Source organism: Eudoraea adriatica DSM 19308 (assembly GCF_000382125.1).
GTDB classification, from domain to species: Bacteria; Bacteroidota; Bacteroidia; order Flavobacteriales; family Flavobacteriaceae; genus Eudoraea; species Eudoraea adriatica.
This window is the reverse complement of sequence record NZ_KB907553.1, coordinates 1-57,671: the sequence shown is the minus strand read 5'-3', so window position 1 is coordinate 57,671 and position 57,671 is coordinate 1. Positions and strand designations below refer to the sequence as shown.

The window sequence follows — 57,671 nt, the reverse complement described above, 5'->3', positions numbered from 1 at the left end:
TGCGGGAGGCACATCAATCAATCCATTGGCCTGAACCATTTCGGGAAAAACTTTTTCTTCGAGGCTACTCACAGACATCCCATTTTGTTCAAATTGCTCTTTTGAAAGTTCAATAATAGTATCCCCGGGCTCTGCATTTTTCTGGGATTCTGATATAGCATTGGTTTCAGCATTTTTACAACTTGTAATGCCGATTAGAAGTATTAATGGAATGAAATAGTATAAAATACGATTCATGATTTAGATTTTAATAAGTTAAATAGTTTATGGCAATAATGGTCTGATTGTATTCATTAAGGCTATTTAAATAATCCAGTTTAATTTGATAGGCATTTTCAAGACTGAGGATATACTGGAAATAGTTTATTTCTCCGTTTTTAAAACTAACGGTAGCCGTTTTCAAAATTTCATCCGATAGGGATGTTCCTTCTTCTTCATAATATTTTAGCGCTTTTTCCTGCTTAATTAATTCAGCATTAAGGGATAAATATTGAAATTTCAATTGTACTTCATACTCCTTGGATTCCTCTATAGCAATTTCACGGGCAATGGAAGAAGCCTTGATTTTGGAAGATTGACCAAAAAACAACAATGGAATTTTAAGCCCCAGATAGTATCCGGATAAATTTTCATTTAAAGTGCTGTTTGATCCCTGAAAATAACTCAAACTCAGATCGGGCAACAGAAGTTGCTTTTCATAGTTACGTTGATTATCAAAGAGATTTACTCTTTTTGAATAATATTCCAGTTCTATGCTATTTTCCAAACCCTTAAAACTCAATTCAACTTTCTTTTGAGAAGCCAATCCAATATTTATATGGTCTTCTGCCTGAACTACTTTAATCAAATTGCCATAGGCCAATGCAACATCCTGCGCAGCCTCCTCCAATTTAATTTGTATTTGTTTTTGTCTTGACTGCGTGGTTATTTTTTCCAGATAATTGGTTTCCCCAAGTTCAAATCGGCGCTGCGCTATGGATGCAAAATTCCGAAACAGACTATCAATTTGTTTGTAAATAAACTCTTTCTCTTTCGCATATTGATATTCATAAAATTTTGATGTCACCTCTTTTATTAAAATTTTCTTTTGAATTTCATAGGCGCTGGATTCCAGATCGTAACCAGCCCTGTTTACCTTTTTTTTCGAGAAATATACAGTTGGAAAAAGGAAGTCCTGCTCTACTCCGAATACGCTTATGGGTTCCCCATTGACTGCAATGTTATTTTGGTCATACTCGTAGTAGATTCTCGTCTTGTCAAAGCTAAAGGCATTAGATATCATCGCATCAGACTTGTTAACTTTTAAGGAATCTGCTCTTAAGCCTGCATTGTTCTCCAGGGCAATTTCTACTAACCCATCTAAGGTTAAACCACTTTCCTGGGCATTTAACACCGGTGTAAAAAGGGTTATTATGATAAGAAGAGAAAAGGCCTTATTCTTTTTTAGAAGACTTTTAAATACCGGTTTTCCCGGTTTATTGAAGATACTGTATAAAACGGGCAGCACAATAAGTGTCAAAAGGGTTGCACTTACCAGGCCACCTATTACAACTGTTGCCAGAGGACGCTGAACTTCCGCTCCAACATTTGTAGATATGGCCATTGGTAAAAATCCTAATGCGGCTGCAGATGCAGTCAGTAATACCGCCCTGAGCCTATCTTTTGTGCCCTGAATAATTAGTGCTTCCATACTTCCGAATTTTTCTATTTTAAGTTCTTTAAAATGTTCAATTAAAACTATACCGTTTAGAACAGCAATACCAAAAAGGGCAATAAACCCTACTCCTGCGGAAATACTAAAGGGTAAATCTCTTAACCATAATAATAAAACTCCTCCAACGGAAGCCAGTGGAATTGCAGTGAAAATCAACAGTGTTTCTTTAAATGATTTAAAAGCGAGAAATAGCATTACAAAAATTAATACTAAAGCAATTGGGACTGCGACCAATAATCTGGATCGTGCACTTTGGAGATTTTCAAATTGTCCGCCATAGCTTATACTATATCCTACAGGCAGTGTTACATTATCATTTATTATTTTTTGGATATCATCAACTACAGATTGCAAATCGCGGTTACGAACGTTTATCCCAACCACTATCCTTCTTTTAGTGTCATCTCTTGATATTTTAGCAGCTCCTTTTTGGTAGGAAATATCAGCCAGTTCACTCAAGGGTATTTTGCCATTGTCGGGAATATCGACATAAAGATTTTTAAGGTTGTCAATATCTTGTCTGTTTTCATTTGTAAGGCGGACCACCAAATCAAAGCGCTTCTCACCTTCGTAAATGCTCCCTACCTTTTTTCCGGCAAAACCCATGGCAACCATATCATTAAGTTCTTTGATATTCAGGTTATAGCGGGCAATTTTTTCACGTTTGTAATTGACATTCATTTGAGGCAGGCCAACTATTTTCTCAACGGTTATGTCTGCAGCCCCTTCGACATTTTCAATTAATGATTTTATTTCATTACCCTTTTTGCTCAGGACTTCTAAATCCTCACCAAATATTTTGATCGCAATATCCGCCTTTACACCTGTTATCAATTCATTAAACCTCATTTCAATAGGCTGGGTAAATTCTACTTCTATTCCAGGAAGAATTGAGAGTGCCTCTTTGAATTTATTGGCCAATTCATCCTTGGTTTTGGCGGATACCCAATCTTTTTTCGACTTTAAAATTATTATAACATCACTTTCTTCCATAGACATAGGGTCCGTAGGTACTTCTGCCGCTCCAATCCTGGTTACTACCTGCTTTACTTCCGGAAAATTATCCATTAGAATTTGCTCTATCCTGGTCGTTGTTTCTACCGTTTTGGTCAATGATGTCCCGGTTTTTAAAACAGGCTGGATTACAAAGTCCCCTTCATCCAAAGTGGGGACAAATTCACCACCAAGGGATATAAAGAGCGGTATGGTTAAAGCCAGGACAAGCCCTGCAAGGCTTAACACCAATCGTTTTCGTTTAAAGCCCCATTGAATTGCGGGATCAAAAGATTTATTGATCCATCGCATCAGTTGAACTGAAATATTCCTTTTTGAAGCATTAGATGGCTTCAGGAATAAAGATGCCATAACCGGAACATAGGTAAAACACAAGATCATGGCACCTATCAGCGCAAAACTAAAAGTTAGGGCCATGGGCCGAAACATTTTACCTTCAACGCCACTGAGGGATAAAATAGGGATGAAGACAATCAGGATGATCAATTGGCCAAAAATCGCCGAATTCATCATTTTTGATGCGCCCTGATAGGTTATTTTGTCTTTGAATTTTACCTGATCGGCCTTAGACAAGGTATTTATTTCATCTCTTTTACCCGTAATTTGAAATGCAATGAACTCTACAATAATTACTGCGCCATCTATTATGATTCCAAAATCGATTGCACCCAGGCTCATCAAATTGGCATCCACTTTAAACAAATACATCAATGAGAGGGCAAAAAGCAAACTAAGGGGAATAACAGAAGCAACGACCAGCCCGGACCTTAAATTCCCGAGGAGCAGGACAACGACAAAGATCACAATCAGGCATCCAAAAATCAGATTTTCTGTAACTGTAAATGTTGTTTTTCCTATTAGTTCACTCCTATCCAGAAAGGCATTAATCACTACACCCTCCGGCAAATTATTTGAGATTGAAGACACCCGGTCTTTTACGGCATCAATCACCTCTTTGGAATTGGCATTTTTCAGCATCATAACCTGTCCCAGCACCTTTTCACCTTCACCATTAGCGGTGATGGCTCCAAAACGTGTTGCGCTGCCAAACCCAACTTGAGCCACGTCCTTTATATAAACTGGGATTGAATTCTCTTTTTTAACGACAATGTTTTTGATGTCCTCCAAAGAAGAAACCAGGCCTTCGCCACGAATAAAGTAGGCCTGATTTACTTTTTCAATATACCCCCCGCCGGTAACACTATTATTTAATTCCAGGGCATTTATCACCTCCTTAGCCGTGACTTTCATTGCATTTAGTTTTTCTGTACTAATTGCAACTTCATACTGTTTTAAAAAGCCTCCCCAGGTGTTGACTTCAACAACCCCTGGAATCCCTGAGAGCTGTCTTTTAACGAGCCAGTCTTGTATTGTTCTCAGGTCTGTTGTTGAGTATTTGCCCTCATAACCGGGTTTCACATCCAGGATGTATTGATAGATTTCGCCTAATCCTGTAGTGATGGGGCCCATTTCGGGCGAACCAAAACCTTCAGGAATTTTTTCCGAGGCCGACTTAATCTTTTCAGCGATCAATTGCCGCGGCAGGTAAGTGCCCATATCATCATTAAAGACAATAGTAACTACTGAAAGGCCAAATTTAGAAATGGACCTTATTTCCTGAACACCCGGTAAATTGGCCATTTCAAGCTCAACCGGATAAGTTATAAACTGCTCCATATCCTGGGTAGACAGACTCCTTGAGGTAGTGATGACCTGTACCTGATTATTTGTAACATCAGGCACGGCCCCGATAGATAACCGAAGGAGGGAATAGAGGCCAAAACCAACTATAAACAGTGTGAAAAATAGAATAACAAACTTCTTGTTAATACTGAATTCTATAATACGAGATAACATAATCCATAGAATAATGATTGATAATCATGCATAATAAAAAAGGGATATTATGCCTTTGTAAAAAATAAGCCAAGATAATTTATAATGTGCGGGGAGGTTGGAAAAGGCCTTCTTTCTCGCAATTAGAATAGGAATCCTGATAAAAGAAATTTGCTGTTGGAGTTAGCAAATCGTCAGCGGGTCTGAGTTGATATGCCTGCAGATCCCTTATTACAAAAGCAGAAAGCACCGTCATATGGGATTGGTGTTGAAATGGCAATTCTTCATGATCTTGTTTTTCTTCCTGATGCTTTTTATTGTGATCGGCCTGAAGCTCTCCATAGTGCTTCGAGATAAAGACAAACAGGTTATCGCCGTATTTCTCAGAATGAAATTTTGCGTGTTCTATAAATTCACTAAGATCAACAAGGTCGCTGATACAAATGTTAAAGCTTTGTATCAGAATCAGGAAAGAAGCTGCTATAGAAACAAATTTTACCATCATAATCCTTAGTAAATATACGATAATCTGGAAAATTCTAATTAAACTTCTTCCTCTTCAACAATTTCATAGGGGATAGTATCAATTAAATAACTCAATGCTTCGATTCGTGCATCCGTTTTTTTGTCGGCATCAATAATTACCCATGGAGAATTTTTCAAATCTGTGTGCTCAAACATTTTTAGCTTAAAGGCGGTATATTCGTCCCACAGTTCCTGTGCTTTGCGGTCAACAGCGGTCATTTTCCACTTTTTTAAGGGATTGGATTTAATTTCCTTAAACCTGTTTGCCTGTTCTTCTTTGGTAATTGAAAAATAGAATTTTATTAAATAGGTGTCAGAATCCATGATCATTCGCTCAAAACCATTTACCTGTTTCATAAAATTCTGATATTGTTGTTTTGTACAAAAGCCGTTAACGGGTTCAACAACAGCCCGGTTATACCAACTTCGGTCGAAAAAGACCATTTCACCCGGTTTTGGAAGCTTATTAACATAACGTTGAAAATACCATTGCCCGCTTTCTTCAATCGTTGGTTTCGGCAGGGCAACAATCCTGTACTGTCTGGGATTTATATAGGCAGTGATTCTTCGTATAGCCCCTCCTTTTCCTGCTGCATCGCGCCCTTCAAAAATCACAACTATTTTCTTGTTCTTAGCTATGACCCAATTTTGCAGTTTTATCAGCTCTGTTTGAAGCTCTTTTATTTTCAATTCATGCCTTGATGAGCGCAAGGCCTTCTCAATGTTAGTCTTTTTATCAGACAACAGACTTTTTAATCCTAATGGAGTGTTTAGCAAAGAAATATCCTCTTCACTGAGCTGCATCTGTTTTGTATCCCCGGTAGTCATCTTTTATATATCAATTTGTTCAATATGCCTGTAATATCTCAGAACGATATTGGGATCAGGTAATATGCTTGTTTTATGCTTTGTTTTTTTCGTATAATCAAACCTGGAAAGCACATAGCGAATACTCTCCAGGCGGGCAGTTTTTTTACTATTGGCCTTAACAATTATCCAGGGGCTAAAGGTGGTGTGCGTTTTGGAAAACATCTGTTCTTTATAAAAGCTGTATTTATCCCATAAGGCCTGCCCCTTTTTATCTACCGGGCTGAATTTCCATTTTTTCAACGGATTTAATAACCGGCTTTCTATTCGCTTTTTTTGTTCTTTTTTAGAAATGGAAAACCAAAACTTTATAAGTTGAACCCCATCTTCGTAGAGCATATGTTCAAACCCCGGAACCTGAACCATAAATTGTTTATAATCATTTTTATTACAAAAGCCCATCACAGGTTCAACCACAGCCCGGTTGTACCAGCTTCTGTCAAAAAAAACAATTTCTCCCGGATTTGGCAGTTCTTTTATATATCTCCTGAAATACCATTGACCTGTTTCCACGTCAGTAGGTTTAGAAAGTGCAACAACCCGCATTGATCTTGGGTTCAGGTGTTCCGTAAAACGTTTTATAGCTCCACCTTTGCCTGCCGCATCCCTGCCTTCAAAAATTATAGCTACCCTCAGTTTTTTTTTAATTACCCAACGCTGCAAGTTTACCAGTTCTATCTGCAAAAGTTTAAGTTCTTCTTCATATCGGAGTCTGTTAAGTACCCTGGAAATGTCCATTTCCTTTTCATTGGCAATGGCAATCAGGTCTTTTCTCTTTTTAGCTTTTAGAAGATCTTCAGGTAAAAACATTTAGCTTTTGTATATAGGTAATAGGATCAATATAAAAATATGAATTATTGATTGTTCCTAAAATTTGGTCGTAACTATAAAGATACTAATTTTGACCTACATTTTTATGACACCCGGCTGTGTTTTTCCTGCAGTTGAATTCTAAAACAGCGCGAGGCATTTATTTTGCTCCGCGTATTAGTAACATTTGATTTTTAAGTCAATTACAAATTATCCATAATGATTCACAGAAAATTATTTTACGCACTTATTTTATTCTTAATAGGATATCAGGGCTATTCACAAAAACAAAAGTTTAGTTATTTGGATGTATTTAATCTGGAATATGTCTCGGAACCACAAATAGCACCAGATGGTTCCCGGATAGTTTATAGGCGAATGGGTTTTGACATTATGAAGGACAAAGCCGATGGAAATCTTTGGATAATTAATTCTGATGGCACGGGGCACCAAAAGCTTACGTCCAGGGAGGCGAGTGAACAGAGTCCCCAATGGTCTCCAGTCGGAGATAGAATTGCATTTATAAGCACAACAACAGAAGGTTCTGAGATTTATATGTATTGGCTGGGCAGCGGCAAACTGGCAAAAATCAGCCAGCTTCCATTTAGTCCCGGTTCCTTAACCTGGTCACCCAAAGGAGACCAATTGGCATTTTCTATGAATGTTAAAAAAGAACCGCCTGTAATTGCTGAAATCCCGAAAAAACCTGAAGGGGCAAAATGGGCGGAGAAACCCAGGATTACAGATCGTCTATATCATGAAGCGGATGGTCGTGGTTATATTAAGCCGGGCTTCAATCACATATTTGTAATCCCGTCAGAGGGAGGGGCAATACGGCAAATCACTTCGGGCGATTACCACCACAGGGGACAACTTTCATGGTCAGCAAACGGGGAGAGAATTATTTTCTCGGGAAACAGAACGGAGAACTGGGAATATGATTTTCGTAATAGTGAAATCTACCAGGTAGAAGTGGCAACAGGGCGCATAGAAGCTCTGACTTCAGTAAAGGGCCCAGATACCAATCCTGCAGTTTCACCAAATGGCAGGTATATCGCTTATTTGGGATATCAGGATAAAGTACAAACGTATCAGATAGATCAACTACATATAATGAATTCAGACGGAACAGGGGCCAGGATTTTGTCTAAGGACCTTGACCGGAGTATTTCCCGAATGATTTGGGACGTAAATAATGCCGGACTCTATATTTCATATGATGATAAAGGAAACTCCAAAGTTGGATATATTTCCCTGGACGGGAAAATTTCGAAGCTGGCCGATGACCTGGGAGGTACTTCTGTTGGGCGGCCCTATGCCGGGGGATCCTTTAGTGTTTCCCGGAATGGGATAGTCGCTTATACACAAAGCAGGCCGGATTACCCGGCAGAACTTGCTGTAATGAGCTCTAAGACTGAAAAAACAACTAAGATTACCGCTCTTAACAAGGCATTATTTGATTACAGGACTTTGGGTAAGGTACAGGAAATCTGGTACAAATCGTCCGTAGACCAAAGGGACCTTCAGGGCTGGGTAGTTTACCCGCCAGATTATGACAAGAATAAAAAGTATCCATTTTTGGTAGAAAATCACGGAGGGCCGGTTCTTAACTATGGCGACAGGTTTTCTGCTGAAATGCAACTATATGCAGCAGCAGGGTATGTAGTTTTTTATCCCAACGCAAGAGGGAGTACAAGTTATGGGGAAGAGTTTGGGAACCTTTTATATAACAATTATCCCGGTGACGATTATAATGATGTTATGGACGGCGTTGATCATTGTATAAAAACAGGAATTGCCCATGAAGATGAACTTTATGTTACAGGAGGAAGTGCCGGGGGTATTATGACAGCATGGATAATTGGTAAAAACAACAGATTTAAAGCTGCTGTAGTTGCAAAACCGGTGATGAACTGGATAAGCAAAACGCTTGTAGCAGATAATTACTTTGGCTATGCCAATTCCCGATATCCGGGTCAGCCCTGGGAAAATTTTGAAGGCTATTGGAAATTTTCTCCTTTGTCTCTCGTTGGTAATATAGAAACCCCAACAATGGTTATGGTAGGGATGGAAGATTTAAGAACACCTCCGAGTGAGGCTAAACAGCTTTATCATGCCTTAAAATTGAGGAAAATTGAAACAGTACTGGTCGAAATCCCAGGGGCAAGTCATGGCATTGCAAACAGACCAAGTAATTTAATTACAAAAATTGCCCATACCCTGGCCTGGTTTGAGAAATATCGTAAATAGAGTGAAAATGACTGAGCAATGAAAGGGAAGAAAAGACATTGGTTTTGGAACGTACTCATTATAATGACAGTGATTGTGAGTCTTCTGAGTTTTTTGGCACATTATAAAAATTGGATTTGGAAAAAGACCGATAGGATACAGATTTTATCCGGGATCTATTTTAAGGAGTTGCCATTCAATGCACTGAATGAAATATCTATGGTACCTAAAATTCCTTCTTTGGATCGCAAAAATGGATTTTCGGCCTGGGAGAAAGAAAAAGGGATTTTTAAAGATTCCCTGAACGAAGAAAAACCGGTTTATATTTATGTAGACAACCTGGAAGATCAGAAGATCAGATTAACCTACAATGATTCGCTTTTACTTTTTATCAATTTATCTGATTCTCTTAAAACAAAAGAGTTATATCTTTACCTCGAAGAAAAAATAGCTACACAACAAACACAATTAAATCAGTAAAAAGGAGTTACCTACTTCAAAACCTATAGTTTATACAAATGAAATTTCTATTCCTGAATCTTCTGCTTCTGCCTTTAATGGTGTTTTCCCAAAATAAACTTTCTGTAGACGTTACAGGTGTCAAAAGCGATAAGGGGAGTGTGCTTGTTGCAGTTTACGACAGTTCTGATAGTTTCCTGGATTCGGATAAAATGTTTTCCGGAGGCAGCAGTAAAGCGCAATTAGGCAGCACATGGGTAATAATTGATGATTTACCTGACGGGGAGTATGCACTTGCAATTTTTCATGATGAAAACGGGGATGATGAATTAGATACCAACTGGATAGGAATTCCAAAAGAACCCATTTGTTTTTCCATTGGTAAGATGAAAACATTTGGCCCACCCAAATATCATGAATGCGCTTTTAAAGTTGAAGGGGACAAGGAAATCCGGGTTTCCCTTTAAACAGAATTGCAGCTCAGCACCTATCATTCCATTTTACTACAATTAAATTCCGATGTACAAACCCCTAGGTCTAAAGTGACTGGACCCGCAAGAGGAATTCAAAAATCAGCTCAGTTTTACTACAAGTAAATTTAAAATTATGTTAATTTCTTTTTTGAAACGAATGTTTCAGATATATTTGTTAAAAATTAAAGGGAAATGCCGCGTTCGGAAGAATTTAACAGGGAGCATGCAGTACGACAGGCCATGAATGTGTTTTGGGAAAAGGGCTATAATGGAACCTCAATGCAGGATCTGGTAGACGCAACAGGTCTTAACAGGTCCAGCATTTATAATTCCTTTGGCTCCAAACATGAATTGTACAAGACTACCTTGGAGTTTTATCAAAAAGAGAGTGGAGGTTTATTTCATAAAGCCCTATTAAATGCAAAGAATCCTCTAGGGGCTATCCGCCTGGTATTTGAATCTTTTTTACCTGAAATACTAAGTGAAGGAGGCGACAGGGGGTGTTATGCCATGAACTGTAAATCTGAACTGGGAAACCGGGAAGGGGATATAAGGAAATGGCTTTTGGCTAACCAGGAAAACACACTGAATGTTTTTAGCGGGCTAATTAAAGAAGGGCAGGAGCAAGGCATCATCAATACTAAGGAAGATAGCAAAACATATGCGTATTATATTTTCAATGCCTTTCAGGGGTTTAGAATGACAGGTATTTTGATAAAAGACAGAACAGTTTTACAAAGAATAATTAATAATACACTTAAAGTAATTTCATAAATTTTTTTAATCATAATTGGAATGAACATTCCAGAATAAACATTAAATCATGAATAAATTTAAAGACAAAGTAGTAGTAATATCCGGTGGAAATTCCGGAATAGGTTTGGAAACAGTAAAACGTTTTTTGGAGGAAGGTGCCAAAGTAGTATTTTCGGGAAGAAGACAGGAAGCCTTAAATGAGGTTTCGGAATCTTTAACGGGTGACTTCAAGGCGGTTTTAGCCGATCAATCTAAATTGGAAGACAATAAAAGGCTGATCGAGGAAGCGGTCAATGCTTATGGAAATATTGATGTGCTTTTTGTAAATGCAGGGGTGGCTTATTTTACACCGGCCGATTCAATTGATGAATCACATTTTGATTCACAATTTGATATTAACATTAAAGGTCCGGCATTTCTTGTAAAAAATGCCATTCCTAATTTGAATGATGGAGGCGCTATAATCTTTAATACCTCCATAGTTCACTTAAAAGGTTTTGAAGGCGCAGCGGTCTATAGTGCAACCAAAGGAGCACTGAGGGCATACGCAAGGGTATTAACTACAGAATTAGCGCCTCGTCATATACGGGTAAACTCTATAGCTCCCGGACCCATTGCTACGCCAATTTATAATAAAATGGGTATGCCCGAGGAAGCTGTTTCCCGGATGGGACAGGGGTTTGCCGCTTCAAATCCTTTAAAGCGTTTTGGCGAATCTCAGGAAATAGCCAATGCTGCATTATTCCTGGCTTCCAATGATGCCAGCTATGTAAATGGAATAGAGTTGGCAGTTGATGGAGGTATGAGCCAGATCTAGCGTTCATACTTAAAAAACTAACCCATCAGAATTATTCTGATGGGTTTTTTTGTTATAAGTTGAGGTATTCGCTCGCTATCCGTATATTTAAAAATATTATGGAGACTATACTGCTTGTTCAATTACTTGGCGCATTATATGGGTTGCTTGCCGTCTTATTTGGTGCATTTGGTGCCCATAGGTTAAAGAATTCGTTGTCGGAGGCGCAGCTAAAAAGCTTTGATACGGGTGTAAAGTATCAGATGTACCACGCTATTTTATTGTTGATATTGGGATTTAACCTGGGTTTTACGACGGCTATGGAGAAAAGTATTGCCTACTGTATTATATTGGGTACTTTTCTGTTTTCTTTTAGCATTTATGGCCTTTCCATTGGGTCTCCCAAAGGAAAATCCTTAAAATTTCTGGGGCCGATTACTCCTATAGGGGGCTTGCTTTTGATAATAGGATGGGGGCTGCTGTTCTATTCTTTTATTGCCAATATGGTATAAACTCAATGGCATCCGCAATTGCCCTCTTCACATCCACTTTTATTAACTTTTTTGGAAGGAAACAGACCCTTGGGAAGCACATACTTTTTGGCTAAGTAGAAGATGGCTATAGCTAAAGTCAGATAAACCAGTATGGGTTGTAGTATGCTCATTTTATTTCAAAACCTGATATGCAATTAAAGCTACAATATAAGCAAAAACACTCATTATTACCAATTGTGCCATGGGCCATCGCCAGCTATTGGTCTCACGTTTTACAATTGCAAGCGTACTCATGCACTGCATGGCAAAGGCATAAAAAAGGAGTAGCGAAATACCTGAGGCCAGATTAAATAATGGCTTTTTGGAAACTGGATTTATTTCAGAGGCCATCCTGTGTTTAATGGTATCTTCCTCATCATTTCCAACACTGTAGATAGTTGCCAAAGTTCCGACAAAAACCTCACGTGCCGCAAAGGAAGTCAGTACGGCAATCCCGATCTTCCAGTCGTACCCTAAGGGCGCTACCGCCGGTTCAATCGCTTTGCCAAGATACCCAATATATGAATTTTCAAGTTTAAAACCGGCAATTTCCTGCTTACGGGCTTTCTCAAAAAGAGTGAGTTCTCTTTGTTTTAAAGAATCCTTTAGAGTGGCAGTATTTAATTGGTCTAAACTATCCTTTAAATAGGTTTCATATTCATTCAATTCATTTTTAATACTTGTAGTATTGTACCCGGTTAAACCTTCAGTTTCAATTCTTTCACTAATTATTTTGTCGGCATTTTTAAAGTTGGAGGAGTAGCCATTGGAACCTAAAAACCACAAAACAATGGAAATTGCGAGGATAATTTTACCGGCACCATAAACAAAGCTTTTAGTTTTCTCAACAACCGTATAAGCAACATTTTTGAGAAGGGGGAACTTATAGCTTGGCATTTCCACCATAAAAAATGACCTGCTTTTTATTTTCAGGACTTTGTTCAAAATCATTGCAGATCCAATTGCAGCCCCAAAGCCAATTAAATACAATAAGGTAAGTGTAAGTGCCTGGTAACTCAGCCCTATAATTCTTCCCTCCGGAATAACAAGGGCTATGATGATGAGGTAAACCGGAAGTCGTGCAGAACAGGTGACAAAAGGAGTTACTAAAATAGTGATTAATCGTTCTTTCCAGTTTTCAATATTACGGGTTGCCATTACCGCCGGTATGGCACAGGCGGTTCCTGAAATTAAGGGAACCACACTTTTACCACTGAGTCCGAACGGTCTCATAATACGATCCATTAAAAAGACCACCCTGCTCATATATCCGGACTCCTCAAGGAGTGCAATAAATAAAAACAAGAAGGCAATCTGAGGAATGAATATGACAATCCCACCGATTCCTGCCAGGATGCCTTCGGCTATAAGATTGGTAAATACTCCGGGCGGCAGTGTAGCCTTTATCCAATTGCTTGCCGCGGCAAACTGCTCGTCAATAAAATCCATTGGATAGCTGCTCCAGTCGTAGATAGCCTGAAAAATGGTTAACAAAATAACCAGGAAAATCAGGTAACCGAATACCTTATGCGTTAGAACCTTATCTACGGTAGCTCGGAATCCTTTTGCAGCATTCCTGTCTACTTTATACGTTTCTTTTAAAACCCCGTTTATAAATTGATAGCGCAGGATGGTTTCCTTCTGCTGCAACCTTTTAAGTTCTGCCTTGGTCTTTGTGGCAAATGAGGAGGTATCTTTTACTTCTTTTTTCTCAATAGGCATAAAATTTACATCCTGCGTAATTACGAGCCACAATTTGTAAAGATCTTCATTGGGGAATGTCTGCCGCAACCTCTCAAAGTATTCCGGTGCTATTACAGTGGTGTCTACATTTGGTCTTACAGATAAATTTTTATAGTCCGCAATTAATTCACGTATTCGCTCTATCCCGGTACCCTTTCTTGTGCTGACTAAAGCTATTTTGGTATTTAATTTTTCTTCCAAGAGGGATATATCCAGAGTAATTCCCTTTTTAGGCATCCTGTCCGACATATTGATGACCAGAATTGTCGGGATTTTTAAGTCTTTTATTTGGGTAAAAACGAAGAGATTTCTCTTTAAATTTTCAACATCACTGATTACAACAGCCACGTCCGGGAAATCCTTATCGTTCTTGTTAAGTAGCAGTTCTACGACCACACTTTCATCCAGTGATGTTGTATTTAGGCTATACGTGCCCGGGAGGTCCAGAATATGAGCTTTAACACCTCTGGGTAACTTACAGATACCTTCCTTCTTTTCAACAGTTATTCCGGGGTAATTCCCGACCTTTTGCTTCAGACCGGTTAACTGATTGAAAACAGAAGTCTTTCCTGTATTTGGGTTGCCAATAAGTGCTACATTAATATTTTTACTCATAATGTGGCTTTATCTTCAATAAGATCCAACTCTATTTGAAGTGCGACGGATCTTCTGATAGCAATATGAGAACCATTGACATTTATGTATAGCGGATCCTTTAAAGGGGCTATTTGAATCAATTCTAATTCGTTGCCGGGGAGGCATCCTAATTCCAATAATTTTATAGGCAGCATCCCTTTGGTGAATTCTTTGATAATTCCCCTTTCACCTCGCTTTAAATGTGCAACGGTTGTAACCAATTTTTATTTAGATTGATTTTAAGTAAGGACAAAAATAATAGAAAAAGATGAGGTATCCGGGCAAATTTTGAAAAAAGAAAAATAGGAATGTTCTTATAATAAGAAGATTGGTATTAGAAGAAAATGATTCCTCAATTGACGTAGGATAATTTTAATACCTCCAGGTCCTGCAGTAATTTATCCATATCCTCTTTGCTGGTCCCGTCGTAAGTGCCCCTTATCCTGCGTTCTTTATCAATTAAAATAAAGTTCTCGGTATGAATCATATCAAAGGGCCCGCCGTCTCCATCATCTTTTACTGCCAGATAGGATTTTCTGGCCAGTTCGTAAATATGTTTTTTATTTCCGGTAACTAAATTCCACTTTTTATCTATCACCCCTTTTTCCAAAGCGTATTTTTTGAGCTGTGCAACGGAATCTATATCTGGTGTAACGGAATGCGATAACAACAATACATCCTCATCATTTAATATCCGGGATTGAAGGAAGGCCATATTTTCTGTCATTACAGGGCATATGGTTGGGCAGGTAGTAAAGAAAAAATCGGCAACATAAATTTTATCCCTGTAGAAATCCTGGGTAATAGTCTCACCATTTTGGTTGGTCAGTGAAAAATCGGCAATAGTATGGTATTTTTTTACATGGACCAGTGTGCTATCTACCAATTCTGAATTAAAATCAGCCGGTTGATAAACAGGAAGTACCTTTTTGGGTTGCAGTGCATTGTAAAACAAATAAATGATTACCATGGAAAGCAAAAGGAGTACAATTCCAAAAAATTTAAATTTACTAAAGAAAGAAAGCATTCACCGTTTTTTGTAAAGGTACAGCAGCAAATCATAGCATTCAAAAACTTTGATGTGGGTTTGCTGCTAAAACTTTCTTAAATATCTGCCCGCGAACATACTTTCTTTTTATAAGACCTCGTAAAAGTGTACTTTTGTGCGCTTTACTTATAAATTCTTTAGATGAGTCCTATACTAATAAAGACCATACAGTTTTTCCTGAGTCTTTCACTTTTAATTGTCCTGCATGAACTGGGACATTTTATCCCGGCCAAATTATTTAAGACAAGGGTGGAGAAGTTTTATCTTTTTTTTGATATTAAATTTTCCCTTTTTAAGAAAAAGATAGGCGAAACCGTATACGGAATAGGGTGGTTACCACTTGGAGGTTATGTAAAAATAGCCGGCATGATTGACGAGAGCATGGATACGGCCCAAATGGCCGAAGAACCCAAGCCCTGGGAGTTCAGGTCAAAACCGGCCTGGCAGAGATTGATTATTATGTTGGGTGGGGTTACCGTAAACTTTATTCTTGCGGTTATTATTTACATAGGGATGGCCTATTCATATGGTGACCAGTATATCCCCATGGATAGCCTAAGAGATGGCATTTGGGTTACGGAAAAAAATATTGGTGATGAATTGGGGGTACAAACCGGAGATCAGATTGTGGCCATTGATGGGGAAGAAGTTGAAAATTTTGATAGTTTATTGGGAGAAATAATAAATGGCAATACCATTACCATTTTAAGGGATGGGAATACCATTGAAAAGGAGATCCCTGTAGATTTTATAGCCACCTTACTGGAGGACGAAGATAAAATTCGATTTATAAGCCCCAGGCTTCCTTTTATTGTAGGGAAGATACCCGAAGAATCTGCAAACAAAGATTCCGGTTTGCAGGTAAAGGATCAGATCATTGCAATTGGCGATCAGAGCATTACCTATTTTGATGAAGCCAAATCCGTTATTGAGAAGTACACCAGCCGGGAGGTAGATCTCAGGGTCCGCAGGGATGGGCGCGAAGAACAAATTCCTGTTGTAATTAGTGATTCAGCTACCATTGGCATCAGGATGGGCGCCCTTAGTTTTGATGAGATGGAAGAAATGGGTTTTCTGAGGCTGGAGACGAGGAAATATACTTTCTCGGAATCCATCCCTGCCGGAATCGATAAAGGGGTTACCACGCTTGTAAGCTACATGAAACAGCTTAAGAAAATATTTAATCCCGAAACCGGGGCTTATAAGGGTGTAGGTGGTTTTGCCGCTATAGGGGGTATGTTTCCTGACACCTGGAACTGGCCTGCATTTTGGTCAACTACGGCATTGATTTCGATTATTTTGGCTTTTATGAATATATTGCCAATCCCTGCTTTAGACGGGGGCCATGTTACTTTTTTGTTGTATGAGATGGTAACGGGCAGAAAGCCAAGTGATAAGTTTTTGGAATACGCCCAGATGATCGGATTCTTCCTTTTAATTGCCCTGTTGTTATTTGCAAACGGCAACGATATTTATAAATGGCTAACTAAGTAGAAAACCGTTTTTTTTTGTTGGGGTATTTGAAAGAAACTATTATATTTGCACCCGCCTTTGCGACATTAAAATGTGGCTATGGCGGACAAAGCCCAAAAAACAGTGAAATATTCCTCCTTAGCTCAGTTGGTTAGAGCATCTGACTGTTAATCAGAGGGTCCTTGGTTCGAGCCCAAGAGGGGGAGCTAATAAAAAAGGAAGTTACGAAAGTAACTTCCTTTTTTTATGTCCTTTTGTGTGCGACTTGTGGTGCGACCAATCTCATATTTGTACATCTTCAATATTTTTACATTATTATTCTGAAACCGCCATTACACGGGGGTTTACAACACTTCTACATAGGTTTCATCATCTATGTCTATAACTCCATTGTATTATTTATCGTTTTGGTATGCTTTTGGGGATAGATAGGATGGATGATATTTTACAGAAATACAATTACCTGTTATAACATTTACAACGGATTTAGTGTTTTCAGGTTATATATATAAAGCAATTAAAGTATCAACGAAGAGAAGAAGTCACAGGTTACTGTGCACCTGCCTAGAGGGTCGGAAGATAGTTATAGGCATAGACGTAGGGTTGATAGCCGTGGGATTGAAATAATATCCAGACATAACGGTGAAATTGTCCCCTACATTCTCGAAAAATTGCCATAATATAAAAGTTGTGGGAAAAACCAAGGGGACTACCCAGGTAGTATATGGAGGTTTTTTGTAGGTGTAGAGTCGTAAAGACTTGACGTACGGCACACTGGAAGTTTATGGTTTAAATAGGACTCTATAAGTAAGTAACGAAGTGAGTCTCCAAGGCAGTAAGAAATTGGTGCGCTTAGGGGAAAACTATAGCTATTCCGCTGGACGCCTTTGTGGGCGTCTGCGCTAATAAATTTGTTTAGTACTTCCCGTTCGTTATAGCATCTTGGTTCTTGATTTGTTTAAAAACAAATGCTGCGAACTCGGATGCTAATCCACTCACTAAAGAGCGGTCTATTAAGTATTAATTAAAACATCTTTATTGAATTATTTATTCAGACAAGCTGTAGAAGATGAAGCGAAGTCCACAAAGACGTAGCGACATCTTCATTATTATGCCCCACGTTTTTAGCCTTTTATTAGTGTGGGGCGATTTAACCAAATCGCAACAAGATGCAAGATAAAAACATGAGAAAAGCATGAGTAAAACAATTAACATTTTCTCGTATCTATCACATTATCAGAGTAGTTCATAGATGATAGCATAGACTAGAAAGATAACATCTTAATATAAATAAAATACATAAATAATGGATAAAAACAACAAAATTGATTACGTACGAATGACAGCTGGCAATGATAGAATATTAGACGTATTAAAATTCGCAAAAGATCAGGAAATAAAATGGCAGGAACTGGAAAAGCAAACGAAATTTGCGCAGGAACATTTAAATCTAAAGAATTGTTATTTAACAGATGTAGATGGTATAGTTTTCAATAGTACTGAGAATGAATTTTATATGCAATACACTTACGACACAACAAATAAACCAATGATAAGCAAGTTTATAGAGGTTAAATACGATGCTACATCTTACTTTCAGAAGATGGTTAAAAAGGAGATACCGCCAAGTTCACAGATACAAGCCTATTGTAGCCTGTTAGATGATGTGAATAAAGCCAGGTCGATTAATAATGAGCCTGAAGTAAAGCTATATATGATACTACAAACGCAAGGTGATTATCCATTGCACGTATTTGAAGTATATGATTTTCTTGAAATTGAGTTTGACTACATTCAAACGGTATCAGACGAAGAAGAATACAAGTAACTTTTTGAGCCTAAATAATAATAAACTTTCATATATTTAAACGTAGTGGAATATGTAATATCTTCCTTTCGTTCCTTAACTATCTAAAAACGGATAAATATGAAAGTAACAGCAATATTATCCTTCCTTATGCTCCTGGTAAGCTGTAGGGAGGAAATTAAGACAACAGTAATAACTATAGATAGAAGAGATATATTAGAGATTAGGATAGCTGACCTAGAAAGAGAGAAAGTTCGTTTACTTAAATCTTCCAATGAAGAGGATCATATCATCATTAACCTGAATGCTCATATAGATAGCCTTAAGGTACTACTTGCAGTTAAGGAACTCAATATAAAATGACAATGTTGCTATACTAAACCTCACGAAATGGCTAGGCTTAAACAGCATCTTGCATGAGCCTTGCCACCTTCTGAGCCGTACCTAAAGATACTTCAGCTAACTTAGCCGCTCTTCTAAGTGATTCTCCTGCCATTAGTTCTTTACGACAAATATCTATCTCTTTTTTATTAAAGAACTCTTCTATTGTTTCGGGTAAACGACCTCCATTTTCTTTATACGCACCACGCTCTTTAGCCTTTGCGATACCTTCCTGCCTACGTTCTCTAATCCTTGCTGACTCAAACTCAGCTAATGTAGCCATGATGCCGATTATCATCTTGGCAACTGGATTCTCTTTACCATCAACTAAGGTATGCAGTCCTTCTTTTCTGCTAATAACATTTACTCCTTTAGCAGTCATGGCCTGTATGGTTTGCATTATATCAAGAGTATTACGTCCTAGCCTATCTATAGAGTGTACAATCACCTCATCTACCTTACCAGATTCTATGTCCTTCCATAGCTTTTGTGCTTCAGGTCTATCTTTAAATGCAACCGAGCCACTAATCTTATCTTCATAAGCCTTAATACCTTCTTCTATTTGTCTGTCCGTTTTTTGACCAACAGAACTCACTCTAATGTATTGAACTGTTTGTTTCATCATTAAATTATTTTATCACATAAAGATAGTGTATATTTTGGACATTGTATCAATATACGGTGTTAAAGTTTAGTAAATATGCTCATAAAAGTGTAGGATTATATCGTATAGGTTCAAAATGAACATTTAACGTGATTTGAATTTTCTATACCTGTGTAAGCCACTTTGATGAAATCTAAAAAAATAAGATTGATACAACACCATACTACTGACTATAGAAGTTGTAAACTATTGTGTCATATTATAAATAAATATTGCTATATCTAAAATCTACGTACTGGAATAACACTTAATAATGTAGACCTATCATAATATCTTGTGCTACCTGCCTCGTAATGAGACATAGCTTTAGTTGTGTCATTAAAATCGGTACTTGAACTCCAAATGTAACCACGATCACGAATGTATCCAATTGAACCTGGAGTGCTGTAATTGTCCCATAAGAATTTAGATACAATTTCTAATTCATCATACGATGGAAGGAACCAATCGTTGTAAACACCAAGCACTAGGTTATTACAATATTCCGCAGCTGGTGCGCTTTCAGGGCTACCTGCGTATAAAGAAATAATCTGATTTGTATTAAATGCTCCATCCTTAAATATGTTGGAACGTAAATCAATAGGAGTATAATCTGTACTCCAAGCTAAGTTCGTGTAGCTATTATTTTGAGTTGCCACTAATCCATGATAACCCGTTTGATCAATATCAACTATAATTCCACCAAACATAATATCGCCTATTGAATATGTAACAGGAAGTGTAAAATAAACTTCCTTATTGAATGTGTTATAGGTATTAATTACGACCAGTCTAAATGTATATCCAGGTCCTTGAGTGAGATCATTAATATTGAAATTATAAGTAAGCGTATTTGGATCAAGTTCTATTGATGTTACACTTGTTTCTGGATTAAAATATTCTAGATAAACACGAGTAATATTTGTGTCGCTTGGAGAAGGAATAACCTCAGCATTTATTAACACTTCGTTGTCCCCTGATTTAGTAGCAGATATAGAAATTGTAGGTGTATCGTCCAAAGTTTTAAAGGAACTATAATCACCAGTAAAAGTTCCATACTGATTGGTTAGAATTACTCTGTATTGGTAATTAGTATTTGGCAATAGATTTATCAATGTAATATTTTGTACTTCTTGTGAATTATCTAATTGCTCGGAGTTTTCTAAATTATTATCGATGTCTACATATTCCAGTATAATTGATGAATTTGTTGTGTTAGGTTTAAAAGAAAAATTAAAGGAAAGATCAGCAAAATCTAATTGAGCATCGGCTGTTGAGGAAATAACGGGGCTTGCATCGTTTGTGGTAAACGAGGATATATTACTTTTAAAAGTGCCATACTCATTGGTGATAAAGGCTTGGAAGTAATACTTTGTTCCAGCAGATAAATCGTTTATAGTTCTATTTATTAAATCATCCCCACTATTGCTCGTGTACTTGAAATTTTCCAATGTGGATTCTGATTGAGACAGGTAAAACCCTTTTTCCTGAACAGCTATTGCACTTCCCTGAATTTGATTGTATGTTGAATTTAATTCAACGCCATCATAACTTAAACCCGTGTATTCAAGAGTATTGAAATTATAACCAGCTATTAATGTATTAAATTCTTGAACTAAGGAGTTGGTCGTAAGAAACTCATTTGTCACGAAAGCCTTGACATAATATGTTGTGCCAGGAGTTAAATTATCAAGATTTGCGGTAAATGTAAGACCATTTCTTGTTCCTAAATATTCTATTGGAGAAGTAAAAGCAGCATCTTCAGAAAGAATAATCCCAACACTTTGTGTAATGTCCTCCCCCTCATAATTATTACTGTATTCTACGCTGGCGTTAGCCTCTGTAAAAGATATATTTTCAATTATAAATGAATCTATAGACGAAGAGGGGTCATCTGTATTAAAATTGTTGAGATTGCCATAAATTTTTCCATATTCAGTTACTACAAATGGTCTATAATTGATTGTAGAGTTTGGTTCAAGATTTTCTTTGATTATTGAAATATAATTATCTTCTGTTGAATCGCTTATTTCATCACTACCGTTGATTTCAAAACCTTTAGAGGTTACAACAAACCCTGGACCATCTGAAAACCTATATCGGGTTTCAAATTCGGCTGTGCTTATTGATTTTGATACTGATCCATCATAAAATTCAATCTCCGAATTTAAAGTTGAGACTTGTTTTTGTGAACCGTAATATTCCCCAGAAACATTAGTATAGAAAGGCCTTATGTAATATGTTGTGCCAGTCTTTAAACCAGTTACATTTATTTGATAAGTAGTTCCAGAAAATTTTAATTGATTATCGTCAGCTGTAGGTAATGCTTCTTCTGAATATACCACACCTTGACTTATCACACTTGGATCGCAAGTAGGTGGAGTAATAGTTCCTGAAATTAAAAATGAAGTATAAGATATTTCCGAAATTTCTGAACTTGAAAAAGATGGATTATTAATACATTCTTCTTTTACTTCATCCTTAGAACAAGTTATAAGGAGAAAGAGTATAAGTGACAACCGAAAGTAGTTTTTCATGTTTGGCTATTTCTAAATTAAGGAGTACAATTAGTAAAGTTTGGTTTTGGAAGTATCCATTGTGGCGAACTATAACTAAAATGATAACAATTTGTTACATTGTTCACATTCCATCCACTAAGATTTTGATTGAATGGTGAAGCCTGAAACATTTCTGTCATATTATAAACATTACTCACGTCCCAAGAACTGATATCCTGGTTGAATTGTGCCCCATTAAACATACGATTCATATCTGTCACACTACTTACATCCCAAGAACTGATATCCTGGTTGAATGGTGATAATCGAAACATACCACTCATATTTGTAACATTACTCACGTCCCAAGAACTGATATCCTGGTTGAATTGTGCCCCATTAAACATACTATACATATCCGTAACATTACTCACATCCCAATTACTGACATCTTGATTGAAAGCAGAATAGTAAAACATACCACTCATATTTGTAACATTACTCACGTCCCAAGAACTGATGTCTTGATTGAAAGATGATCTCAAGAACATACTACCCATATTCGTAACATTACTCACATCCCATGAACTAATGTCTTGATTGAAAGGTGAATTCCCAGACGCTGAATTCCCAAACATATTACTCATATTCGTAACATTACTCACATCCCATGAACTAATGTCTTGATTGAAAGCAGAATTGTAAAACATTTGACTCATAGTAACAACATTGCTCACATCCCAAGAACCAATATCTTGATTGAATTGTGAATACCCAAACATACCACCCATATTCGTAACATTACTCACATCCCAATTACTGACATCTTGATTGAAAGCAGAATAGCTAAACATACTACCCATATTCGTAACATTACTCACGTCCCATGAACTAATGTCTTGATTGAGACCAGAAAAGTAAAACATAAGGCTCATATCCGTTATTTTACAGGTACAAACTTTTGTAACATCTTCGCTATTATTAATCATATCCTCTAACATGGTTCTGTCTACTATGGTATAAGTAATCCCATTTACATTTCCTGTATCGCCCACATTAGCCGAATCATAACATTTAATGGTTACTCCATTATCATCTAAATAAATAGGCGAAAGGGGACAACCATCAGCATCCACAGTTGCACCTGAAGGAGTTTCAGGACATAAATCAAGGTCATCCGTAACTCCATCACCGTCCGTATCCTTTTGCGAGTCACTACAACCATTCTGATCGGGGGACTCTCCTGAAGGAGTATTGGGACATTGATCCATATCGTTCATAATGCCATCTTCATCTGTGTCTTTCTGACTCTCCCCGCATCCATTGGAATCAACAGATTCTCCTGAAGGGGTATTTGGGCAAAGATCCAGGTCATCTGTAACTCCATCTTCATCGGTGTCAATTTGGCTAGTAGAACACCCATTGGCATCTACAGTTTCTCCTTGTAAAGTATCAGGGCAAAGGTCTGCATCATCTGAAACACCATCTTCGTCTGAATCTGTTTGTGATGTGGAACATCCTTGCGAATTGACCGTTTCTCCACTAGGCGTATTAGGACACTCGTCAAGGTCATCACTTACCCCATCCGCATCACTATCCTTCTGACTGTCTGAACAACCTTCTGCATCTGCTGTTTCACCATCTGGGGTTCCTGGACATTGGTCTATAGCGTTTGCTACACCATCCCCATCTGTATCTTCCTGTGAAGAAGAACAGCCTATGGAGTTTACACCTTGACCGTCTGGTGTATCAGGACATTGATCCAAAAGGTTATTAACGCCATCGCCATCATCATCCTTTTGACTCTCTGAGCATCCTTGTTCATCTATAGTTTCTCCTTCAGGTGTATCCGGGCATTGATCCAGATCATCGGTTAGGGTGTCCCCATCGCTGTCTACTTGTGTATCTGAACAACCTGATTCATCTACTGTTTCTCCTTCGGGAGTATTCTGACATTCATCCAAATCATCTGTAACGCCATCTGCATCGGTATCCTTTTGACTTGGAGAACAACCAAACTCATCAGCTGTTTCTCCTGCAGGCGTATCAGGGCATTGGTCTATATTATCAGGAATGGTATCTTCATCTGAATCGCTTTGAGAAGCTGAACAACCAAACTCATCTACCTCTTCTCCTTCTGGAGTTTCAACGCATTGGTCAAGATCATCACTTATACCATCGCCATCGGAATCCTTCTGACTATCGGAACAGCCTTCCTCATCGGCTGTTTCTCCTTCTGGTGTATCGGGACAAATGTCTGTAGTATCTTCCACGCCATCGCCATCTGCATCTTTATCACTACTGGAACAGCCACTGTCATCTACATCCTCTCCTGAAGGTGTATTGGGGCATTGGTCTAAACTATCAGTAACTCCATCATTATCGGCATCAGGCATTTCAAATACAGCAATGACCTCTTTGTCAGAGTTCATATTCATTTTTGCTGGATTGGTAGTTCCGCTGATACTACCGCTCCAATTCTTAAATTCATATCCTTTTGATGCGGTAGCAGTTATCGTCACCTCTTCTCCTGAAGTATAAGAGCCACTAGATGGACTTACACTTCCTCCTTCAGATGGACTAGCAGAAGTTGTTAATTCATATACTTTAATCTCCGTTTTAGAGCAAGCATCAATTAGGAAAAATAATAGTGATAAGAATACTACAGGTAATATTTTTTTCATCTCGAATAATTGAAGTTAAACAACAACCATCGCTTATTAAGTATAATAGATATGGAGAAAAAATATTTACGGGAATCCCCATAAAAACTAATTGCAATGATTTACTTGGGGAACTCTTAATAATCCGCTAACAATAGTACGCAGGAAGAGTTTATCGTACTATGATAAGTATCATGTTTTGAGTATTTTATGGTTAGGAATGTGGACGTGATATGAATTTGCTATACCCATGTAAGCCATTCTGTAGAAATCTAAAAAATGACTTTAAGCCTTCTAAAGTGATTTGAATGTTTATTGGCTTAGGCAACAGGTCTTGCGAAATCTACGATATCCATCGTAGGCACAAATAGCCTAATAGGATAAAGAAAAGCATAAGCGTCTTCAACCTTAAGAGCTATTGTAAAATTAGGGTATATTAGTGTTTAGATATTAAATTAGGAACAATTCTAAAAATGAAAATATACCAACATAATGAACTAGGTAATTGTGATTTAATAATAGACGCAATTTATGAAGGTGGCAACCGTGGAAATGTTACAGATGATCCAATCAATAAAATATTACCTGTGGGAAATCAAGGAGGTTTTAGATATGCAGGAAGTCTACAGAAGATAAAATATATTATCCTTTACACTTCAGGTGAAAATATCGATTGGCCAGATAAAATAGATAATGAAACTGGTGTGTTCCAGTATTATGGAGATAATAAAACGCCTGGTCACGAATTACATGATACGGCAAAGAATGGAAATATAATTCTCAAAAATCTATTTGAATCTCTTCACTCTCATGATAAACCAAGGGAAAATATTCCTCCTATTTTCATATTTAAAAAATATCCAACAAAAAGCAGTACTCGCTCAGTTCAATTCAAAGGATTATGTGTTCCAGGTACTACAAATAAAAACCAACTTGAAGATTTAGTAGCTATTTGGAAAACTTCTAATGATCTTAGGTTTCAAAATTATTCCGCCTTTTTTACAATTTTAAATATTTCAAAAGTTTCTAGGAGTTGGTTGAATGATCTAAACTCTGGAATAACATCGTCAAAAGACGCACCTATAGCATTTGTAAAATGGAAAAAAAATGGAAAATATGATGCTTTAATTTCTCAGAGAACAATAAGTATACGAACCATTGAACAACAATTACCAGAAAATCCAACCGAGTGGAAATTATTAGAATACTTATTTGAATATTTTTCAAGTGAACCAACCATTTTTGAATACCTAGCTGCAGAAATTTATAGGATGACTGATTCAAAAATAATTATTGATGAAGTAACGAGAGGAACAATTGATGGCGGAAGAGATGCCATTGGTCGAATAAAATTAGGCTTGAATGATGACCCAATATTTGCTGAGTTTGCAATAGAAGCAAAGTGCTATAATCCAGGTATTTTGAATAAAAAAATAAATACGGTTGGAGTTAAAGAAGTCTCAAGATTGATTTCAAGAATCCGAAATAGACAATTCGGCATTTTGGTAACAACATCAGCTGTTAGCAAACAGGCTTATGAAGAAGTTAGAATTGATGGTCATCCAATTATTTTTCTAAGTGGAAAGGATATAGTCAAAATCCTAATTGTGAAAGGAATTAACACTGTTGTTATTCTAACAAAATATTTAAACGATAATTATAAAAAAGTATCCAACAAAACTTAACCAGCATTTAAATGTCTGTTAAACCAAACTGTTATTGGCCTAGTCTCACGTTTTCTACCAAAACAAATCTATCCTACAATTAAAGATTTAACAATCGAAAACAAATAACGCCTTACAACACCGTGTATAATTAATTGCTAGTGCCAGCCTATTTACGAAAATCTTTACGGATTTTCTATTTAGTTTGTATTTGCTAAATTCGTTGCTTCACCATGCAACTAATCTTATACGAGACCTTTAGGTGCAATAATAAATTAATGATAGAGTCGAGTAATAAAATAATGCTGAATGAATTATTGAAATTAGATAATCTTGATAATGTAAAGATTAGGTTTAATTTGATGTTCAGAGGCAATTGGAACCCAGTTGATTTTTTCAAGGATGCTGACTTCGAAGCCCTTCTTGAGGGGCAATACTGGAATTATCAGCGAAATAAATCATATAAAGAAGGCCAAATCACTTTAGGATTTATCAGGCTAAGTGATCCAGACCATTGGTTATTATTTCATATTGGCAGAGTCACTAAAGATTTAAATAAACTGAGCGGTGTTGGTTATGAATATGAAATATTAGATGAGTATGAAAGGTTTTTTGGCAGATTAATTATAAGATATAAAAACAAACACCAGAACATGCTCAGAAAGGCTCACTCAGTCATTGATAAATGTGAAATATTACAAATCCTACCCGACACTTTTGATAACGAGCTATTTCCTGGTTATGACAAGGTTAATCTTTCATGGAATGAATTATCAAGAGTGATCAATAAGGAAAGCTGGAAAACAGCTTTACAAAATCAAAAAGGTGTTTACCTAATAACAGACATCTCTAATGGTAAAATGTACGTTGGTTCAGCTTACGGAGAAAATATGATACTAGGGCGTTGGAAGTCGTACATAAAAACTGGAAATGGAGGTAATGTGGAGCTTAAAAAGTTGAGTTCTTATTACATCAAAAGAAATTTCAAATATTCAATTTTGGATATATTTAAATCAACCATTGATGATAAAGTTATACTTGAAAGAGAAAGTTGGTGGAAAGTAGTACTACAAACAAGAGAATTTGGGTATAACCAAAATTAAAAACACCTAACCTCGATATATAAACCCCTAATTACAGGGGTTTGTTGTTCTTGGATGTAGGGGTTTGAGTGAAATTATTTCCTGCAGTTTGTGAAGTTTGGATTTATCTTGGCCAATCACTCATGAATTGAAATTACCTTTTCTCCATGCATTCCATTTATTTCCAGATTCCTACTATACATTGCCATCCCTATCTCCAATTCCCTCTTTAAACCTTCACTGTTAATACTATCCCATTCTTCGCATTTACCAGGTTTACGACAGTATTCACACTCCCATAAATCCTCTGAAATCCTGCTATATGTAGTAACCTCCCCTTGGCCGTCAATAACAATTTTAATCACGCCATCAAGGATGCTCATATCGAGTTTTCTTGTTTTTTTCATCTCGAATAATTGAGGTCAAACTAAAACCATCGCTCATAAAATATAATAGATATGGAGAAAAAACATTAACTGGAATCCCCAAAAAACTTAATGCCATGATTTACTTGGGGAACTTTCAGTAATCCGCAAACAATAGTACGCAGGAAGAGTTTATAGTACTATGATAAGTATCATGTTTTGATTATTTATAGGTGTTGTAATGTGAACGCTATATGGACTTTCTACACCTGTGTAAGCCATTCTCTAGAAATCTAGCAAAGCGGTTTTTAAAAATATGAGATAAGTCAGCTTATTCCTATAGCGGATTACTTACTTTCGTTCTAGTTCTCCACAAACAACTAAAACCAATCATTATGAGAATCCTATTAGTATTCCTATTGCTTGTAAGTTGTAATGCAGAGGGTGTTAACCAGAGTGAATGGCTACCTTTAGCAGAGGCTTGTACTTGTAACAAGATTAGTTTTTCAGAGCGAACAGACGTCATTGTAGACGCCAATGGTATTACTCGTACTGTAACAATAAATTTAGGAGATTCAGGAACAGAAAAGGTAGTGTGTCAAGATGAAGTGGATAGGGTATTTGTGAGCAAGTCAAATACTATCAGCTACTTTTATAGAATAGAATGTCCATAGATCTAATACCTCGTTTAAGCGTTAACACATGGGTGTTTTAAAGTGTTCTAAGCTGCGATCTCTTTTATAAAGTTGAACCTTGTTTAAGCTAAATAATCGCTTAAATCGTCTATATTACAATAGCAAAGCATTAAAATGCTATCCTTTGTATTTCCATGGAGTATCCTTCCATTTATCCAATTTTACCATCTTTCTAGTCTTCGTATCCATATCGGATAGTGTGTTTTCAACGAATTTGTAGATACCTTTTTTTTCTTCTTTTTTAAGTAAATCTTTTAGTTGTGGTGTTCCAGCTTCCTCACGATACCATTTTTTTAATTCTTCATCGCTAAGTATTATTTCATCATCTTTTTGTTTCCATTCTTCTAGTATCCAATAAGGCATATCTAAGCCATCTAATTTGAATAATAACTTCTCTACCATTTCTTTTACTTTAAAGTCCTTTAAAACGCTCTTATGAGCTTCTTCAACTTGTTCTTGAAATCGTTCTGACTGCGTATTGCCATAGTGTGCGAGCATAGAGGGGTCAGCGTGTCCAAGTAGTACTCTACGAACCGTCTCTGGAACGGATAATTCCATTGCAATGGTGTCAAATGTTTTCCTTGCTTTGTTATAAGATAATCCAGTAAGACGCTTCACCTTTTTTTTGTAAACATCCCAAGTATTTTGGTGAAGTGTGTACTCTTTACTAGGGTTGTAGTCAAAGATTTTAAGAATATCCTCAATATGGGGTATAATCTGTGGTTTTTTTGGGAGGTGAGTATAGACAATAGATTTTTTTAGAGTATTAATTAAGTACCACAAAATTTCATCAACTCGTATGACCAAATCTACATTGGCAGACTCTGATGTTTTGGATCGTGTATGAAGGATATATGTTACGTCATCCATAATATCTTGATTCTCTTCATCCATAATATCTTGATTCTCTTTTGGAAATAGATGTGATATAGATATGTCTACCACGTCTGCTGGGTACATACCACGCAAGCCAAACATCAATATCCAAAATCCGATTGCTTGAAAGTCGTAAATGCTTTTTACCTTCTCAATACCTTTGAAAATCTGGTCAGGGGATGCCGTTTTTATAATTTTTGGCTTGACAGCTCTTTTTAAGCGACGATCAAAGGTGAATTTATCAAAAATATATCCTTTATCGTAAGCATCATTCATTACCGTACGAATTTTTGTTAGGTACGAATTGTATGCAGTGGCACTCATGCCATTTTCCTTAGATTTTAGTTTAAAATTACTTAGCAAGTTGAAATTGACTTCATGGAAAAGGAGTGGTCTGTCTTTTGAATAACCTGTATGTTTTTTCAGGGAATTTATAGTGGTGCGGTAATCAATGTAGGTCGGTTTTTCTCTGCTATTCTTTATTACAGTTTCTATGTAGCCATCTACGGTATCAAAATCTGTCTTGCCCGATACATAGGAAACAACCTGTTGTCGTGTAAATTGCTTTGCAGAATATTTGTCCAGGGCAATACGAATCTTTGCATTCAACTCATCTAACTCCTTGTTTAAAATTCGGCTATTTTTATAGGTGTTTTTTACTCGTTCCTTTTTATCATCCCAAAACCGCTTTTCTATTTTTAATGGGGTGGAAAGTTTTTTACGGTAATTTCTACCATCTCCGATCTTAATTAGAATTGTGTTGGTATTGTCTTTTCTAAGTCTTGGGTCAAGCGTCAGGCGAATTGTCATGTTATTTAATTGTGTGTAACAGTGTGTGTAACGTAAAGATAATAATTAGGATATTATCTTAGTTAAATAATAGAAAAAGAATATCAACATACGCTATAAACATAATAAAATAAGACAGTATGGCAGATTTGGCAGAGAAATAATCTGGATGCGATATATAAGACATTTTGACTGTTAATCAGAGGGTCCTTGGTTCGAGCCCAAGAGGGGGAGCATAGAAGTAGAGCGGAGCTCACTTCAACGCTACACCGAAGCCATTCACGCAAGTGAGTGGCTTTTTTCATTAGAAAAGTTAGGCGAGAAGTTTATCCGCCGTAGTTCGCTTTGGCGAAAGAAGGAGGAAGCCCAATAGGGGGTGCAACCTAGTAAAAACCATCTAAGAAATTAGGTGGTTTTTTTATGTGAGAAAGGTCGGCTATATAATTTGTATCTTTTTATAAAATTTTAATAACTGGTATTATGAAAAAAAGTACAATTAGTCTTATTGTTGAAATTATTGGTGCAGTTGGTGTTATCGCATCGCTAATATATTTGTCTATACAAATTAATCAGAGTAATAAAGTAGCAAAAGCAGAAATAACTAAAGATTTGTATTTGGCCTCTCGTCAAGTAATTATGGAATTTGCTTCCAATGATAATTTGGCTGAAATCTGGACTGAAATGAGAAAATTTGAAAGTCAAGATATGGCTAAAAGATACGCTTTTTACCAATCTTTTTTTAGATTATACGAGCTTCAACACATTTTGAACAAAGAAGGATTATTAGAAGAAAATATGGCTATATCCTATGGTCTTATTGTTCGAATGTTTTCTAATACTGAATGGTTTCCAGAATATTGGAAAAAGGCACAAAAGGAATTTAACCCAGATTTCGTAGGTTATGTTGAGGAGCAAATTGCCATTGCTGGAAATTATAAACAATAATATCACAATATTAGGGGGAGTGTTGATTATTATGAAGTTACAAAAATGTAGCTCCTTTTTTTGCGCCTTATGTTTACGACCACGTTTACAACCACACCTATTTTTTCCTCTTTTTGATGCATATTTACGTAAAATGAACATTTAACGTGATTTCAATTTTCTAGACCTGTGTTACCCATTGTTATGAAATCTACCAAAACAATTTTTAAGCATACTAACGTGATTTGAATGTTTATTGGTTAAGTCAACCGCACTAACACTTTAACAGATAATTCCTTACCTTAGTAAGAACAACCAACCTTTTAATTTAACTGACAAATATTATTGCCATTTTGGGTTATTCATAGTAACCTAAATTCATAATTCAGAAAGTCGAATGAGTCAATCCCGCCAGTTAGCTGCTATCATGTTCGCCGACATAGTTGGGTATACTGCTATGATGCAGAATGATGAAAAATTGGCATTGATTCTGCGGAACAAACTCAAAAGTAAATTAGAATCAGAGTTAGCGCTTCATGGAGGAAAAATTGTAAAATTTAGTGGTGACGGCGCCCTTTGCAGCTTTAGCAGTGCAATAGAGTCAATCAGGGTGGCGACTGCAGTTCAATTGCATATGCAACAAGACCCAATAGTTCCTTTACGAATCGGCGTACATCAGGCGGATGTCGTTTTTGAAGATGGGGATGTATATGGTGACGGTGTCAACATCGCTTCCAGGCTTGAATCATTGGCCATCCCAGGAAGTATTTTTATCTCGGCAAAAGTTTATGACGACATTAAAAATCAAAAGGATATTCAATCCGTTTCTCTGGGGAAATATTTATTAAAGAATGTCAGTGAACCAATGGAAATATTTTCCATTAGCAATCCCGGACTCGAGGTGCCCATCAACAAAAAACTGGAAGGTAAAGGCATTAAGTATGTTAGCGATAAGATATCGTTCAAAAAAAGAACATTGGTGAGTAGGTTTATTATAATCGCGGCTATAATCAGCATACTTGGTTATCTGGTTATCCCTCCAATAATTAAAAGGCAAAATGCTCGAAATAAGTTGTTGCCGGCCATTCAAAAGTTGGTTGACGAAAATTTCAGGCCACCAACAGAAGCATATGACCTGGGACTAGAAGCAGAAAAATATGTTCCGAATGATTCCGTATTAATTAAATTATGGCCAGCCATTGCCTTTAATGTTTCAATGGAAACTGATCCTGAAGGTGCTGAAGTTTTTTGGAAGGATTATCATACACCGGATGCAACATGGAGATCAGCAGGCACTACGCCAATAAAAGACGTCAGATTTCCTCGAGGCTATCTGAGGATGGAAATAAGGAAAGAAGGCTACCAGACTATTGAATATGCGGGATTCGGAGGACAGGTTCTTGACACACTTAAACTGGATGCCTTGGGCAGTCTGCCAGAAAACATGATCAGAATTCCTGCAAAAACAGCTAGAATGCATATAGTGGGCCTGGAACAGGAGGGAGGAAAGAGAGTTGCTGAATTTTTAATCGACCGGCACGAAGTAACCAATCAACATTTCAAAGAATTTATAGATGCCGGTGGTTATACAAATGACTCACTATGGCAGTATCCATTCTACTCTGACGGCCGAGAAATATCCTCGGCAAATGCCATTGAAAAATTTGTTGATAAAACGGGAAGACGGGGCCCGGCAAACTGGGAGGCAGGGACTTATCCTGATGGGATGGAAAATCATCCAGTGACTGGTATTTCATGGTATGAAGCAGCTGCTTATGCAGCTTATGCAAACAAACAACTCCCTACCGTTTTTCACTGGAGCATTGTAGCCCAAACAGCAAGGACTGAATTTATTGTTCCGTTGAGTAATTACAATGGCAAGTCCACTGTACCGGTAGGTAGCATGAAGGGGTACAGTTTTTTTGGCGTTTATGATTTAGCCGGCAATGCCAGAGAATGGTGTTTCAACGAAAGCAATCAAAAAGGGTTACGGTACATATTGGGAGGCGGTTGGAATGATCCAACTTATGCTTTCAATGACAGTTATACACAGTCCGCCATGGACAGAAGTACTACCAATGGTTTTCGATGTATAAAAGCACTCCCGGGTGATACCACTATAACTCAACTCACAGTATCAGTATCACCATTATTTCGAGATTATCGTAAGGAAAGACCGGTAGATGACAAAACTTTTGGATCATATCTTAACCAGTTTGTTTATGATAAGAAACCGCTTGAGCCAAAAGAGGAAGAAAATATTGATAGTGATTCCTGGAAAGCAGAAAAAATTACTTTTGATGCCGGTTATAATAATGAAAGAATGCAGGTATGGGTATATTTACCTAAAGATACCAAACCGCCTTATCAGGCTGTCATTTTTTTTCCAGGTTCAGGTGCCATTCATTCAAAACAATTTATCCAAACTAGAGTTATGGATTTTATTGATTTTATTTTAAAAAGTGGTCGGGCGCTGGTTATACCTATTTATAAAGGAACGCATGAAAGACATGATGATCTGAATTCTGATCTGCAGAATGAAACAGTTTTTTATAAGGACCATGTAGTAATGTGGGGGAAGGAATTTGGCAGAACCATCGATTTTCTGGAAAGCCGTTCCGACATACAGGCTGATAAGATTGGCTATCTCGGCTTTAGCTGGGGAGGGTTTATGGGAGGCATAATTCCTGCAATAGAAAAACGAATAAAAGCTATTGTATTAAATGTTGGAGGTATACAAATGAACAGGGCACTGCCTGAGGTGGATCAGCTTAATTACTTGCCAAGAGTTACACAGCCCATCCTCATGTTAAACGGTAAACATGATATGTTTTTCCCCTTGGAAACGTCTCAAAAACCTATGTACGATCTGTTGGGTACACCTGCCAGGGATAAGAAACGAATTGTATACGAATCAGGTCATCTGGTACCCCGTACAGATTTTGTAAAAGAAACATTGCTATGGTTTGATCAATATCTTGGGCCGGTAAAGTAATCTTTCACCTTGAATGAAAATAAATTACAAACAGGTTGAGCACGACCGCCCAACAATTTATAAAGCGCATTAAGACTCACCTTATACTTAAGGTTAGGCAAAATGACTTATATCAACCAATATTTGGTTTTACTAATAATATAACATCATACAAGGATGCTGCGGAATAGTTAATGGGTCAGTTTCATTTCTTGGATGATTCCATGAATGGTGCCTTACATTTTTGTGATGAACTAATTTGGGAATACGAACATATTGATCCTAATAAGCGTGAATTGAAATATTGGGAATCAACAAAAAAAGCATTAGAGAAAATTAGAAATAATAACAAATATAGTATACACATCGGGGACCTAAAAAGTTGACGAGAAGTTTATCCGCCGCAGTCCGCTTTGGTGGAAGAAGGAGGAAACCCAAGAGGGTAAAGGACTAAAAGAGCGGGACTCTATTAATAGCAATGCCAAATCCTATTTCAAAAGCACATTTACCTTGCTTCCTGCAAGCAAAGTTTGAAATATTATTTACATTGTACCTGTAAATACCCCATTGACGAAATTCCATTTGTGATATTTGGAATATTGATACTTAAAAAACCGACTAAACATATCTAAAACCATAAAAATGAAAAAAGGAATTTTACTTGCCAGCCTCTTTTTGATAACCAACCTTTTCGCCCAAAACAGACTCGAACTGAAACCGGGCAACACCAACATAAAGATCAACAAAGAAATCTACGGTCATTTTTCCGAGCATCTGGGGACTTGCATATATGAAGGCATTTATGTGGGCGAAGATTCGGATATTCCGAATATCGATGGTTTTAGAAAGGATGTGGTGGAAGCTTTCAAAGAATTAAAAGTCCCTGTGCTGAGGTGGCCGGGAGGTTGTTTTGCAGATACCTACCACTGGAAAGATGGTATAGGCCCCAAGGAAGACCGCCCCGCTATAGTTAATGTGTTCTGGGGAGGTGTAACTGAGGATAACAGTTTTGGCACCCATGAATTTTTGAATTTTTGTGAGTTAATAGGCACAGAACCTTATTTGAGTATCAATGTGGGCACGGGAACAGTCCAGGAAGCTGTTGATTGGGTAGAATATGTTACGTCAAGCAATAAAAGCCCGATGACTGATCTCCGCAAGGAAAACGGCCGTGAAGAACCCTGGGATGTCAAATACTGGGGTGTCGGCAACGAAAATTGGGGCTGTGGTGGTGATATGGCGCCGGACTATTACGCCAATATTTATAGAAATTACGCATCTTATATTCGGGGCGAGGATTTTCAAAAAGTAATTTGTGGCCCTTCCGGGGGCGATACAAATTGGACCGAAACAATTCTCGAAGGATTGAAGGGCAAAAATCACCTCGCGCAAGGGGTTTCATTGCATTACTATACGCTGCCGACAGGGGAATGGGATAAGAAAGGCTCCTCAACAGATTTTGGGGAAGATATGTGGTTTGCAACCATTCGTAATACCATGAAAATTAAAAATTACATTGAACAACATCTGGCAGTAATGGACAAATACGACCCCGAAGGAAAAATAAAGCTGATCGTTGATGAATGGGGTACGTGGTATGATAAATTGCCTGGCACTAAGGACGGGTTTCTGCAACAGCAAAACACAATGCGTGATGCATTGGTTGCGGGCATCAACCTGAATATTTTCAACAATAACGCCGACCGTATCAGCATGGCGAATATTGCACAGATTGTAAACGTATTGCAATCGGTTATTCTGACCAATGGCCCTGAAATGGTTAAAACCCCTACCTACCATGTTTTTAATATGTACAATGTACACCAGGATGCCAATCTTATACCAATAGATTTTGAAACCGAAAATTACGAATACAATGGGGATTATATTCCGGCGCTGACGGCCTCGGCTTCAGAGAAAAACGGTATAACCAGTATTACCCTGACCAATGCAAACCCTAAAAAGGCAATTGCTGTAAACCTTCAGCTCGGAAAGGATTTTAAAGCCGCCGCCGGCAAAATAATCACCGGTAAAGAAATTACAGATTATAATGACTTTGGCAAAACAGAAAAAGTTTTTATTTCCGATTTTAAGATTGGAAAAATAAAGAATGAAATCTTAGAGATTGAAGTTCCGGCACACTCGGTGATTTTGGTTCAGGCGCAATAGACCAGAATTTGATGTTTGTAGTTTTTTGATACCCGGTTTTAGAAAATCCGAATTTGATCCAATAAGAAAACTAATAAATCAACCATGATTTTCAAATTCTACCAACTCAAGTAAAGAGGGAGCTTTCCTGTAAAAAAAATTAACAAGGAATCTTAGAGGTTCTATAGTAATTCTATATCATTCTGATCCTGCATTTTAGTTCCCTGACTTTAGTGATTTATGTGACATATATTATACTCAATTTAATACGCCTGTCACAAAGACTATATTAACCAGCCAGGTATTGTTCAGGAATCGCTGGCGGGCTCCGAAATCGAAAGCGTATTTTGGTGAGATCATCAATCTGTCTTTCCAAACCCAATAGGAGGCACTTATCCCAATGGTGCTTTTCCTGTCCCGGTAGTTGACCGGCCAGTATACTTCGCTGCCCTTATCGTCGCTTACCTGCCAGTTGTGACCGCCTTGTACCGCCAGTTCAAGCCTTGGGCTTAAGAATTGGCTTAAACCCCATTCCAATGAAAAGCGATTGCCAGGTCTCACATCCGCATCCTTTATCTTGCCATTTGCTTCATAGGTAAGACCTATCATAATGGCAGTCGACCGGTCGGTCATAGGGTAATAGTATCCGTATCCCTGAAAAGCGTGTGTCCAGAATCCAAGTCCAACCACTTCGCTCGATCCCGTTTCGTATTTGCCGGTAGGAGCGTAGAACCCATACAAGAAGGTGAGATCCGCATGTTTCATCTCCCAGGAGAGCCCTAAAGGTGCAACATAAAGATCACTGAACCCAGAGTTTTTACCCTTGATCAAATTGGTATAAGTAGTGTCGATCACAATGCCTCCACGCTCTGTGATAATTGAAACATCTGCAGAAATATAATTGGGTGATATACCTGCCATGTATTTGGCTCCACCAAGCAACTTGAAGTTGGAAGCCCAGAATAAGGCCGGCACTGAAGTGTACCCTCCCAAATCAATACCAACCGAAATATCAGGCAGCAAAGGATCTATGCTACTAAGATCAACACTGTTGAATTTATTTCCGTTTCGATCAACATAGGTATCGCTATTAAAAAAGCCATTATACCATAACACGAACAGGCCGGATGGAGGTGCTGCCATATCCCGGACGTTTTTCACTACGGGGGAATAGTGCCCTCCCTGAATAGGAGAAACAACCTGTCCAGATCCTTCATAAGACAGCAACAATAACCCAATCATTAGCCGCCAGTAAAAGCCCTGGCAAAAACCATGTGTGATAATGCCCATCCATTGTGCGCTTAGTGTTGCGGTTCGTGCCGGAATTGACTTTTTATCTTTTTTAAATAAAATTCTTTTGAGGAACATAGTGTTCTTTTATCTTTCTGTTTTCATAGTTTTTGGGCAACTGGAACGATCCAGGATTTCATGGCATCGAGGTCAGCCTGATAAATTCGCAAGGTGGGACTCAGATTCAGATCTTTACGTTCGATAGGCAGCCAGTTTTCTTCCGGAACTCCTTCCGGTTTTTCGCTGGCGATATAAATTTCAATACCGCCCGCTTCATTAAGTCTCATACCCGCATTTTCTCCCACACTATATTTTTTTCGATCATTTGGGATAAAAAATCCATTTTCAAGGTCATATAGGGTGATGGACCAGAAGGCCCTGGCCGGGGGCAGTTCATCCTTGCTCATACGAATGACATAATCATTCATCGCATTCATGGGATCGCCATCTGCTGTTTTGATCTGTGGATAAATAGCTTCTGCCTCGGGCATTCCGATCGGTCCTAGAATCGAGACATTTAACAAGGTTTCTAAATCTGTTTTGCCTTTTGGCTGGAACATTTTGGACTGCACTTTCTTACGAAAGTCTTCATCCACTGATTTTTTCATTTCTTCCTCCCTGATCCTCTCGGCTATCGCCCTGAGCTCCGCTCCATTGACCTTAATCCCTTTTTCTGGCTCATAGGTTCCTCCGGGAACGATTCCCAGGGGCCTGTAAATCTCAAGTATGGCCTTGTCCAGCGGGTTTTCGCGATCCCATGAAACATGGTTGAAAACAAACTGCATCACTTCCAGAAGGTTGTTTTTAAATATATCAGAGTCGGTCATTCCCACGTCAGGGAACTCAACGGGGCTTAACGGGATGACATCATTCCCTTGATATGTATTTAAACTGTGCAGTTCAATAGACTGGATTTGAGATACAACCTTTTCAAATCGTTCTGGCTCGCTCGCATGCGGCATCACCCTGAAAACTGCAGAAACAAAATCTCCGGTGGCTTTGAAGTAATGATCAATTCCTTCTATTTTTTCACCATCGTAATTTCTTGTGTGATCTGAATAAATCAGTATAGCGCCGTCTTCCCCAAAGTTCCCGTTCCCGGTAGAGAGCGGAATATTAACATAATGGTCATACGCGGTGATCATCAGAGAAACATATTTGGAATCAAACCCGGGGTATTTTAGGATCATTGCATCGTCCCTGAGGTCCAATAGGGCAGAGGTGTAGAAAGTATCGTTGTTGGGCCGGGCAATATCGGTTAGCGTATGATCTTTTAGTTGGGTGTCGGATTGCAAGGTATTCCATCCGCCCTGTGCCAGGGCAAACTTATTAGTGACATTGTATAGGGCTACATTCTGGAAAGACCTTTTTACCAGATCTTCCATTTGTTCAGGACTAAGCATTGCGTAGCTATTGTCATCCACGGGGATCGTAGCTTTTGTTTGGTCTTGTTTGCAGGTTACAGTCAGGAGGCTTACCAGAAGCAATAGAAGGAAGGGTTGGAGATTTCTCATCACAAAGATTTTATTTAAGGATTGTTATGTCTGTATAGGAACTTCCCCCATTTTTTATAACCCGGGTTCAGTCCTACTCAGATCACAAAAGTATTTTGAGAGGCTGTCTCGGTCAATGATCTATATCAGTTAGAGGGGTTTAATTATTACTTATTTTTGACCATACTCTTAGTGACTACAGACCTATGTAAAACACTGTTCATATTCCGGTTCAAATTTTACTGATTTTAAGGTTGAATGGCAATACTAAGAGCAGATAATATGAACTCTCTCTTCACATACAAGACTGCACTGTCGGGGCTGGTGTTCTTGGCTTCTGCACTCCTTGTGGCTCAGGATATACAGCCGCGGGTATATGCCCCGGCACCCACCGGGCTGAATCTCATTACGCTGGGGTATGGCTATTCTGAAGGAGCCGTTTTGTTCGACAAAACCATCCAAATAGATAACGCATACGCCAATATCCACGGTTTCAGTGCTGCCTATTCCCGCTCCACCGCCCTGTTCGGAAAAGCTGGCCGTTTTGACGTTGCCGTGCCCCTGGTGACAGGTAATTGGGAGGGTGAGTTGCTGGGAGAAATACAAACCACTTCCCGTTTTGGCATAGGGGACCCCGTTCTGCGGTACGCCTATTTTATTTCAGGAGCCCCTGCCCTTTCCAGGGAAGAATTCGCTGGATTCCAGCCTAAGACAATCGTGGGGGTTACAATTCGCATGCAGATACCCTTGGGTGAATACGATCCCAACAAGCTTATAAACCTCGGATCCAACCGATGGGTGTTCAGTCCCCAGATAGGGATATGGCATGTGGTTGGCAATTTTACTTTTGAAGCTTATACCGGAATATGGCTTTTTACCGACAACAAAGAGTTTCTGGGATCTCAGGTTCGCACTCAGGATCCCCTCTTTACCTTTCAGCTGCATGTCTCCTATGAGTTTCAGGGTGGCATCTGGATTGCAGTCTCCTCCCGACAGAGCCTCGGTGGGGCGGTTGCGATTGACGACGGATACAGGTTCGTTCCCGAAAGCAACAACCGCGTGGGCGTTTCTCTTTCCATCCCTATTAGACCGAGGTATTACCTAAAGCTGATTGCCACTACCGGAGTTTCTGCCACAATCGGGAATGATTATAACACCCTGGGGATTGCCTGGCAGGCAGTTTTTTAGGTGAAATTAAGGACTAAACACAAATCTGCTTTATAAAAACACATTCGACTGTTGTCCCTATAACTGATCTTAATCAGTAAGAGGGGTTTAAATATTGCTTATTTTTGACCATATTCTTCGCAACTTCAGACCTATGAAAAACACTGTTCGTATTCCGGTTCAAATTTTACTGATTTTGATTATGGTGATAACTTCCTGCAGGGAAAAACAGGCCCTTGAAACTGGAAATATGGAATCCACTGAAATAGTTTTGGAACCCGCCTTCGATCCAGCCGATGAAATATTGGGTCTCAGCGAACAATGGACAGGCAACCTGGACGGGATGATCGAACGCGGACGTATCCGCGCCCTGGTTCCCTATAACCGCTCCAGTTACTTTATAAACGGCACCAAGCGGGAGGGGATTACCTATGAGGCGCTTACCATGTTTGAGCAATACCTCAACGCAAGCCTTGGTAAAAAACCAGGCAGCCCGGGTTATGTACAGGTCATTTTCATACCCATGACCCGGGACCGCATACTACCCGCCCTGAAGGAAGGGCATGGGGATCTCGCGGCCGCAAACCTTGTGATCACACCTAAAGGCCTGGAGGAATTCGACTTTTCGGTTCCGGCATTAAGCAACTGGAGGGAACTAATTGTTACCGGCCCAGCAGGCCGGGCTATAACTAATTTTGATGACCTCCTGGGGGATACCGTTTATATCCGTGGTTCAAGCAGCTACTTTGAACATTTGCAGATTTTTAATGACTCCCTCCTTAAAGTGGGAAAATCAATTATCCATATGAAGCCTATGGACGAGCACCTGGAAGACGATGACATTCTGGAAATGGTTAACGCAGGGCTCATCCCGTTTACCATTTCGAACGCATTTACTGTGACACTTTGGGAGCCTTTATTAACGGATATACGCGCGTATCCGGATCTTGCGATAAAGACCGGTGGCGAAGTTGCATGGGCGATGCGCAAAAATAGCCCCAACCTGAAGGCCGCTGTGGATGCCTTCCTGCGAGAAAACAAACAGGGTTCCCTGATGAGCAATATCCTCCTGAAGAAATACCTGAAAAACACCAATTATCTCAAGAAAGTAAATTCTGATGAAAACCTGGAAAGATTTAAGAAACTTCGGGGGTTATTTCAAAAATATGGCGAGCAATTCAATTGGGACTGGCTGCTGCTGGCTGCTCAGGGTTATCAGGAATCCCAGTTGGATAACACAAAGACTAGCTCTGCAGGGGCTGTGGGCATCATGCAGATCAAGCCCAGTACTGCTGCCGACCCCAATGTAGGAATCGATAATGTCTATGACATGGAGAATAACATTCACGCGGCTGTCAAATATCTGGATTTTCTTCGCAATAGGTATTTTGACAACCCTGAGATAGATCCATTCAATGCCATGTTATTGAGCCTGGCTGCCTACAACATGGGGCCTGGCCGGATGAACCAAATCCGAAGAAAAGCTTCTGAGCAGGGAATCAATCCGAATGAATGGTTTGGCCAGGTAGAACTAATAGTGGCCAGGGAAGTGGGCAGGGAACCTGTTCAGTATGTAAGCAACATCTACAAATATTACGCGTCATTTCGGTCTTTAAAGAGGTATGGACAAAAGACAGGCAAGTCCATCAAATGAATGGTTTTTACATGGGAATAGTTGAGCGAGATGCTAACCAACATACTATCAAATAGAAAGAACAAATGCCTTACGAAGAAGCCGTAAGCTCTTGATAGGAACTGAATAATACAATAATACTTGTTTAGCCTTAATAGCGGCTTTTTATTTGATTTGAATAACGGCAATTCACCATTTTAGACGATTAAATCATGACCACTTTTTCTAGGAGTTTTTTTATATTTTTGATTCTTTAAAAACGCACACCGTTATGAAAAGATTATTCTTATACACATTGAGTTTACTATTAAGTTTTTCAACTTTATTGGCTCAGAATAAACCAATAGATGATCGTGCGGAAGTAGAAATTTCTAATGGTTTGAATTGGCGATTTATAGGTCCTATTGTGGGTAATCGTGGTTCTGTAGTTCTTGGACATCCAACAGAACCTTATACATTCTACTTTGGCGCCAGCAATGGCCTATGGAAAACAGAAGATGCAGGTACTTACTGGGAACCAGTGGGCGATGCCTACTTCAAATCCGGAAACATCGGGGCCATGGAATTCTCAGAATCCAATCCCAATATCGCTTATGTGGGAATGGGAGAACCCCAAATGAGGAATAACGTTAGTTGGGGCGATGGGGTTTATAAAACAGAAGACAATGGCAAAACCTGGATTCATTTGGGTCTTGAAGAAACCCACCATATCTCCCAGGTACGGGTGCATCCTACAAATCCGGATATTGTTTTTGTCGGTGCCTTTGGGCATGCATTCGGGCCTAATCAGGAACGCGGAGTATACCGCACTCAAGATGGTGGCAAATCATGGGAAAAGGTACTCTATAAAAGTGATAAAGCCGGGGTTATAGACCTGGTAATGAATCCTTCCAACCCGGATGAACTCTTTGCTGTTATGTGGGAATTTGAACGCAAAGCATGGGGGTCAAAAACCGGAGGACCGGATTCAGGTCTTTGGAAATCCACCGACGGGGGTGATACCTGGAAGGAGATTACCTATAACGAGGGATTACCCGAAGGCGGTCGTGGCCGTGCAGGGATTACCATGTCAGCAGCCGATGCACGAAAAGTTTATGCTTTGATTGATTCTGAAACCAAGCCGGGCCTTTATGTTTCTGAGGATTTGGGAGAAAATTGGGAGTTTGTTTCTGATTTTTTTCAAATTATAGGTCGGCCATTTTACTACAGTCACATCTATGCCAGCCCACATGACGCTAATGAATTATGGAGCCCGAATAACCGTATGTTCATGACTAAAGATGGTGGGAAGAACTGGATTTTAAATCCTGGTATCAAAGATGATTTTCATGATATCTGGATTTGCCCCAGGGATCCAAAGCGGATGATTGGCACCAACGATGGTGGCTGTCAGGTTAGTATGACCGGAGGAATTACCTGGAGCAGCCAGTACACGCAAAAGAATAGCCAATTTTATAGGGTTAATGTTGACAATGACTTTCCATATAATGTTTATGGAAGTGGTCAGGACATACTTGCTTATAAGGTACCCAGTGCTTCACGTTGGGGAGGGATTTCTGGTTATGAAACCACAATCATTGGCAATGGTGAAATAAGCAGTGTAATTCCCAATCCCAATGACCCGAATATAGTCTATAATATTTCAGGGGGTGCGCCTATGGGAAGTGGAGCTCCCTTTACCATCAATAATTTAGCCACCGGACAAAATGAAGTACGATCGGTATGGCCGTCTCCTTTATTTGGTCTCAATGGTTATGATCTTAAATATCGTTTTAATTGGGATCTTGCATATTTCTTATCACCACATGATAACAAAACGCTATACCTCGGAGGTAATGTAGTATTTAAATCTACTGACGAAGGTCTTAATTGGGAGGTAATTAGTCCTAATCTTACAAACAATCTTAAGGAGCGCCAAAAAATCACCGGAACACCATGGCTGTCTGAATATTTCGGGCAAGAGATTTACAGTACAATAAAGCGATTGGATGAATCTCCTGTAAAAAAAGGAGTAATCTGGACAGGCTCAGACGATGGTAAAATCTACATTACCAGGAACGGCGGTACTAACTGGGAAGATATCTCCATCACCGATAGCACGTTACCGCAGTATTCACAAGTTTACGAGATAGAGCCCTCTCCACATGATGCGGCTGCAGCATACGTTGTTTTTTCAAACTTCAATACTTATGATGATTACAATCCATACATGTTCAAAACAACTGATTATGGTAAGACGTGGGTAAATTTATCAGCTAACTTTCCTCAGGATCAAATTACACGTACCATCCGAGAAGATAAGGTAAGAAAGGGATTATTATTTGTAGGAACAGAATCTGGAGTATATTATTCATTGAACGATGGCCAGTCCTGGGAAAAACTCAAAGCAAACCTGCCGGCAGTTCCAGTGGTTGATATAAAAATAAAGGATGCAGATCTTGTAATAGCAACCAATGGCCGCGGTTTTTGGATCATGGATGATATTACTCCATTGCGTGAAAAGAGCAGAGAGCTTGATTCAAAAGCTGTACATCTTTACCCTGTTTCAGACCATACCCGTTTTGGCTATAACTGGTGGTTGGATTATGTGCCGGGTGGAGACCCAGGCATGAAAAAGAACTATTTTGTTCAGAATATGCGCCCCGGTCTAACCTATTATGAGTTAACATTTAAACAAGTGAATGGTGAGCGCAAACGTAAGTTTATTGATGCCGGTGACCCCAAGCCATTAGGGCCTGCCTTCTATTTTAAACTAGAGAAGGAACCTAAAGATATAGCCATTGCTATTTTGGATAAAGACGGTAACGAGATCAGAAATTATAGCAAAGAACAAATGATGTTGAACTTTGGTTCTGAAAGTGACTTTAATGCCGGGTTAAATAAATTTGTATGGGATATGCGTATCAATGGGGTTAGCAGTGTACCTGGCAGGCCGACAACAACCGTAATTCCAATTGTGCCTCCGGGAAAATATGCTGTTAAACTTACCGTTGACGGGGTTTCAGAAACTCAGGAGTTTAATATCTACATGAATCCTAAAGAGTCCTATACCCAAAGACAGGCAGATGATAAGTTTGCTTTCTGGATGGAAATGTATAACCAGGCAGAAGCCAGAACACAGAAGGTTATAGCGGCACTTGCTAAGAAAAAAGAAGTGACCGAAATGGCAGAGTCATCTGGCAATAATAAGGCGAAGAAACAAGCAGAGGTTATTGCTAAACTCATAGATAGCTATGAGGGAGCTTATGTATCTACCGGTCGTACCCTGGCCGAGGTCATCAATTTGCCTGCTACCATTCTATTCAAATTATCCTTTATGAGTGGAATCCTTGATCATTCGGAGGGACCTGTTACAGCACAAATGCAAGCAGAATTTCGGGAAGTACTTAAGGATGCAGATAATGCAGATGCAACTTTTAAGCAGAATATTGACAAGGAACTAAGTAAATTTGAGAAAATTATTAAGTAAGGTTTTAATGAGCAAAATTTAGAAATTTAAATACATGTTTCTAAAAATAATCTTATTTAGAAAAATTACTTCATCCCGTATTATCCGAAGCTGCCTATGATCATGGGGTGATAAAGTTATCATAGCAATAAGCCAAAGCTCAATAACATGAAAAAAGGGAAAAGGGATCATTGCCAATCACAAAACTGGAAACCTTTCTTGCTGTGTCTGGTAATTTTTGGCCTTCATTCCCAATGTTCCATAGCTCAAACAGGGGAACAGGATTCCCTGCCGAAGCTTGGAGGCCCAGATCAGGTAGACAATCGGCTGGAACTTGATAGGACCGTTAAGAGTCCGTTTTTTGAATTTCCTTTCCTGAATCCCTATTTTGGGTTTAAGGAGAGGGTGAAGGAAAATACCGGCCTGGATTTTGCCACGGAATACAGCAGTTTATTTGTAGGATCGAACTCCAATATAGGACAGGATAATGCAAGTAGTGGTATGTGGAAGTTTTATGGATCCTGGAATCTGGTAGGCAAAGAATCCGGGAATAGCGGGGCTTTGATATTCAAAGTAGAACATCGCCATAAATATGGAAACATACCTCCACAGGGTCTGGGTTTCAGCACTGGCTACGTTGGTTTTATATCTCCACCATTTAGCAATGACGGATGGCGGGCAACGAACCTGTACTGGCGACAGCGGTTTGCAAAAGGAAGGATTGCGCTGGTGGCAGGATTCCTTGATGTCACAGACTTTTTTGATGTTTATGCCCTGGCCAGCCCCTGGATGCACTTTTCTAATTTCACCTTTTCTACCGGCGCGGCTGCTATCAATGTTCCTAACGACGGCTATCTTGGGTTTGCCTTAGCGGGATGGCTAAGCAATAAGGTTTACATGATTGCAGGGATGGGAGATATTAATTCGGACCCTTCAGATATTTTTAATGGTTTTGATACTTTTTTTAATACCAAGGAATATTTTAAACATGTAGAGATTGGCCTTACTTCCTCAAAAGATTATATGCTTCTTGATAATGTACATCTCAGTCTGTGGCAGCGCGATGCGACTTCAGCTACGGGAGATCCAAATGGCTGGGGGTTGGTCTTATCGGCTACCAAATATATAAAGGAAACCTACCTCCCATTTGTCAGATATGCCTATACAAAGGACGCCGGCAGTTTATTGCAGAACTCTTTGTCACTGGGCCTTGGGTATCAGCCGGTACCCGGGAGTCATTTGGCGGCTATTGCTTTTAACTGGGGTCAGGTAAATGAAACCACCTTCGGTGAAGGCCTGGACGACCAGTATACCTGGGAAGTATTTTACAGGATTCAGCTTTCCTCTAAAATTGCGCTTACCCCGGATGTACAGTTTTTAATAAACCCGGCACTTAATCCGGCGCAGTCATCTCTTTTTTTATATAGTCTCAGAGCCAGGATCGTCTTGTGATAGTATAAAAAATGTTTTGCAAAAATCAGGGACGTGTATTTCAACAATATAATTACATTAAGCTCTATAGCGGAATTGGATTTAACGCTTAAAATAAGTTTATTTAGATGATCTATTTCGCTTCATAGCTATGACACATATTCTTAAAAACAAAAACCTGGAAATTAAGATTGACCTTCCTTTGGAAAACTATAATTTTTCAAGGTTTGACTGGACTGGAAAAATTGCAGATGTAAAATTTAAAAATATTCAATTGGCCACAGTTGAAAGGACCGATGGTCAGAACGAGAATTCTTTAGGGAAAGGATTTTACAATGAATTTGGAATTGATACGGCATTAGGTTTTGACGACACTGAAATAGGCAGTTGGTTTCACAAAATAGGAGTAGGATTATTAAAGAAAGAGGATAGTCAATACCTGTTTAGTAAAAACTATGAGCTTAGACCTGCCGAATTCCATATTAGTGCAGAATCCGACCGGATTTTGATCAGATGCAAATCACAAGACACCAATGGCTATGCGTATTTATTGCTAAAAGAGATTCAATTGGCTGAAAGTGGTTTTACACTTAAGTATTATCTGCAAAACACGGGTGAAAAAGAGTTTAGTACAGATGAATATGTGCACAATTTTACAGCTATAAATAAGGATTTAATAGGCAGCAAATATGTATTAAAATTTCCATTTCAACTTAATCCTGAGTTATTTGCGGAAACGGTTAATCCTGAATTGAAAGTAGCTATTGGGCAAAATGAATTTAAGTTTAAAGGCACGCCCGAACAGCAATTCTTTTTTAGCAACCTCTCAGGCGATAAAAATGTAGATGCCAGCTGGCAATTAATAAACCTTGAAAGTAAAATTGCGATTAGTGAATCCGGAAGTTTTCAAACAAATAAAGTGAATCTTTGGGGATGGAAACATGTTATTTGTCCGGAGTTGTTTTATAAAATAAATCTAAAACCAGGTCAATCAACGGAATGGACCAGGAAATATAATATTTATAAACTAAAGTGAGCGCCCCGGAATTTTGGTGATTCTGGTATAACAGCTGATTTTTCGTTATATTTAGAAATAGCATCTGAAATCAATTAATGAAGGTATTATGAAGAGGGTTTTTATTCTAATCGCTACGCTTTTTTCGTTGCAGCTGCATTCGAATAATAATTTGAATGAAATTTCCGGAATTGTAACTATTGGCAACTCCCCAATACAAAACGTGTCTGTCCGGGTTTTAAACAGCTCCAAAGAAACTTTTACAGACGAAAATGGAAAATATTTTATCACTGCCAGACCATCTGATGTCTTAGCTTTTGATTATGCCGGGATGCAAAAGGTAGAAATAGTAGTGGAAGATGTTACTGCCAGATTGAACATTGAAATGAAGATGAATGTAGAAGCTTTGAAGGAAGTTGTAGTGGCAGAAAATAATGCCAGGAATCAGGATTACCTGAAATTGCAATATGGGATTGATAAGAGGATCCTGAATACTGCCTTTGGTTATCTGGATGCCAGGAGAGTTGGCTATTCTATAAAATTAGTAGATGGCAAAGATTTAAGCGCAGGAGCAATAGATGTTGTTACGGCATTAAAGGGAAGAGCTGCAGGGGTATACAGCCTGGGAGGAGAAATATATATCCGCGGAGGGGGACCTCAGCTACAAGGTAGAGCAATTCCGGCAATTTATGATCTGGATGGGATGGTCTTAAAGAAACTTCCATTTATAACAGTAGAGAATATTGACCGGGTGGCAATAATATCCGGCTTAGCCGGGAGGGTCAGATACGGTAGTATTGCCAGAGGTGGGGTTGTGGTAATAAACACTATTGGCGCTCCTTTTAGGGCAGATTCTGATACTAATAAAAGTTATGACAGGGCACGCCTTCGTAATAACATCTATAATGATGATGCGATTGCTGAAGATCGTAGTAATGCAACCAGTTATTTGAGGGATCTATATTCCTGCAAAGAAAAACCTGCTGCACGCGAAGTATATCAAAAATATGTAACGAGATATGCGAAAGACCCATATTTTATAATAGACACCTATCTGTTTTTTCATGATACCGGTGACAAAATTTTTGCAAATCAAATTTTGGAGGACAATATTGAAGTTGTGGAAAGTAATCCTGTTTATGCCAAAGCCATGGCCTTTGCTTTGGACTACGCTAAAGAGTACTCTAAGTCTAAAGAAATGTACAAAAAGATTTTTGTTTTAAGACCTGAATATTTGCAATCCTACAGGGATATGGCAAATAGTTATTTAGCTCTGGGCAATTACAAAAATGCAGCCAACCTCTATATCCGCTATCAATATTTAGTGAAGGAGGGGATTTTCGCCAATGATAGTTCAGCTATCCAAAAAGCAATAGACGGAGAAATGAATAACCTGTTTGTACTACATGGCACCAGCTTCATGGAAGAGTCCAATATAGTCGGATTCAAGAATTACACTAAAAACAAGGGCGAAACGAGGTTGCTTTTTGAATGGAATGACAGCGAAGCAGAATTTGATTTGGAATTTGTTAACCCTCAAAAAAATAATTTTATCTGGGAACATTCTCTGGAGAATGCGGCCGAACGAATTAAAGATGAAAAAACTTTGGGGTATTCCTCTGAAGAATTCTTTGTTGATGCGTCTCTGCCCGGAAAATGGCAGATAAATGTTAAGTATAAAGGGAATAAAAAATTATCTCCGGTTTATATGAAATTAACCAAATTCACAAACTATAATACCCCCTCTCAAAAAATGGATGTTTCCGTATTTCGTTTAGCTGTGAAAAATGTAAAGCAGAAATTAACCGATTTCAATAACGTGGTTTCCCTCTCTGCTAATTAACAGGCTTTTTAATTGCCTTGATTCTATAACCCAGAGCAAGCTTTCCACTTAAAAGTGTAAAAGCACCATTATTGCCATAACCAATGTAGGACATATTGGTTGAAGTTATGAGGCTAATAGAAGTATAAAAGCGCTTCCATCTGTAGCCAAATAATGCCGATCCATTTAGTTTATAAACCAGAGGATTTTTTGGATTATAGGAGACGTCTTCAGCCTCTGCATTTTTTATTGTTACACCAAGGCCTGCTTTAGCTCCTAACGCCACATAGAAATTTGCCGGCAACCTGACCAGACTTACCAAACCACCCATTATACCAATTCCATAATTAGTGAAGCTGGTAATCCTTGCCTGTTGGTTAAAATCCGGGAAAAATTCCGGAGGAACAATTGACTGGTCTGCAGAGATTTGGTTATAAAGAATAAAACCTCCAAGCCCAAATGAAAATATGTTTCGTTTCTGTTTTGTAATGCCTGCATTTAATGAGGTCTGCGAGTATTCACCGGCATTGAAAAGATATAAGTAATCAACACCCCCGGCTATAGATTTGATATCATCTCTGAAAATACTCGTACTATTTATGGAATTTTTAATATTAAATCCCCTGTAGACCTGGAAATAGAAGTCAATTAAATTATGTTCTAATATCAATCCACCTCTAAGATCAAATCGGTCTGTATTTTCCGTTTCCTTGTTTCTCAGATTATAAGTAAAATCGAGAATCAACTTGCTGGTTGCAACTCCGACGCCAATTCCATAAAGGTCATTTGGGATATAGGAAAGACGAACATTATCATTCGACAACCTGAAACCCTGTGCTTTAATATTTCCAAAAAGTCTGACAGACCAGTTGTTCATATCACGATCAATCAGTAAGGAATCAAGCCTGCTAATAGTTTTAAGTGAATCCGTTTGCCGTATATCCTGAGACCTGCAAAGCAACCCTATAAACAAAAAAAACAGTAATAAAAGTCGCCCTTTGGTAAAAGAGCCAACCGCCACCTTACAGCTATAGTTGAAATGTGCTACATTCCTGTTTAGGGAACTATTAAATTTAGTCCGGCTATTCCATTCCATTATACAAATTGGGATAATCTGCCCTTTTGAAGGGGCCTAAAGTTACTTAAATTAGCGGGTATATTTTAATTACTTCATAAACGCAAAGGGCGTAATGAGGAATTAGTTAATGGGATGTATAGGAATTTTAAACGCTAAAAAGTTAAATGAAAATTAATAGGATTGGTCTGGGGGGAGGCTGCCATTGGTGCACAGAAGCGGTATTTCAAAACCTGAATGGGGTTGTACGTGTAGAGCAGGGTTGGATTTCTGCTTTAGGTGCGTTGGAATTCAGTGAAGCGGTACTACTGCATTTCGACCGGGAAAAGATTACTGCGAAAGATCTTATAGAAGTTCATCTTCACACCCACAAATGTACTTCCAATCATTCTATGCGCACAAAATACCGTTCTGCTGTTTATTCCTTTAGTTTGAAGCAGCAAATGGAATCAGAGCAAATTTTAGGACTGCTTCAAAAGGAATTTGAGGATAAATTAATCACCAGGGTATATGGGTTCAAAGACTTTAAATTGTCTCCTGAAACTTATCAGAATTATTATCGCAAAAATCGGGATAAACCTTTTTGTAAAACCTACATAGATCCCAAATTGCAATTCCTTCTGAGGAGATTTTCAAAGCATGTTTTAGAATCTGCTCAGACATCAATAAAAAGGAGGGAAGAACAAAACATCAAAAAATAAAAAGTAGCTTCTGAGTTCGCATTAAAAATTCTTATTTTTGTGCCCCCTGATACTTATTCAGCGGAAATATTTGGCCTCATAGTTCAACGGATAGAATAGAAGTTTCCTAAACTTTAGATCCAGGTTCGATTCCTGGTGAGGCTACGGATAAGTACATTAGGCCTTTATTTTTGATCGACCGAGAGAAACTTGTTTCATTGAGGTGAGGTCCAAAAATAAAACCAGCTGCTTAGCAGTTGGCCTTTTGTATTTTCAGAACGAGCGTTTCTCAGGAACAGCGAAGCTAGTCCTGGTTAATTTTGTTCCGGGCCAAAAATAATACCAGCTGCATGGCAGCTGGGCTTCTGTATTTTCAGTGCGAGTCGTTCTCAGGAACAGCGCAGCTAATCCTGGTGAGGCTACTTTTTCAAGTTTAAAGGAAATGAAATTAACACAAAACTAGTTGATTTACAATGACTTGTTTTTTTGATTTAAAACGCTGTCAAGCAATGACTTAGGATCTAATTTCATAGTGTAACATCGCGCAAGCGTGTTGCCCTCTTGCTATTCCTCCCTTAGTTTTGAGAATTTACCTTATTAAAGGCAACGGAAAACTCAATAAGTCATTTTCACTGCAAGGAAGTTGCAGGTTTGAAACTTATCTTTCTGAAATTCTGCACAAAAATGTTAGGAAAGAGTATTACGCTCAAAAACTTATCCATTGATAATCAGCCTTGTATTGGCCTTCAATTTCAAGCGCATCGTGATTTGCAAGAAAAAGTCAATCTACTACCAAACGTTGAATGGTCTGAGAATTATCAAATGTATTTTCTTCCTAACACAAAAGAAAACATCCAATTGATATATAAAGTGTTCAAAGGTATAGCTTGGGTCAATGGAAACTACTTTTTTCATAATAAACCACTTGTAAACAAAAAAGGTAACGCCAATTTTAAACGAGAAGACCATTCCAAACATAGCAGCAAAGCCAGACTTTGTCCTGAAGATTATCTGGAAAAGCTAGAGCTAAAGAAATATGCCCCTAATACAGCAAGAATTTATATCTCATGTTTTGAGGCATTCATGCGCTTTTATCCAGATGCCACATTGGATAAAATAGACGAAAACGATATTCGTAAATACCTGCTTTTTCTAGTTCGAAAAGATTGCTCAGATTCCTATGTCAATCAAGCCATAAACAGTATTAAATTTTACTATGAGATTGTTCGTGGAATGCCCAATCGGTTTTATTCTATTGAACGCCCAAGAAAAACCAAAAAACTACCTGTGGTACTTTCCATTATAGAAGTTCAAAGCCTACTGGCTGAAATCAACAATATAAAACATCGATGTATCGTTGGTTTACTATATAGTTCGGGTTTACGTAGATCAGAAGTTTTGGCTTTAAGACCGGTGGATATAGATAGTAAGCGCATGTTAATTAGGGTCAACCAGGGAAAGGGTAAAAAAGATCGGTACACCATTTTAAGTGCTACATTACTAAAAGAATTACGTAATTATTTTAAAAGATATCAACCTCGAACTTTTCTGTTTGAAAGCCCTAATGGAAAGGCGTATTCTCCTACCAGTGTGGTCAACATTGTAAGTCGTGCGGCATTAAGGGCGGGAATTAAAAGAAGAGTGACTCCTCATATGTTACGTCATAGCTTTGCAACCCATTTGTTAGATAAAGGAACAGATTTGCGAAAGATTCAGGTTCTTTTAGGTCATAATTCAAGTAAAACAACGGAGATTTACACACATGTTGCAGAAAATTCCTTCAGGGATATAGATGATTTACTATCTTAGTTATAAGTGATATATAGTGCATAATGCACTATATTCAATTGTTATGCCTCAATAAAAAAACAAAATGATGAAAATTCTATTCACCTCATTGATAATTTTTTTCGTTTTCAGTTGCACATCAAAGTCAAACGTAACTAATCAAAGATTACCTATCCCAAAGGAAATTATTGATTTAGGGGCATTAATAACTGAGGACTTGCCCGAACAGGTATGGGGCGGCCTTATGAAACATTATGGCTTTGACGAATCTAACTCCTTTAGGGTAATTAACCAGGAATTTGAATTTCCTGACGGATTTTTATCAGTAAATAATTCATACCTGACGATATTCAATCATGGAGGGCCTCATGTAGATGCACCAAGTCATACGAATTTGAAAGGGGGAATCGATAGTTATTCGGTAGATGATTTTATAGGTCCATTGAAAGTCATTGATGTCAGCGATTTACCATTCGGGCGAACTGTTTCACTATCAGAAATAAAGAAACATGACATTCAACCAGGTGATATTGTATTAATATATACCAATTACATTTTACCCAAAGAGGAGGAATTACCTAATCGAATAGCTCTCACTCAAGAGGCAGCCAAGTATCTAACAAATATTCCAGTAAAAGCTTTTGGAACAGACTCGTTCAATGTTGAAAGTGATGATAATCCGACCGAAGTAAATTCCGAAACTGCATTGCAACGAATTGCTCCTATTCATTATGAATTTTTAAGCAAGAGGATTCCTGTATTTGAACAACTTTTCAACGTAGATAAACTATTGAATAAGGAAAAGATGCTTTTTGTTGGTCAACCGTTGAACATTGAAAATGGTGATGGAATGATAGTTAGACCCGTAGTTTTTGTATATGAGTGATGTAACCAATATCGAGGCATAACAATGTACATGTCGATCATAGCTGGCAAAAGCCAGCTACGCCGCATGTACTTACCGTTAGCGGTAATAAGACAAAAAAATAAATATATCAGAATGAATTATTGATTATGAAGAAAATCAAACTGAATTTGAATATTGACTGGAAATCAAAAATTGTTGACCTTTTAATTGTAATTATCGGTATCACAATTGCATTTAAATTAAATACTTGGAACGAATCCATAACAACAAATTTAGAGGCGAAAGATTACATAGAAAGTTTTTATGAAGAAAATATTACTAATGAGACTAATCTAAGTTCTGCTTTGGAATTTTCAGAATCAAACAGAAAAGATATTGACACTTTAAAACAAATTCTTCTATCAAAAAAATATGATGATAAAAGAATCAAAACGCTTACAGCAAGTATGATGGGATTGGCTAATTATAATCCTTCTATTACGACAATGGAAAACATTACAGCATCGGGAGAATTTAAATTAATAAAAGATATCGAACTCAGAAAACAAATAATTAACACCTATAACTCGTATCATGTAACATTAAAATTAGAAGCCTTATTGTTAGATTATGTTAACAAATACGTAACTCCTTTTTCCTTTGAGAATATTCGTTTCAGTGACTTTAGTTCTATCCACTCTGACTTTATTAAAGAGCCATTATTTGAAAATATTGTTTTTGGTTTTGAAGTTTTATTGAGTCAACAAATCAAGGGATATCAAGATAGTTTAGAGGAAATAAAACTGTTGAATGAAAAACTAACTACCGCTAACAATGTATATAATAAATAGGCGAAATATTTCGTAAAATCAAGGCTTTTGGCTCGTATCAAACTTTTTGCTTACCTGAAAGTTTTGTGCTTCGCAATCGCCTACTTTTTATATACTAACCGTTGTATGCCATGCTGAAAGAACAAAAGAGCTGTTTTATTGCCAACGTTAGAATTACATTAATAAGAAGGAGTATTATGAAATTTAAAAAACACTTAATAGCCATCCTTGGCTTAGGAATACTGATAACAGGGTGTAATCCTCAAAAAAATCCTGATCATTCAGAAAACCTGCAAAAGCAGGACGGGAGGGTTCTCCCATTTCCAAGAATTGCTTCTGAAAGCCAGACAGGCCAAACCTTGGCCGAAAGTAAATTAGCACCATGGCCAAACAACAAACACCTGGCTGATGATGCTCCTAATGTACTTATTGTTTTGATAGATGATGTTGGTTTCGGGGTTTCAGAAACATTTGGAGGGGAAGTAGCCACACCTACGCTTACAAAACTAGCAAACGAAGGAATTATGTATAACCGATTCCATACCACTTCAATCTGTTCTCCTACTCGGGCTTCTTTGCTAACTGGAAGAAACCACACAAGAGTGTCATCTGGCACCATTGCAGAACGAGCTGTTAATTTTGATGGATATACAGGCGTCATCCCCAAAACTTCAGCTACCGTAGCCGAAGTGCTTAAAAACTATGGTTACCATACTGCTGCCTTTGGAAAATGGCATAATTCACCTGCCAACCAAACTACGTCAATGGGACCAAAAGACTTTTGGCCAAATGGCTATGGATTTGAATATTTCTATGGATTTTTAGCGGGAGAAACCTCCCAATATGAACCACGATTATTTGAAAATTATAATGCCATTGAACCTCCCCACGACCCTAATTATCATTTGACAGAAGATATGGCAGAGCAAGGTCTTAAGTGGTTGGGAGAGCACAAAGCCTATTCGCCAGACAAGCCTTTTTTCATGTACTGGGCTCCGGGAGCCGCTCATGGTCCACATCATATTTTTAAAGAATGGTCAGAGAAATACAAAGACAAGTTTGATGGAGGTTGGGATGAATACAGAGCAAGAGTCTTTCAACGTCAGTTAGCTATGGGAATAATTCCTGAGGGGACTGAATTAACGGAAAGAGACTCCACAATGGTCGCATGGGATGATATTCCTGAAGATGAAAAAGAGTTTCAATTGCGCTTAATGGAAGTGTTTGCAGGTTTTGTAGAACATACGGATGTGCAAGTAGGTAAGCTAATCGACGGTATGGATGCTATGGGCTACAAAGACAACACCATCGTGATTTACATTTTTGGCGATAACGGTTCTAGTGCAGAAGGACAAAACGGCAGTATAAGTGAGTTGCTAGCTCAAAACCAGATACCTAACACCATTAGTCAACAAATGGCTGCATTGGACAAAATTGGTGGCTTAGATGCGCTAGGAACCAACAAGGTAGAAAACATGTATCATTCTGGTTGGGCATGGGCAGGAAGTACTCCGTTTAGAAGCACAAAATTGGTTGCAGCGCATTTTGGAGGAACACGAAACCCGATGGTGATTTCCTGGCCCAAAAGAATAAAACCTGACAAGGAAATTCGCAGCCAATTTCTTCATGTAAATGACATTGTTCCCACGCTGTATGATATTATAGGTATACAACATCCTGAAATTGTTAATGGCTTTGAGCAAGACCAGATGGATGGAAAAAGTTTTGCACAAACATTTACCAACCCCAATGCAGAGAATTTAAAAAAGACCCAATTTTTTGATAATAACGGTAGTCGTGGAGTTTATCATGAGGGTTGGTTTGCAAGTACATTTGGCCCACTGCGCCCTTGGGTTTCTGCACAAAAAGGATTAGAAGACTGGAACTCAAATGAAGACGTTTGGCAGCTTTATGATTTGAAAAATGATTTCTCACAAGCGCATGATCTTTCAGCCGAATATCCAGAAAAACTAGCTGAACTAAAAGAACTGTTTTTAAATGAAGCCAAGGAAAATAAAGATTTCCCCATTGGTGCGGGTATTTGGTTAAGGCTGCATCCGGAAGATGTGATTACCTCACCCTATACCGAATGGACATTTAACCAAACCACAACAAGGATGCCGGAATTTGCTGCACCAGGTCTTGGTAAAAAAAGTAATACCGTGGTGATAGATCTGGAGGTAAAAGAAAACCAAAGTGGTGTATTATATGCGCTCGGTGGAAGCGCTGGTGGATTAACTTGCTACATGGATAATGGCTATTTAAAATACGAATACAACATGATGATTATCCACCAATTTAAAGTGAGCAGTAAAAATAAAATTGGTATGGGTAAGCATGAATTTGAGATTACCACAAAGATAAAAGACAATAAGCCTGGAGCACCAGCAACGATCACTTTGAAAGTAGATGGTAAAGAAGTTGGTGCCATGACCACTTTGGGTACAGTGCCAGCGGCATTTTCAGCTAGTGAAACTTTGGATATTGGTACAGATTTAGGCTCGCCTGTTTCCTTCGATTATTTTGAAAAGGCACCATTTAAGTTTAACGGCACAATCAATTCTGTTTATATCAAATTATTGTAAATGAAAAGAAAGCACGGCATACAACATTGTATAAAAGCAATAGCGGTTTAGGTGCGAACTTGAACCGCTTTTTGTATCTATTTAAGTATCTTGCTATCTGGCAGTTTAGTGGCCTAAATCCGCTACTGCTCATATGCAGACCGTTG

General features: G+C 38.3%; 41 protein-coding genes and 2 tRNA genes (1 of these 43 running past the window's edge). 27 read left to right on the top strand and 16 right to left on the bottom strand.

All coding sequences use genetic code 11. The features are described 5' to 3' along the window. From G504_RS0116075 to ppk2 (G504_RS0116055), 5 genes are all read right to left on the bottom strand, one after another. Positions 1–237, bottom strand: the 5' portion of a protein-coding gene (locus tag G504_RS0116075) for an efflux RND transporter periplasmic adaptor subunit (protein WP_019671221.1). It extends 909 nt beyond the left edge of the window; 237 of the gene's 1,146 nt are visible here — the first part of the coding sequence; its start codon is at positions 235–237; the stop codon falls past the left edge of the window. A gap of 10 nt (positions 238–247) precedes the next feature. Continuing rightward, the gene (locus G504_RS0116070) at positions 248–4,585 is read right to left on the bottom strand and encodes a CusA/CzcA family heavy metal efflux RND transporter (protein WP_019671220.1); all 4,338 of its coding nucleotides are present in this window, start codon (positions 4,583–4,585) and stop codon (positions 248–250) included. A 79-nt stretch (positions 4,586–4,664) separates the two neighbouring features. Continuing rightward, positions 4,665–5,069 (bottom strand): hypothetical protein, encoded by a 405-nt coding sequence (locus tag G504_RS0116065; RefSeq protein WP_019671219.1) that lies wholly within the window; start codon positions 5,067–5,069, stop codon positions 4,665–4,667. 38 nt (positions 5,070–5,107) lie between these two features. Further along, positions 5,108–5,917, bottom strand: coding sequence for a polyphosphate kinase 2 (gene ppk2, locus G504_RS0116060; RefSeq protein WP_019671218.1), 810 nt, complete (start codon positions 5,915–5,917; stop codon positions 5,108–5,110). Between the two features lie 3 nt (positions 5,918–5,920). Further along, a complete protein-coding gene (gene ppk2 / locus G504_RS0116055) occupies positions 5,921–6,766 on the bottom strand; it encodes a polyphosphate kinase 2 (protein WP_019671217.1) in 846 nt (281 codons plus the stop codon). A gap of 219 nt (positions 6,767–6,985) precedes the next feature. Here ppk2 (G504_RS0116055) and G504_RS0116050 point away from each other — a divergent pair, with 219 nt between their 5' ends. From G504_RS0116050 to G504_RS0116025, 6 genes are all read left to right on the top strand, one after another. Then, entirely contained in the window at positions 6,986–9,016 is a 2,031-nt protein-coding gene (locus tag G504_RS0116050; protein ID WP_019671216.1) for a S9 family peptidase, read from the top strand. 18 nt (positions 9,017–9,034) lie between these two features. Further along, on the top strand, positions 9,035–9,475 hold the full coding sequence (locus G504_RS0116045; protein ID WP_026348633.1) for a hypothetical protein: 441 nt from the start codon (positions 9,035–9,037) through the stop codon (positions 9,473–9,475). Between the two features lie 38 nt (positions 9,476–9,513). Further along, the gene (locus G504_RS0116040) at positions 9,514–9,921 is read left to right on the top strand and encodes a DUF2141 domain-containing protein (protein WP_019671214.1); all 408 of its coding nucleotides are present in this window, start codon (positions 9,514–9,516) and stop codon (positions 9,919–9,921) included. 198 nt (positions 9,922–10,119) lie between these two features. Then, positions 10,120–10,701: a TetR/AcrR family transcriptional regulator gene (locus G504_RS0116035; RefSeq protein ID WP_019671213.1), complete on the top strand. Its 582-nt coding sequence runs from the start codon at positions 10,120–10,122 to the stop codon at positions 10,699–10,701. Positions 10,702–10,750: 49 nt separating this feature from the next. Next, on the top strand, positions 10,751–11,500 hold the full coding sequence (locus G504_RS0116030; RefSeq protein WP_019671212.1) for an SDR family NAD(P)-dependent oxidoreductase: 750 nt from the start codon (positions 10,751–10,753) through the stop codon (positions 11,498–11,500). Positions 11,501–11,598: 98 nt separating this feature from the next. Next, entirely contained in the window at positions 11,599–11,991 is a 393-nt protein-coding gene (locus G504_RS0116025; protein ID WP_019671211.1) for a DUF423 domain-containing protein, read from the top strand. Between the two features lie 153 nt (positions 11,992–12,144). Here G504_RS0116025 and feoB read toward each other — a convergent pair whose 3' ends face one another. The 3 genes from feoB to G504_RS0116010 all read right to left on the bottom strand — a co-directional run bounded on the left by feoB (position 12,145) and on the right by G504_RS0116010 (position 15,418). Next, a complete protein-coding gene (gene feoB / locus G504_RS0116020; protein ID WP_019671210.1) occupies positions 12,145–14,370 on the bottom strand; it encodes a ferrous iron transport protein B in 2,226 nt (741 codons plus the stop codon). Further along, positions 14,367–14,612, bottom strand: coding sequence for a FeoA family protein (locus tag G504_RS0116015; protein ID WP_019671209.1), 246 nt, complete (start codon positions 14,610–14,612; stop codon positions 14,367–14,369). Before G504_RS0116015 ends, feoB begins: the two co-directional genes overlap by 4 nt. 131 nt (positions 14,613–14,743) lie before the next feature. Next, positions 14,744–15,418, bottom strand: coding sequence for an SCO family protein (locus G504_RS0116010; RefSeq protein ID WP_019671208.1), 675 nt, complete (start codon positions 15,416–15,418; stop codon positions 14,744–14,746). Between the two features lie 162 nt (positions 15,419–15,580). Here G504_RS0116010 and rseP point away from each other — a divergent pair, with 162 nt between their 5' ends. The 4 genes from rseP to G504_RS0115990 all read left to right on the top strand — a co-directional run bounded on the left by rseP (position 15,581) and on the right by G504_RS0115990 (position 19,082). Beyond that, positions 15,581–16,933 carry an RIP metalloprotease RseP gene (gene rseP / locus G504_RS0116005; RefSeq protein WP_019671207.1) on the top strand — a complete coding sequence of 451 codons (1,353 nt, stop codon included), beginning with the start codon at positions 15,581–15,583 and terminating at the stop codon, positions 16,931–16,933. Between the two features lie 111 nt (positions 16,934–17,044). After that, positions 17,045–17,118, top strand: a tRNA-Asn gene (locus tag G504_RS0116000). A gap of 1,100 nt (positions 17,119–18,218) precedes the next feature. After that, positions 18,219–18,740 carry a hypothetical protein gene (locus tag G504_RS0115995; protein ID WP_019671206.1) on the top strand — a complete coding sequence of 174 codons (522 nt, stop codon included), beginning with the start codon at positions 18,219–18,221 and terminating at the stop codon, positions 18,738–18,740. A 99-nt stretch (positions 18,741–18,839) separates the two neighbouring features. Beyond that, complete coding sequence (locus G504_RS0115990; protein WP_019671205.1) at positions 18,840–19,082, top strand: hypothetical protein; 243 nt, start codon at positions 18,840–18,842, stop codon at positions 19,080–19,082. Positions 19,083–19,119: 37 nt separating this feature from the next. Here the strand turns inward: G504_RS0115990 and G504_RS0115985 are convergent, their stop codons facing one another. The 3 genes from G504_RS0115985 to G504_RS20105 all read right to left on the bottom strand — a co-directional run bounded on the left by G504_RS0115985 (position 19,120) and on the right by G504_RS20105 (position 24,925). Beyond that, positions 19,120–19,725, bottom strand: coding sequence for a recombinase family protein (locus G504_RS0115985; protein WP_019671204.1), 606 nt, complete (start codon positions 19,723–19,725; stop codon positions 19,120–19,122). Between the two features lie 260 nt (positions 19,726–19,985). Then, positions 19,986–22,280 (bottom strand): DUF1566 domain-containing protein, encoded by a 2,295-nt coding sequence (locus tag G504_RS0115980; RefSeq protein ID WP_019671203.1) that lies wholly within the window; start codon positions 22,278–22,280, stop codon positions 19,986–19,988. Between the two features lie 17 nt (positions 22,281–22,297). Then, a complete protein-coding gene (locus G504_RS20105; RefSeq protein WP_019671202.1) occupies positions 22,298–24,925 on the bottom strand; it encodes a BspA family leucine-rich repeat surface protein in 2,628 nt (875 codons plus the stop codon). Between the two features lie 452 nt (positions 24,926–25,377). Between G504_RS20105 and G504_RS0115965 the strand changes: the two genes are divergently transcribed. Further along, the gene (locus tag G504_RS0115965; RefSeq protein ID WP_019671201.1) at positions 25,378–26,589 is read left to right on the top strand and encodes a restriction endonuclease; all 1,212 of its coding nucleotides are present in this window, start codon (positions 25,378–25,380) and stop codon (positions 26,587–26,589) included. 281 nt (positions 26,590–26,870) lie between these two features. After that, entirely contained in the window at positions 26,871–27,671 is an 801-nt protein-coding gene (locus tag G504_RS0115960) for a GIY-YIG nuclease family protein (protein WP_240473054.1), read from the top strand. Between the two features lie 116 nt (positions 27,672–27,787). On the opposite strand, the gene G504_RS0115955 is transcribed toward G504_RS0115960, so the two are convergent. Both G504_RS0115955 and G504_RS0115950 read right to left on the bottom strand, forming a co-directional pair. Continuing rightward, positions 27,788–28,057, bottom strand: a complete 270-nt coding sequence (locus G504_RS0115955) for a hypothetical protein (protein ID WP_019671199.1) — start codon at positions 28,055–28,057, stop codon at positions 27,788–27,790. A 770-nt stretch (positions 28,058–28,827) separates the two neighbouring features. Beyond that, positions 28,828–30,396 (bottom strand): phage integrase SAM-like domain-containing protein, encoded by a 1,569-nt coding sequence (locus tag G504_RS0115950; protein ID WP_019671197.1) that lies wholly within the window; start codon positions 30,394–30,396, stop codon positions 28,828–28,830. 459 nt (positions 30,397–30,855) lie between these two features. Here G504_RS0115950 and G504_RS0115945 point away from each other — a divergent pair, with 459 nt between their 5' ends. From G504_RS0115945 to G504_RS0115925, 3 genes are all read left to right on the top strand, one after another. Continuing rightward, on the top strand, positions 30,856–31,320 hold the full coding sequence (locus G504_RS0115945; RefSeq protein ID WP_019671196.1) for a hypothetical protein: 465 nt from the start codon (positions 30,856–30,858) through the stop codon (positions 31,318–31,320). A gap of 376 nt (positions 31,321–31,696) precedes the next feature. Continuing rightward, positions 31,697–34,294 (top strand): SUMF1/EgtB/PvdO family nonheme iron enzyme, encoded by a 2,598-nt coding sequence (locus G504_RS0115940; RefSeq protein WP_019671195.1) that lies wholly within the window; start codon positions 31,697–31,699, stop codon positions 34,292–34,294. Between the two features lie 621 nt (positions 34,295–34,915). Further along, positions 34,916–36,442 carry an alpha-N-arabinofuranosidase gene (locus G504_RS0115925; protein WP_019671193.1) on the top strand — a complete coding sequence of 509 codons (1,527 nt, stop codon included), beginning with the start codon at positions 34,916–34,918 and terminating at the stop codon, positions 36,440–36,442. 237 nt (positions 36,443–36,679) lie between these two features. Here G504_RS0115925 and G504_RS0115920 read toward each other — a convergent pair whose 3' ends face one another. Both G504_RS0115920 and G504_RS0115915 read right to left on the bottom strand, forming a co-directional pair. Beyond that, complete coding sequence (locus G504_RS0115920; protein WP_157473454.1) at positions 36,680–37,789, bottom strand: SphA family protein; 1,110 nt, start codon at positions 37,787–37,789, stop codon at positions 36,680–36,682. Positions 37,790–37,812: 23 nt separating this feature from the next. Next, positions 37,813–39,225 (bottom strand): DUF1214 domain-containing protein, encoded by a 1,413-nt coding sequence (locus G504_RS0115915; RefSeq protein WP_019671191.1) that lies wholly within the window; start codon positions 39,223–39,225, stop codon positions 37,813–37,815. 309 nt (positions 39,226–39,534) lie between these two features. Between G504_RS0115915 and G504_RS0115910 the strand changes: the two genes are divergently transcribed. The 6 genes from G504_RS0115910 to G504_RS0115885 all read left to right on the top strand — a co-directional run bounded on the left by G504_RS0115910 (position 39,535) and on the right by G504_RS0115885 (position 49,741). Then, positions 39,535–40,392, top strand: a complete 858-nt coding sequence (locus G504_RS0115910; RefSeq protein ID WP_169336925.1) for a transporter — start codon at positions 39,535–39,537, stop codon at positions 40,390–40,392. Positions 40,393–40,525: 133 nt separating this feature from the next. Next, complete coding sequence (locus G504_RS18915) at positions 40,526–42,025, top strand: MltF family protein (protein WP_019671189.1); 1,500 nt, start codon at positions 40,526–40,528, stop codon at positions 42,023–42,025. Between the two features lie 250 nt (positions 42,026–42,275). Then, entirely contained in the window at positions 42,276–45,473 is a 3,198-nt protein-coding gene (locus G504_RS0115900) for a WD40/YVTN/BNR-like repeat-containing protein (protein WP_019671188.1), read from the top strand. Positions 45,474–45,620: 147 nt separating this feature from the next. Further along, positions 45,621–46,904: a carbohydrate porin gene (locus tag G504_RS18910; RefSeq protein ID WP_019671187.1), complete on the top strand. Its 1,284-nt coding sequence runs from the start codon at positions 45,621–45,623 to the stop codon at positions 46,902–46,904. 130 nt (positions 46,905–47,034) lie between these two features. After that, a complete protein-coding gene (locus tag G504_RS0115890; protein ID WP_019671186.1) occupies positions 47,035–47,919 on the top strand; it encodes a hypothetical protein in 885 nt (294 codons plus the stop codon). Positions 47,920–48,007: 88 nt separating this feature from the next. Next, positions 48,008–49,741: a carboxypeptidase-like regulatory domain-containing protein gene (locus G504_RS0115885; RefSeq protein WP_019671185.1), complete on the top strand. Its 1,734-nt coding sequence runs from the start codon at positions 48,008–48,010 to the stop codon at positions 49,739–49,741. Here the strand turns inward: G504_RS0115885 and G504_RS0115880 are convergent. Continuing rightward, on the bottom strand, positions 49,734–50,816 hold the full coding sequence (locus G504_RS0115880) for a DUF4421 family protein (protein ID WP_019671184.1): 1,083 nt from the start codon (positions 50,814–50,816) through the stop codon (positions 49,734–49,736). The genes G504_RS0115885 and G504_RS0115880 overlap by 8 nt on opposite strands. A gap of 146 nt (positions 50,817–50,962) precedes the next feature. Here G504_RS0115880 and G504_RS0115875 point away from each other — a divergent pair, with 146 nt between their 5' ends. From G504_RS0115875 to G504_RS0115850, 6 genes are all read left to right on the top strand, one after another. Next, the gene (locus G504_RS0115875; protein WP_019671183.1) at positions 50,963–51,496 is read left to right on the top strand and encodes a peptide-methionine (S)-S-oxide reductase; all 534 of its coding nucleotides are present in this window, start codon (positions 50,963–50,965) and stop codon (positions 51,494–51,496) included. A gap of 72 nt (positions 51,497–51,568) precedes the next feature. After that, positions 51,569–51,640 (top strand) — tRNA-Arg (locus G504_RS0115870). A 519-nt stretch (positions 51,641–52,159) separates the two neighbouring features. Next, on the top strand, positions 52,160–53,284 hold the full coding sequence (gene xerA / locus G504_RS0115865) for a site-specific tyrosine recombinase/integron integrase (RefSeq protein WP_019671182.1): 1,125 nt from the start codon (positions 52,160–52,162) through the stop codon (positions 53,282–53,284). Between the two features lie 64 nt (positions 53,285–53,348). Next, positions 53,349–54,149 (top strand): cyclase family protein, encoded by an 801-nt coding sequence (locus G504_RS0115860; protein WP_040444357.1) that lies wholly within the window; start codon positions 53,349–53,351, stop codon positions 54,147–54,149. Between the two features lie 128 nt (positions 54,150–54,277). Beyond that, positions 54,278–54,961 carry a DUF6090 family protein gene (locus G504_RS0115855; protein ID WP_019671180.1) on the top strand — a complete coding sequence of 228 codons (684 nt, stop codon included), beginning with the start codon at positions 54,278–54,280 and terminating at the stop codon, positions 54,959–54,961. A 176-nt stretch (positions 54,962–55,137) separates the two neighbouring features. Next, positions 55,138–57,525, top strand: a complete 2,388-nt coding sequence (locus tag G504_RS0115850; RefSeq protein WP_019671314.1) for an arylsulfatase — start codon at positions 55,138–55,140, stop codon at positions 57,523–57,525. Positions 57,526–57,671 lie beyond the last annotated feature (146 nt).

Bases quoted from the DNA above. Each gene is read 5' to 3' on its own strand.
- G504_RS0115940 (WP_019671195.1), top strand. From the start codon at position 31,697: ATGAGTCAATCCCGCCAGTTAGCTGCTATCATGTTCGCCGACATAGTT.
- G504_RS0115965 (WP_019671201.1), top strand. From the start codon at position 25,378: ATGAAAATATACCAACATAATGAACTAGGTAATTGTGATTTAATAATA.
- G504_RS18910 (WP_019671187.1), top strand. From the start codon at position 45,621: ATGAAAAAAGGGAAAAGGGATCATTGCCAATCACAAAACTGGAAACCT.
- G504_RS0116050 (WP_019671216.1), top strand. From the start codon at position 6,986: ATGATTCACAGAAAATTATTTTACGCACTTATTTTATTCTTAATAGGA.
- G504_RS0116030 (WP_019671212.1), top strand. From the start codon at position 10,751: ATGAATAAATTTAAAGACAAAGTAGTAGTAATATCCGGTGGAAATTCC.
- G504_RS0115880 (WP_019671184.1), bottom strand. From the start codon at position 50,816: ATGGAATGGAATAGCCGGACTAAATTTAATAGTTCCCTAAACAGGAAT.
- G504_RS0116010 (WP_019671208.1), bottom strand. From the start codon at position 15,418: ATGCTTTCTTTCTTTAGTAAATTTAAATTTTTTGGAATTGTACTCCTT.
- ppk2 (WP_019671217.1), bottom strand. From the start codon at position 6,766: ATGTTTTTACCTGAAGATCTTCTAAAAGCTAAAAAGAGAAAAGACCTG.
- G504_RS0115985 (WP_019671204.1), bottom strand. From the start codon at position 19,725: ATGATGAAACAAACAGTTCAATACATTAGAGTGAGTTCTGTTGGTCAA.
- ppk2 (WP_019671218.1), bottom strand. From the start codon at position 5,917: ATGACTACCGGGGATACAAAACAGATGCAGCTCAGTGAAGAGGATATT.
- G504_RS0115855 (WP_019671180.1), top strand. From the start codon at position 54,278: ATGAAGAAAATCAAACTGAATTTGAATATTGACTGGAAATCAAAAATT.
- G504_RS0116065 (WP_019671219.1), bottom strand. From the start codon at position 5,069: ATGATGGTAAAATTTGTTTCTATAGCAGCTTCTTTCCTGATTCTGATA.
- G504_RS0115995 (WP_019671206.1), top strand. From the start codon at position 18,219: ATGGATAAAAACAACAAAATTGATTACGTACGAATGACAGCTGGCAAT.
- G504_RS0115925 (WP_019671193.1), top strand. From the start codon at position 34,916: ATGAAAAAAGGAATTTTACTTGCCAGCCTCTTTTTGATAACCAACCTT.
- G504_RS0115945 (WP_019671196.1), top strand. From the start codon at position 30,856: ATGAAAAAAAGTACAATTAGTCTTATTGTTGAAATTATTGGTGCAGTT.
- G504_RS0115990 (WP_019671205.1), top strand. From the start codon at position 18,840: ATGAAAGTAACAGCAATATTATCCTTCCTTATGCTCCTGGTAAGCTGT.
- G504_RS0116025 (WP_019671211.1), top strand. From the start codon at position 11,599: ATGGAGACTATACTGCTTGTTCAATTACTTGGCGCATTATATGGGTTG.
- G504_RS0115900 (WP_019671188.1), top strand. From the start codon at position 42,276: ATGAAAAGATTATTCTTATACACATTGAGTTTACTATTAAGTTTTTCA.
- G504_RS0115955 (WP_019671199.1), bottom strand. From the start codon at position 28,057: ATGAAAAAAACAAGAAAACTCGATATGAGCATCCTTGATGGCGTGATT.
- xerA (WP_019671182.1), top strand. From the start codon at position 52,160: ATGTTAGGAAAGAGTATTACGCTCAAAAACTTATCCATTGATAATCAG.
- G504_RS0115980 (WP_019671203.1), bottom strand. From the start codon at position 22,280: ATGAAAAACTACTTTCGGTTGTCACTTATACTCTTTCTCCTTATAACT.
- G504_RS0115860 (WP_040444357.1), top strand. From the start codon at position 53,349: ATGATGAAAATTCTATTCACCTCATTGATAATTTTTTTCGTTTTCAGT.
- G504_RS0115950 (WP_019671197.1), bottom strand. From the start codon at position 30,396: ATGACAATTCGCCTGACGCTTGACCCAAGACTTAGAAAAGACAATACC.
- G504_RS0115960 (WP_240473054.1), top strand. From the start codon at position 26,871: ATGCTGAATGAATTATTGAAATTAGATAATCTTGATAATGTAAAGATT.
- G504_RS0115885 (WP_019671185.1), top strand. From the start codon at position 48,008: ATGAAGAGGGTTTTTATTCTAATCGCTACGCTTTTTTCGTTGCAGCTG.
- feoB (WP_019671210.1), bottom strand. From the start codon at position 14,370: ATGAGTAAAAATATTAATGTAGCACTTATTGGCAACCCAAATACAGGA.
- rseP (WP_019671207.1), top strand. From the start codon at position 15,581: ATGAGTCCTATACTAATAAAGACCATACAGTTTTTCCTGAGTCTTTCA.
- G504_RS0115915 (WP_019671191.1), bottom strand. From the start codon at position 39,225: ATGAGAAATCTCCAACCCTTCCTTCTATTGCTTCTGGTAAGCCTCCTG.
- G504_RS0116045 (WP_026348633.1), top strand. From the start codon at position 9,035: ATGAAAGGGAAGAAAAGACATTGGTTTTGGAACGTACTCATTATAATG.
- G504_RS20105 (WP_019671202.1), bottom strand. From the start codon at position 24,925: ATGAAAAAAATATTACCTGTAGTATTCTTATCACTATTATTTTTCCTA.
- G504_RS0115875 (WP_019671183.1), top strand. From the start codon at position 50,963: ATGAAAATTAATAGGATTGGTCTGGGGGGAGGCTGCCATTGGTGCACA.
- G504_RS0116035 (WP_019671213.1), top strand. From the start codon at position 10,120: ATGCCGCGTTCGGAAGAATTTAACAGGGAGCATGCAGTACGACAGGCC.
- G504_RS18915 (WP_019671189.1), top strand. From the start codon at position 40,526: ATGAAAAACACTGTTCGTATTCCGGTTCAAATTTTACTGATTTTGATT.
- G504_RS0116040 (WP_019671214.1), top strand. From the start codon at position 9,514: ATGAAATTTCTATTCCTGAATCTTCTGCTTCTGCCTTTAATGGTGTTT.
- G504_RS0115850 (WP_019671314.1), top strand. From the start codon at position 55,138: ATGAAATTTAAAAAACACTTAATAGCCATCCTTGGCTTAGGAATACTG.
- G504_RS0115890 (WP_019671186.1), top strand. From the start codon at position 47,035: ATGACACATATTCTTAAAAACAAAAACCTGGAAATTAAGATTGACCTT.
- G504_RS0116070 (WP_019671220.1), bottom strand. From the start codon at position 4,585: ATGTTATCTCGTATTATAGAATTCAGTATTAACAAGAAGTTTGTTATT.
- G504_RS0115920 (WP_157473454.1), bottom strand. From the start codon at position 37,789: ATGTTCCTCAAAAGAATTTTATTTAAAAAAGATAAAAAGTCAATTCCG.